General features: G+C 71.8%; 50 protein-coding genes and 2 pseudogenes (1 of these 52 only partly in view). 40 read left to right on the forward strand and 12 right to left on the reverse strand.

Features of this window, described 5'->3' with window-relative positions; genetic code table 11:
- The 6 genes from WA762_RS05745 to WA762_RS05770 all read left to right on the forward strand — a co-directional run.
- A protein-coding gene (locus WA762_RS05745; RefSeq protein ID WP_335933449.1) for a bifunctional acetate--CoA ligase family protein/GNAT family N-acetyltransferase crosses the window boundary here: on the forward strand, positions 1-1,126 show its 3' end. Its footprint begins 1,838 nt before the window's first position; 1,126 of the gene's 2,964 nt are visible here — the last part of the coding sequence; its start codon lies beyond the left edge, outside the window; its stop codon occupies positions 1,124-1,126.
- A 125-nt stretch (positions 1,127-1,251) separates the two neighbouring features.
- A complete protein-coding gene (locus tag WA762_RS05750) occupies positions 1,252-1,848 on the forward strand; it encodes a DUF5998 family protein (protein ID WP_335933451.1) in 597 nt (198 codons plus the stop codon).
- The gene (locus WA762_RS05755) at positions 1,848-3,035 is read left to right on the forward strand and encodes an alkaline phosphatase family protein (RefSeq protein WP_335933453.1); all 1,188 of its coding nucleotides are present in this window, start codon (positions 1,848-1,850) and stop codon (positions 3,033-3,035) included. Before WA762_RS05750 ends, WA762_RS05755 begins: the two co-directional genes overlap by 1 nt.
- Before the next feature lie 76 nt (positions 3,036-3,111).
- Positions 3,112-3,249 carry a hypothetical protein gene (locus WA762_RS05760; RefSeq protein WP_335933455.1) on the forward strand — a complete coding sequence of 46 codons (138 nt, stop codon included), beginning with the start codon at positions 3,112-3,114 and terminating at the stop codon, positions 3,247-3,249.
- The gene (locus tag WA762_RS05765; RefSeq protein WP_335933457.1) at positions 3,249-3,896 is read left to right on the forward strand and encodes a thymidine kinase; all 648 of its coding nucleotides are present in this window, start codon (positions 3,249-3,251) and stop codon (positions 3,894-3,896) included. Before WA762_RS05760 ends, WA762_RS05765 begins: the two co-directional genes overlap by 1 nt.
- Positions 3,897-4,117: 221 nt before the next feature.
- Positions 4,118-5,056: a PaaX family transcriptional regulator gene (locus WA762_RS05770; protein WP_335933459.1), complete on the forward strand. Its 939-nt coding sequence runs from the start codon at positions 4,118-4,120 to the stop codon at positions 5,054-5,056.
- 24 nt (positions 5,057-5,080) lie between these two features.
- Here WA762_RS05770 and WA762_RS05775 read toward each other — a convergent pair whose 3' ends face one another.
- Entirely contained in the window at positions 5,081-5,857 is a 777-nt protein-coding gene (locus tag WA762_RS05775) for a VOC family protein (RefSeq protein WP_335933461.1), read from the reverse strand.
- 236 nt (positions 5,858-6,093) lie between these two features.
- Here WA762_RS05775 and WA762_RS05780 point away from each other — a divergent pair, with 236 nt between their 5' ends.
- Complete coding sequence (locus tag WA762_RS05780) at positions 6,094-6,921, forward strand: sulfurtransferase (RefSeq protein WP_335933462.1); 828 nt, start codon at positions 6,094-6,096, stop codon at positions 6,919-6,921.
- Positions 6,922-7,324: 403 nt separating this feature from the next.
- On the opposite strand, the gene sepH is transcribed toward WA762_RS05780, so the two are convergent.
- Complete coding sequence (sepH, locus tag WA762_RS05785) at positions 7,325-8,380, reverse strand: septation protein SepH (RefSeq protein WP_335933464.1); 1,056 nt, start codon at positions 8,378-8,380, stop codon at positions 7,325-7,327.
- Between the two features lie 498 nt (positions 8,381-8,878).
- Here sepH and WA762_RS05790 point away from each other — a divergent pair, with 498 nt between their 5' ends.
- Positions 8,879-9,931 (forward strand): hypothetical protein, encoded by a 1,053-nt coding sequence (locus WA762_RS05790; protein ID WP_335933466.1) that lies wholly within the window; start codon positions 8,879-8,881, stop codon positions 9,929-9,931.
- A 95-nt stretch (positions 9,932-10,026) separates the two neighbouring features.
- Here WA762_RS05790 and WA762_RS05795 read toward each other — a convergent pair whose 3' ends face one another.
- Positions 10,027-11,349, reverse strand: coding sequence for a D-arabinono-1,4-lactone oxidase (locus WA762_RS05795; protein ID WP_335933468.1), 1,323 nt, complete (start codon positions 11,347-11,349; stop codon positions 10,027-10,029).
- Positions 11,306-12,553, reverse strand: a complete 1,248-nt coding sequence (locus WA762_RS05800; RefSeq protein ID WP_335933470.1) for an MFS transporter — start codon at positions 12,551-12,553, stop codon at positions 11,306-11,308. The genes WA762_RS05795 and WA762_RS05800 overlap by 44 nt, the downstream gene beginning before the upstream one ends.
- 214 nt (positions 12,554-12,767) lie before the next feature.
- On the opposite strand from WA762_RS05800, the gene WA762_RS05805 reads away from it, so the two are divergent.
- Together WA762_RS05805 and WA762_RS05810 are read left to right on the forward strand one after the other, a co-directional pair.
- Positions 12,768-13,895 carry a ferrochelatase gene (locus WA762_RS05805; protein WP_335933471.1) on the forward strand — a complete coding sequence of 376 codons (1,128 nt, stop codon included), beginning with the start codon at positions 12,768-12,770 and terminating at the stop codon, positions 13,893-13,895.
- Positions 13,896-14,022: 127 nt separating this feature from the next.
- Complete coding sequence (locus tag WA762_RS05810) at positions 14,023-14,841, forward strand: inositol monophosphatase family protein (RefSeq protein WP_335933473.1); 819 nt, start codon at positions 14,023-14,025, stop codon at positions 14,839-14,841.
- A 163-nt stretch (positions 14,842-15,004) separates the two neighbouring features.
- On the opposite strand, the gene WA762_RS05815 is transcribed toward WA762_RS05810, so the two are convergent.
- Positions 15,005-15,178: a hypothetical protein gene (locus WA762_RS05815; RefSeq protein ID WP_335933475.1), complete on the reverse strand. Its 174-nt coding sequence runs from the start codon at positions 15,176-15,178 to the stop codon at positions 15,005-15,007.
- Positions 15,179-15,589: 411 nt separating this feature from the next.
- Between WA762_RS05815 and WA762_RS05820 the strand changes: the two genes are divergently transcribed.
- The 4 genes from WA762_RS05820 to WA762_RS05835 all read left to right on the forward strand — a co-directional run bounded on the left by WA762_RS05820 (position 15,590) and on the right by WA762_RS05835 (position 19,164).
- Positions 15,590-16,243 carry a response regulator transcription factor gene (locus WA762_RS05820; RefSeq protein ID WP_335933476.1) on the forward strand — a complete coding sequence of 218 codons (654 nt, stop codon included), beginning with the start codon at positions 15,590-15,592 and terminating at the stop codon, positions 16,241-16,243.
- A gap of 6 nt (positions 16,244-16,249) precedes the next feature.
- On the forward strand, positions 16,250-17,479 hold the full coding sequence (locus WA762_RS05825; RefSeq protein WP_335933478.1) for a sensor histidine kinase: 1,230 nt from the start codon (positions 16,250-16,252) through the stop codon (positions 17,477-17,479).
- Positions 17,480-17,883: 404 nt separating this feature from the next.
- Positions 17,884-18,180: a DUF4193 domain-containing protein gene (locus WA762_RS05830; protein WP_003965732.1), complete on the forward strand. Its 297-nt coding sequence runs from the start codon at positions 17,884-17,886 to the stop codon at positions 18,178-18,180.
- A gap of 12 nt (positions 18,181-18,192) precedes the next feature.
- On the forward strand, positions 18,193-19,164 hold the full coding sequence (locus tag WA762_RS05835) for a hypothetical protein (RefSeq protein WP_335933516.1): 972 nt from the start codon (positions 18,193-18,195) through the stop codon (positions 19,162-19,164).
- 51 nt (positions 19,165-19,215) lie between these two features.
- Here the strand turns inward: WA762_RS05835 and WA762_RS05840 are convergent, their stop codons facing one another.
- Positions 19,216-19,671, reverse strand: coding sequence for a DUF3093 domain-containing protein (locus WA762_RS05840; RefSeq protein WP_335933518.1), 456 nt, complete (start codon positions 19,669-19,671; stop codon positions 19,216-19,218).
- Positions 19,672-19,729: 58 nt separating this feature from the next.
- On the opposite strand from WA762_RS05840, the gene WA762_RS05845 reads away from it, so the two are divergent.
- The 7 genes from WA762_RS05845 (at position 19,730) to WA762_RS05875 (ending at position 26,636) form a co-directional block, all read left to right on the forward strand.
- The gene (locus WA762_RS05845; RefSeq protein ID WP_335933520.1) at positions 19,730-20,314 is read left to right on the forward strand and encodes a PaaI family thioesterase; all 585 of its coding nucleotides are present in this window, start codon (positions 19,730-19,732) and stop codon (positions 20,312-20,314) included.
- Positions 20,314-20,847, forward strand: coding sequence for a dUTP diphosphatase (gene dut / locus WA762_RS05850; RefSeq protein ID WP_335933522.1), 534 nt, complete (start codon positions 20,314-20,316; stop codon positions 20,845-20,847). Before WA762_RS05845 ends, dut begins: the two co-directional genes overlap by 1 nt.
- Position 20,848: 1 nt before the next feature.
- A complete protein-coding gene (locus WA762_RS05855) occupies positions 20,849-21,622 on the forward strand; it encodes a DUF3710 domain-containing protein (protein WP_335933523.1) in 774 nt (257 codons plus the stop codon).
- A gap of 413 nt (positions 21,623-22,035) precedes the next feature.
- Positions 22,036-22,125 carry a K(+)-transporting ATPase subunit F gene (gene kdpF / locus WA762_RS05860; RefSeq protein WP_335933524.1) on the forward strand — a complete coding sequence of 30 codons (90 nt, stop codon included), beginning with the start codon at positions 22,036-22,038 and terminating at the stop codon, positions 22,123-22,125.
- Positions 22,126-22,132: 7 nt separating this feature from the next.
- On the forward strand, positions 22,133-23,797 hold the full coding sequence (gene kdpA, locus WA762_RS05865; protein WP_335933525.1) for a potassium-transporting ATPase subunit KdpA: 1,665 nt from the start codon (positions 22,133-22,135) through the stop codon (positions 23,795-23,797).
- A 26-nt stretch (positions 23,798-23,823) separates the two neighbouring features.
- Positions 23,824-25,920: a potassium-transporting ATPase subunit KdpB gene (gene kdpB, locus WA762_RS05870; protein ID WP_443080524.1), complete on the forward strand. Its 2,097-nt coding sequence runs from the start codon at positions 23,824-23,826 to the stop codon at positions 25,918-25,920.
- 47 nt (positions 25,921-25,967) lie between these two features.
- Positions 25,968-26,636 (forward strand): potassium-transporting ATPase subunit C, encoded by a 669-nt coding sequence (locus WA762_RS05875; protein WP_335933528.1) that lies wholly within the window; start codon positions 25,968-25,970, stop codon positions 26,634-26,636.
- 190 nt (positions 26,637-26,826) lie between these two features.
- Here WA762_RS05875 and WA762_RS05880 read toward each other — a convergent pair whose 3' ends face one another.
- Both WA762_RS05880 and WA762_RS05885 read right to left on the reverse strand, forming a co-directional pair.
- On the reverse strand, positions 26,827-28,257 hold the full coding sequence (locus WA762_RS05880; RefSeq protein ID WP_335933529.1) for a M1 family metallopeptidase: 1,431 nt from the start codon (positions 28,255-28,257) through the stop codon (positions 26,827-26,829).
- Between the two features lie 24 nt (positions 28,258-28,281).
- On the reverse strand, positions 28,282-29,259 hold the full coding sequence (locus tag WA762_RS05885) for a M20/M25/M40 family metallo-hydrolase (protein ID WP_335933530.1): 978 nt from the start codon (positions 29,257-29,259) through the stop codon (positions 28,282-28,284).
- A 433-nt stretch (positions 29,260-29,692) separates the two neighbouring features.
- Here WA762_RS05885 and WA762_RS05890 point away from each other — a divergent pair, with 433 nt between their 5' ends.
- The 4 genes from WA762_RS05890 to WA762_RS05905 all read left to right on the forward strand — a co-directional run bounded on the left by WA762_RS05890 (position 29,693) and on the right by WA762_RS05905 (position 34,455).
- Positions 29,693-32,236 (forward strand): sensor histidine kinase KdpD, encoded by a 2,544-nt coding sequence (locus tag WA762_RS05890; RefSeq protein WP_335933531.1) that lies wholly within the window; start codon positions 29,693-29,695, stop codon positions 32,234-32,236.
- Positions 32,237-32,321: 85 nt separating this feature from the next.
- Positions 32,322-33,014, forward strand: a complete 693-nt coding sequence (locus WA762_RS05895; RefSeq protein WP_335933533.1) for a response regulator — start codon at positions 32,322-32,324, stop codon at positions 33,012-33,014.
- Positions 33,015-33,261: 247 nt separating this feature from the next.
- A complete protein-coding gene (locus tag WA762_RS05900) occupies positions 33,262-33,687 on the forward strand; it encodes an OB-fold nucleic acid binding domain-containing protein (RefSeq protein ID WP_335933534.1) in 426 nt (141 codons plus the stop codon).
- Between the two features lie 3 nt (positions 33,688-33,690).
- On the forward strand, positions 33,691-34,455 hold the full coding sequence (locus tag WA762_RS05905; protein ID WP_335933535.1) for a DUF3159 domain-containing protein: 765 nt from the start codon (positions 33,691-33,693) through the stop codon (positions 34,453-34,455).
- A gap of 312 nt (positions 34,456-34,767) precedes the next feature.
- Here WA762_RS05905 and WA762_RS05910 read toward each other — a convergent pair whose 3' ends face one another.
- Both WA762_RS05910 and WA762_RS05915 read right to left on the reverse strand, forming a co-directional pair.
- On the reverse strand, positions 34,768-35,436 hold the full coding sequence (locus tag WA762_RS05910; RefSeq protein WP_335933536.1) for a potassium channel family protein: 669 nt from the start codon (positions 35,434-35,436) through the stop codon (positions 34,768-34,770).
- Positions 35,436-36,104: a potassium channel family protein gene (locus WA762_RS05915; RefSeq protein WP_329838621.1), complete on the reverse strand. Its 669-nt coding sequence runs from the start codon at positions 36,102-36,104 to the stop codon at positions 35,436-35,438. Before WA762_RS05915 ends, WA762_RS05910 begins: the two co-directional genes overlap by 1 nt.
- Positions 36,105-36,375: 271 nt before the next feature.
- Here WA762_RS05915 and WA762_RS05920 point away from each other — a divergent pair, with 271 nt between their 5' ends.
- The 15 genes and pseudogenes from WA762_RS05920 to WA762_RS05990 all read left to right on the forward strand — a co-directional run.
- A complete protein-coding gene (locus WA762_RS05920; RefSeq protein ID WP_335933619.1) occupies positions 36,376-37,086 on the forward strand; it encodes a GntR family transcriptional regulator in 711 nt (236 codons plus the stop codon).
- 351 nt (positions 37,087-37,437) lie between these two features.
- A complete protein-coding gene (locus WA762_RS05925; protein ID WP_335933537.1) occupies positions 37,438-38,505 on the forward strand; it encodes a 1-aminocyclopropane-1-carboxylate deaminase in 1,068 nt (355 codons plus the stop codon).
- Positions 38,506-38,600: 95 nt separating this feature from the next.
- On the forward strand, positions 38,601-40,649 hold the full coding sequence (locus WA762_RS05930) for an APC family permease (RefSeq protein WP_335933538.1): 2,049 nt from the start codon (positions 38,601-38,603) through the stop codon (positions 40,647-40,649).
- A gap of 187 nt (positions 40,650-40,836) precedes the next feature.
- The gene (locus WA762_RS05935) at positions 40,837-42,165 is read left to right on the forward strand and encodes a class I SAM-dependent RNA methyltransferase (protein WP_335933539.1); all 1,329 of its coding nucleotides are present in this window, start codon (positions 40,837-40,839) and stop codon (positions 42,163-42,165) included.
- Positions 42,166-42,679: 514 nt separating this feature from the next.
- Positions 42,680-45,469 (forward strand): restriction endonuclease, encoded by a 2,790-nt coding sequence (locus WA762_RS05940; protein WP_335933541.1) that lies wholly within the window; start codon positions 42,680-42,682, stop codon positions 45,467-45,469.
- A 390-nt stretch (positions 45,470-45,859) separates the two neighbouring features.
- Positions 45,860-46,396 carry a hypothetical protein gene (locus WA762_RS05945; RefSeq protein ID WP_335933542.1) on the forward strand — a complete coding sequence of 179 codons (537 nt, stop codon included), beginning with the start codon at positions 45,860-45,862 and terminating at the stop codon, positions 46,394-46,396.
- Complete coding sequence (locus WA762_RS05950; protein WP_335933543.1) at positions 46,390-47,805, forward strand: hypothetical protein; 1,416 nt, start codon at positions 46,390-46,392, stop codon at positions 47,803-47,805. The genes WA762_RS05945 and WA762_RS05950 overlap by 7 nt, the downstream gene beginning before the upstream one ends.
- 331 nt (positions 47,806-48,136) lie before the next feature.
- A complete protein-coding gene (locus tag WA762_RS05955; protein ID WP_335933544.1) occupies positions 48,137-49,087 on the forward strand; it encodes a hypothetical protein in 951 nt (316 codons plus the stop codon).
- A 25-nt stretch (positions 49,088-49,112) separates the two neighbouring features.
- On the forward strand, positions 49,113-49,622 hold the full coding sequence (locus WA762_RS05960; protein WP_335933545.1) for a GNAT family N-acetyltransferase: 510 nt from the start codon (positions 49,113-49,115) through the stop codon (positions 49,620-49,622).
- Between the two features lie 876 nt (positions 49,623-50,498).
- Positions 50,499-51,305 (forward strand): annotated as a pseudogene (locus WA762_RS05965) (MFS transporter); the annotation flags it as partial.
- 445 nt (positions 51,306-51,750) lie between these two features.
- On the forward strand, positions 51,751-52,896 hold the full coding sequence (locus tag WA762_RS05970; RefSeq protein ID WP_443080525.1) for a cupin domain-containing protein: 1,146 nt from the start codon (positions 51,751-51,753) through the stop codon (positions 52,894-52,896).
- Positions 52,897-52,898: 2 nt separating this feature from the next.
- Positions 52,899-53,726: a fumarylacetoacetate hydrolase family protein gene (locus WA762_RS05975; protein ID WP_335933547.1), complete on the forward strand. Its 828-nt coding sequence runs from the start codon at positions 52,899-52,901 to the stop codon at positions 53,724-53,726.
- Entirely contained in the window at positions 53,723-54,355 is a 633-nt protein-coding gene (locus WA762_RS05980) for a maleylpyruvate isomerase N-terminal domain-containing protein (RefSeq protein ID WP_335933549.1), read from the forward strand. Before WA762_RS05975 ends, WA762_RS05980 begins: the two co-directional genes overlap by 4 nt.
- Positions 54,356-54,382: 27 nt before the next feature.
- On the forward strand, positions 54,383-55,642 hold the full coding sequence (locus WA762_RS05985; protein WP_443080526.1) for an FAD-dependent oxidoreductase: 1,260 nt from the start codon (positions 54,383-54,385) through the stop codon (positions 55,640-55,642).
- Positions 55,639-55,985, forward strand: a pseudogene (locus tag WA762_RS05990) (thiolase family protein); the annotation flags it as partial. The gene WA762_RS05985 and the pseudogene WA762_RS05990, both read left to right, overlap by 4 nt.
- On the opposite strand, the gene WA762_RS35645 reads toward WA762_RS05990, so the two are convergent.
- Together WA762_RS35645 and WA762_RS06000 are read right to left on the reverse strand one after the other, a co-directional pair.
- Entirely contained in the window at positions 55,974-56,216 is a 243-nt protein-coding gene (locus WA762_RS35645; RefSeq protein WP_443080528.1) for a hypothetical protein, read from the reverse strand. The pseudogene WA762_RS05990 and the gene WA762_RS35645 sit on opposite strands and share 12 nt — an antisense overlap.
- A gap of 289 nt (positions 56,217-56,505) precedes the next feature.
- The gene (locus tag WA762_RS06000) at positions 56,506-57,030 is read right to left on the reverse strand and encodes a GNAT family N-acetyltransferase (RefSeq protein ID WP_335933551.1); all 525 of its coding nucleotides are present in this window, start codon (positions 57,028-57,030) and stop codon (positions 56,506-56,508) included.
- Between the last annotated feature and the right edge of the window lie 233 nt (positions 57,031-57,263).

Consider the following 57,263-nt stretch of genomic DNA (forward strand, 5'->3'; position numbering starts at 1 on the left):
GCTGGCGGAGGCCCTGGCCACGGCCGCCGGCACGGTCGCGCAGCCGCGTGCGGCCAAACCGTCCCCCGCGGCGGCCGGGGCCGTGGCCGCCGAGCCAGCCACCGGGCGTGCGTTCGCCGCTCAGAAGCCCGGGACCGCCCAGTCCGGGACCGCCCAGTCCGGGACCGCCCAGTCCGGGACCGCGGCCCAGGGCGCTTCCGGCTCGGGCGGAGCGACCGGTGCGACCGGGACGGGAACGACCGGGCGGGTGGGCCGGATCCCCGCCTATCCCGCTGCCGAGCGGGCGGTGCGCGCCCTGGCCGAGGCCGTGCGGTACGCGCAGTGGCGACGGCAGGCCGCCACACCCGGCAAGGTGCCCGAGTTCCTCGACGACACCATCGACGAGTCCGGGACCGCCGAGCTGATCGACTCCCTCCTCGGTCCCGTCCCCGACCCGCGGGGCAGGTCGCTCACGCCCGACGAGGCGTGCGAACTGCTGGGGCGCTACGGCATCGACGTACGGCCGACGCTGCCGGCCCCCGACCCGGAGGCCGCCGTCGCGGCGGCGGCGCGGCTCGGATACCCCGTGGCGCTCAAGACCACCGCGCCCCATCTGCGTCACCGGGCCGACCTCGGCGGCGTCCGGCTGGACCTCGCGGGCGAGGAGGCGCTGCGACGCGCGTACGGCGAGCTGACCGACCTGCTCGGCAAGCCGGCCGAACTGCAGCCCGTCGTCCAGGCGATGGCGCCGCGCGGCGTCGACACCGTCGTACGGGCCACGGTCGACTCGGCGGCGGGCGCCGTCCTCTCGTTCGGGCTCGCCGGCGCGCCCTCCGAGCTCCTCGGCGACACCGCCCATCGTCTGGTTCCGGCCACCGACCGCGAGGTCGCGGAGCTGATCCGATCCATCAGGGCGGCCCCGGTGCTGTTCGGCTGGCGGGGCGCGGCGCCCGTGGACACCGCGGCGCTCGAAGAGCTGCTGCTGCGGGTGTCCCGGCTGGTCGACGACCATCCCGAGGTGGTCTCCGTCGCCCTGGAACCGGTCGTGGTCGGCCCGCAGGGGCTCACCGTGCTCGGCGCGAGCGTGCGGCTCTCGCCGCCCCCGCCGCGCGCCGACCTCGGCCCCCGCCGCCTGCCGAACTACTGAACCGGCGGGACGACCGCCGCGTCCCCGTCCCGCACGGCCCCGTCTCCGTCCCACCCCGCGCACGGCCCCGTCCCCGCCCCGCGCGACGTCCCCGGCAGTCATCCGCCCCCCGTAGGATGGTGCCCATGGCTAAGACCGGTACGACGACCCAGGGGCTGCGCGCGGCGATCGAGCGCAGTGGCTACTACCCGGCCCTCGTGGCCGAGGCGGTGGAAGCCGCCGTGGGCGGTGAGCCCGTCGCCTCGTACCTCGTCCACCAGGAGACCACCTTCGACTCCAACGAGGTGCGCCGCCACGTCACGGTCCTGGTCCTGACCGGCACGCGCTTCATCGTCAGCCACACCGACGAGCAGAACGCGGACACCAGTTCCCCGTCGCCGTACGCCACCACCTCCACGGAGTCGGTCAAGCTCGACCGGATCTCGTCGGTCGTGGTCAGCCGGGTCGTGGCCGACCCGGAGAAGTACGCGCCGGGCACGCTGCCCCGCGAGGTGGTCCTCACCATCGGCTGGGGCGCGGTCTCCCGCATCGACCTGGAGCCCGCCGCCTGCGGCGACCCCAACTGCGAGGCCGACCACGGCTACACCGGCAACTCCACCGCCGACGACCTGAGCCTGCGGGTCAGCGAGGCCGGCGACGGCCCGGACACCGTGCGCCAGACCCTCGCCTTCGCTCAGTCGCTCTCCGAGGCCACGGCCGCGACCGCGGCGACCGCCCGCTGATGGCCCAGCCGGCCTGGCAGGACCCGGTCCTGCTCGACATCGACACCGCGCCCGTCCCCGAGTACGGCAGGGGCTCGCTGGCCGACCTCCTCCCCACGCTCGTCGCCGGACAGGGCGTGCCCGGTTTCGGCGCGGCGATCCCCGAGCTCTCCCCGGCCGACCGGAACTGCGTGTTCCTGATCGACGGGCTGGGCTGGGAGCAGATCAGGGCGCACCCCGACGAGGCGCCGTTCCTGCACTCGCTGCTCCCCACCTCGCGCGGCGGCACCGGTCGCCCGATCACGGCGGGCTTCCCAGCCACCACCGCGACGTCCCTGGCCTCGGTCGGCACCGGACTTCCGCCGGGGGAGCACGGCCTGCCCGGCTACACCGTGCGCGACCCGGGGACCGGCGAGCTGATGAACCAGCTCCGCTGGCAGCCCTGGACCCCGCCCGCCGTCTGGCAGCCGCACCCCACCGTCTTCGCGCTCGCCGACGCCGCGGGGGTGCGCACCGCCCAGGTGTCCGCACCGGCCTTCGAGCGGACCCCGCTCACCCAGGTCGCGCTCAGCGGCGGCACGTTCCTCGGAAGGCTGACCGGCGAGGAACGGATGGACGTCGCCGCCGAACGCCTCGCCGCCGGCGACCGCTCGCTCGTCTACACGTACTACAGCGAGGTGGACGCCAGCGGTCACCGCTTCGGCGTCGACTCCGACGCCTGGCGCGGGCAGCTCATGCACGTCGACGGCCTGGCCCGGCGCCTGGCCGAACAGCTCCCGCCCCGCTCGGCGCTGTACGTCACCGCCGACCACGGAATGATCGACATCCCCTTCGACGAGCGGTCCCGCATCGACTTCGACGAGGACTGGGAGCTGCGCGCGGGCGTCGCGCTGCTCGGCGGCGAGGGCCGCGCCCGGCACGTCTACGCCGTTCCGGGCGCCGAGAGCGACGTACTGACCGTCTGGCGCGAAGTGCTCGGCGAGCAGTTCTGGGTGGCGAGCCGGGACGAGGCGATCGAGGCCGGCTGGTTCGGCCCGAAGATCGACGAACGCGTCCACGGCAGGATCGGCGACGTCGTCGCGGCGGCCCACGACGACGTGGTGATCACCGCCTCGGTGCATGAGCCGCACGAGTCCGCGATGGTCGGCATGCACGGCTCGATGACCCCCGTCGAGCAGCTCGTGCCGCTGCTCGAAGTACGCTCGTAGCCGCTCCCCGTATTTCCGTACCGCAGCCCCGCCCCGCGGGACCGTGCCGCCGTGCCCGAAAGGTGCTCAGTTCCCCATGTCCGAGCCTGTGTTCTGCGCCGGAACGACGGACCGGGGACAGGGCCGCGTCCCGCTCGGGCATCCGCCGTCCTGGCCGGTCGGCTCCTCGCTCCTGTACCGCTCCCACTCGATCCGGAAGATTGCCCTTCACTGATGTCCGAACTGGTTTTCTTCTCCGGCACCATGGACTGCGGAAAGAGCACTCTGGCGCTGCAGATCGGGCACAACCGCTCGGCCCGGGGCCTGCGGGGCGTCATCTTCACCCGGGACGATCGCGCGGGCGAGGGGAAGCTCTCCTCCCGGCTCGGCCTGGTGACGGAGGCGGTCGAGGCGGCCCCCCGCATGGATCTGTACGCCTATCTGGTGGCCCAGATGTCGAAGGGCGACAAGGTCGACTACGTCATCGTGGACGAGGCGCAGTTCCTCGCGCCCGAGCAGATCGACCAGCTGGCGCGGATCGTGGACGACCTGGACCTGGACGTGTTCGCGTTCGGCATCACCACGGACTTCCGCACCAAGCTCTTCCCTGGCTCGCAGCGGCTGATCGAGCTGGCGGACCGGATCGAGACGCTCCAGGTCGAGGCCATGTGCTGGTGCGGCGCCCGGGCCACCCACAACGCCCGGACGGTGGGCGGGGAGATGGTGGTCGAGGGCGAGCAGGTCGTGGTCGGCGACGTCGACCGGCCGGCCGAAGAGGTCGGTTACGAGGTCCTCTGCCGCCGCCATCACCGCCGCCGCATGACCAGCGCCGCCGCCCGGGCCGGCGCGCTCTCGCCCGACGTCCTGCCGGTCACTCCCTGACGGAGACGTCCCGGCGAGGGCTCGCCGGCGCGGGGCCGCCGACGGGGCCCGACGCCCGGGACCGGTCCGGCCGCGTGCCGACGGGATCCGCCGGACCGGCGGCCGGACCGGCGGCCGGGCCGGCCGAGGCGAGCGGGACCGTGCCCGCCGGCCTCCGGCAGCCGGCGCGTGCCCCGAGGACCGTCCGTACGGGTGTCGTCCGAGGTGCTTAGGATGACGCCGTGGACACGGTGAGCGGGGAAGAGTGCACGTCGGGACCGGGCTCCCCGGGCAAGGTGCAGCCGAGGCAGCTGATCGTGACGGTCTACGGACTGTACGCCCGCGACACCGGCGGCTGGATGTCGGTGGCCTCGCTGATCCGGCTGCTCGCCGACCTGGGCGTGGAGGCGCCGACCGTGCGTTCCTCCGTCTCCCGGCTCAAGCGCGCCGGAATCCTCGAGGCCCGGTCGGTGGCCGGGTCGGCCGGATACCGGATCTCGGCGGAGACCGAGCACATCCTGCGCGACGGCGATCCGCGCATCTTCGCGGCGCGCCGCGCCACCGTGGACGAGGGCTGGGTGCTCGTCGTCTTCTCCGTGCCCGAGTCCGAGCGCGCCAGGCGTCACACCCTGCGCACCCAGCTGACCAGGCTCGGTTTCGGTTCCGTGTCCGCCGGGGTGTGGATCGCGCCGGGCCATGTGCACGCCGAGGCGGAGGACATGCTGGCCCGGCACGGGCTGCGTTCCTACGCCGACCTCTTCCGGGCCGACTACCTCTCCCCGGCGGGGACGCCGGCCGGCCCGCCGTCGGGGGAACCGTCCGGCGGCGTGGCCGACGACGAGGGCCGGGGCGCGGCGGCCCGCGGGGACCTCGCCGCGAAGGTGCGCGCCTGGTGGGACACCGTGCGCCTGCAGCGGCTGTACACCGAGTTCCTCACGGCGTACCGGCCGGTGGCCGGGCGGATCGGGAGCGGCGGCCGGATGACCGACGGCGAGGCGTTCACCGCGTACATCAGAGTCATCACCGACTGGCGCCGGCTCGTCTACCTCGACCCCGGCGTCGCCCGGGAGCTGCTGCCGGCCGAGTGGAGCGGAACCGAGGCGTCCGACCTCTTCGACGAGCTCCACGCCCGGCTGTCCGGTCCCGCCCGCCGGCACGTCGAGCGGCTCCGGACCGGCTGACGCGCCGGCCCGGAGCCGGGCGGCTCAGCCGGCCGCCGACCGCACGACGGTGAACACGGCGCCCTCCGGGTCCGCCACGGTCGCGATGCGCCCGGCGGAGCTGTCGCGGGGCGGCTGGAGGACGTACCCGCCGAGGTCCACCACGCGGTGCGCGGCCGCGTCGGTGTCGTCGACCTCGAAGTACGTCATCCAGTGCGGCCCGCGGTCGCGGGGGAGGGCATGGCCGACGCCGTGGACCGAGGCGATCGGGCGGTCGCGCAGATGCAGGGTCTGGTAGTCGAAGTCCGCGGAGACGACCGCCTCCGCCTCGTAGCCGAACACCGTCTGGTAGAACTTGCACACCGTCGAGGTCTCGCGGGTCAGCAGCTCGTTCCAGACCGGGGTGCCATGGGTCCCGGAGAGCGCCGTGCCCAGGTGCGCCGCGGCCTGCCAGACACCGAAGACCGCGCCGCCGGGATCGGCGGCGATGGCCATCCGCCCCGCCTCGCCCGCGTCGAGCGGCCCGACCGCGACCGTGCCGCCGCAGGACCGGATCAGCTCCGCCGTGACATCGGCGTCGTCGGTGGCCAGATAGGTCGTCCAGGCCACCGGCAGAAGACGGTCGGACGGCATCTGCCCGATGCCCGCGACCACCTTTCCGTCGATCGACGCGCGGACGTACGGACCGAGTTGGTCCGGTCCGGGCGCGAACTCCCAGCCGAACAGGTCGGCGTAGAAATTCTCTGTCGCGCTCAAGCCGTGCACGATCAGACTCACCCAGCAGGGCGTTCCGGGCGTGCGCCGGGCGGGAGCCTCGGTCATTGTCACTCTCTCCTCGGACCATCGTGGTGGCCGTACGGGGGAACGGGGCCGGTGTGCCGTGGTGCGGCGGGTGGTGCGCGCCCCGTGCAGATGCTCGCATCACCGGGCGCGCGACAGGGCCCGGCCGCGCCGCACCGTCCGGGATCTCGGCAGAGAGGCCGGAAACAAGCGGTACGTCCGGTTCGGCGATGTGACGGTGTCACGGGTGGGGCCGCCCTTGCGCGAGGATGGCACCCATGAAGCCCATCATCACCGCATCGGAATGCGCGAACGAGCTGGCGGGGCCGCGCCCGCCGGTGCTCCTGGACGTACGTTGGCGGCAGGGCGGCCCGTACGGCCGCCCGGACTACGAGGCCGGGCACATCCCGGGCGCGGTCTTCGTCGACCTGGACGCTGAACTGGCCGGTCCGGCGGGCAGCGGTGGCCGCCATCCGCTGCCCGACCCGGAGGAGTTCGGCGCGGTGATGCGCCGGGCCGGGGTCCGCGCGGACACGCCGGTGGTCGTCTACGACGGCGGCCAGGGCTGGGGAGCGGCCCGCGCCTGGTGGCTGCTGCGCTGGGCCGGGCACCAGGACGTCCGGGCGCTGGACGGCGGCCTCGCGGCCTGGCGGGGGGAGCTCGACACGGAGATCCCGACGCCCGCCGAGGGCGACTTCCGGCCGGTGCCCGGGTCCGTGCCGGTGCTGGACGCCGACGGGGCGGCGGCGCTGGCCCGGTCGGGTCTGCTGCTCGACGCCCGGCTCGCCGAACGCTACCGGGGCGAAGTGGAGCCGATCGACCGGGTGGCCGGACACATCCCGGGCGCAGTCTCGGCCCCGACGACGGAGAACGTGTCGGAGGACGGCCGTTTCCTGCCCGCTTCCGCGCTGGCGGGCCGCTTCGCGGCGCTGGGGGCCGACCGGGCGTCCGAGGTCGGCGTCTACTGCGGCTCGGGGGTCTCGGGCGCCCACGAGGTGCTGGCCCTGGCCGTCGCCGGGATTCCGGCGGCGCTCTACGTGGGCTCCTGGTCCGAGTGGACCGCCGACGGGACCCGGCCGGTCGCCAAGGGGCCCGACCCCCAGTGACGGGACGCGCGCCGGGGCTCCCGGCAGGAGTGTCCGCCCCCGCCCGGCGGCCCGGGACGCGGCACGCCGGAGCGCGCCGCCGGTGACACGTGCCGCGCGGGCCCCGAGTCGCTCCGAAGGCACGGCGCGTGCGCCCCGCGTGAACGCCGCGACCGGGGCGCGCCGGACCCGGCCGGGCGGCAGGCCCCGGCCCGCGCGCGTGGCCTGAAACCGGCGCACGGTGCTGCGCCCGCGCACGGCGCGAAGCCGGCGCACGGCTCGGCGGAAACCCGCGGCGCGGAGTTCGCGCGGGGCACGAGGGAGGACCTCCGCGCCGGGGAGGCCCGCGGCCCGCGGGGGAGGCACGACACGAGGGCCCGCACGCTGTGGCGTACGGGCCCTCGTCATCCTGCGGTCGCCCCGCTCAGTCCTGTTTCTTCCGGCGCGTGCCGAAGACGATCTCGTCCCAGCTGGGCACCGCCGCCCGGCGGCCGGGCCGGACGCCGTCCGCCTCGGCCTGACGGTCCGTGGTCCCGATCAGCCGGTCGCGGTGTCCGGCCACCGAACGGGGCATCAGCACATCCGCGTAGGCGGAACCGGCGCCCGCCGAGGCCGCCGCGGCGGGCGGCTCGTCGGCCTCCGGCTCCTGCGCGGCCGCTTCCCTGACCGGCGGCTCGGGCGGCGTGGGCCGCTCCGGGACGACCATGTCGCCGCGGAAGCTGGGGACCGCCTCCAGCAGACTGGTCAGCGAATCGCGTTCCGTAGCCGAGATACCGCCGAGGTGCTCCTCGGGGTCCGGCACGGGCACCGGGACCGACGGGCGCTCCGGCTGCCGGTCCAGCGGCCGGTCGCGGGGGAGCCGGGCGATCCGGGGCACGAACGGGAAAGTCGGCTCCGGCGCGGCCACGTCGTCGGTCTCGCCGATCAGCGAACGGGCCTCGTCGTCCACGGCCTGGACCAGCCGGCGCGGCGCGTCATACGTCCAGCTCGCCGAGTGGGGCTCGCCCGCGACCCGGTAGACCAGCAGGACCTCCCAGGTGCCGTCGTCCCGGCGCCACGAGTCCCACTGGACGGTCTCCTTGTCGGCCCCGCGCAGCAGCAGCCGTTCCCGCACCGCCTCGCCGAGCTGGGGGCCGGTGTTCTCGCCGGGACGGCGTACCGGGGTCTTCCGGGCGCGCTCGGCCATGAAGGCGCGCTCCGCGAGGACGGGGCCCTCGAAGCGGCGGACGCGATCGACGGGGATCCCGGCGAACTGCGCGACCTCTTCGGCGGAGGCGCCGGCCCGTATCCGGGCCTGGATGTCGCGCGGCCGGAGGTGGCTCTCCACCTCGATCTCGATCTGGCCCAGCCGCGCGCGGTCGTTGCGCACGGCGGCTCGCAGCCGCTCGTCGATCGGAAGCGTGTACTCCGTGTTGTCCGCAGCCTTGAGCACCAGTCGTGTGCCGTCGTTGGAGACGGCCACGACACGCAGTTCGGGCATGGGGACCTCCCGGGTGGTGCCTGCCGACGTCACGTGCGTCGCTGCTTCCGCTAGTCGAGTGTGGCCTGCCCGGGTGCAGCCTGCCACAACATTGCCGTGTTGCCCGGTGTGTCGAGCGTGAGCCCTCCACCGCCGGAATGACACGGTGACCCATTGTGCAACAAGAAGTGACGTCTGGTCACATCATGTAGCCGGTCCCCGTGCGATGCCGCGGCGTCGCCGGATCGAGTGCCTCCTTCGGCTCCCTTCCCGAAGATCCCGGACACCCGTTCGGGAATCCAGCCCCAGGGCTCGCCACAGTACTCCATTCGGGCCATGCGGGTGGACCGCCGCGCCGCCCGAGTTGTCGCGAGCTGCGGGGGTTGAGCTACCCAGCGGGGTGCGGTGTGTCCCCCTTACGTGTCCTGCTTCACAGAATCTCCCGAAGCGGAACTAATCACTTCGCTCATTTGTCCCTTCCTGTTGCATGGTGGGAGAGATGTCAATCAAGGGCTGGAAATGGTGCAGAAGGCGGAAAGCGACACAGAGCCCAAGGAAAGGCGAATAGATCTGAGCCTGCCGCAGGTGGCGGGCAGCGCCGTGGCAGCGGTCGCGGCGGCGGTGGCGGCCTCCCAGCTGGGCGTCTACGGGACGATTCTGGGCGCCGGGGTGATGAGCGTCGTCGCCACCTGCGGAGGCTCGGTCTTCCAGCACATCTTCCGCCGCACCGGAGAGCAGATCCGCGAGGTCACGGTCCAGGCCAAGCAGCAGGGCCGTGAGACGGACGCCCCGGTCCGGGGACAGGACCGCACCGGCCCTCCGCCGGGGGAGCGGTGGCCGGCGGGCCCGGACCGGGGCGCCGGCCCGGCCGTCGACGCCACCACCCTGCTGCCCGTCGCCGATCCGGCCGCGGCGCCGCCCGCCCAGGACGCCACGACCGTGCTGCGCGCCGTCGGGGGCGATCAGGACCTCACCCGGCCGATGAGGCCGTTCGACGAGACCCGGCCGCTCACGGCGGCCCGTCCCGGAACGGACGAGGAGTTCTCCGAGGCCACCACGCACGGCACCCGCTTCCGCGGCTGGAAGCGCTCCGCGGCCGGGGCGGCCGTGGTCTTCGCCGTGGCGATGGCCGGGATCACCGCCTACGAGCTGGTCTCCGGGAACGACCTGAACGGCGGTCACGGAACCACCGTCGGCTCCGTGGTGCGGGGCGGCGAACGGGACTCCGGCACGAACGACCCGGCCCCGTCGGTCAGCACCGACCCGGGCCGGGACCGGACCCCGCAGCGGGAGGGCGGAGCGACCACCGGCGCCGATCCGGGGAACGAGCGGGGACAGCAGGGCCGCGACCCGGGCGCCGGCCAGGGCGGCCGTGCCACGACCGGCCCGGCCCCCGACGCCACGCAGCAGCCCGGCGACACCGGCGGCGACCGGACCGGCCCGTCCCCGGCGGTCACGCCCCCCGCCCCCTCGGTCCCCGGCGACGGCGGCGCCGCGCCGGAGGCCCCGGCCCAGGGCGACGCCCCGGCACAGGGGGGCCAGGCCACCCCCGGCACCGGTTCCGTCCGATAGGCGAACGGGACGGAGAGCGGTAACGACGAGAACGGACAGCCCGCCGGCGGGCTGTCCGTACCCGCTCCGGCACTGCCACGGTGCCGTCCCGCCGGCTACTCGCCCAGCACCCGGCGCAGGTAGTCGTTGCCGAACAGCCGGTCCGGGTCCAGCCGGTCGCGCACGGCGGTGAACTCGCCGAAGCGCGGGTACACCCCGGCGAGGTACTCCGCGTCGCGGGTGTTGATCTTGCCCCAGTGCGGCCGGCCGGCGTGGGCGGTCATGATCCGCTCGACGGCCGTGAAGTACGCCCGGTAGGGCGTGCCCCGGTACTGGTGGACGGCGATGTACACGCTCTCCCGGCCCGAGGCCGTGGACAGCGCGATGTCGTCCGCGGGGGCGGTGCGCACCTCCACCGGGAAGCCGATCCGCAGCGGCGAGCGCTCGATCAGCGCCCTGACCTCGCGCAGCGCCTCCACGGCGGCCTCGCGAGGCAGGGCGTACTCCATCTCCGCGAAGCGGACCCGGCGCGGACTGGTGAAGACCTTGTAAGGAATGTCGGTGTACGTGCGGGACGACAGCGCGCGGCTGGAGACCCTGGCGATCGCGGGGACGGCCGCGGGGAACGCCCGGCCGACCGAACAGGCCACCTGGAAGACCCCGTTGGAGAGGAACTCGTCCTCGACCCAGCCGCTGACCCTTCCGAGCGGGGCGGCGGGGCCCGCGCTGCGGTTGTTGCGCTTGGTGTTGCAGTTGCCGGTGTGCGGGAACCAGTAGAACTCGAAGTGCTCGTTCTCGGCGACCAGCTCGTCGAAGTCGGTCATGATCCGGTCGAAGCCCATCGGCTCCTCACGGGCCGTCAGCAGGAAGACCGGCTCCACGGCGAAGGTGAGGGCCGTGACGACGCCGAGTGCGCCGAGCCCGATCCGGGCGACGGCGAAGACGTCGGGGTTCTCCTTCTCGGAGCAGGTCAGCACCCTGCCGTCGGCGGTGACCAGCTCCAGCGCGCGGATCTGCGCGGATATGGACGCCGAGTCGCGGCCGGTGCCGTGGGTGCCGGTCGAGGTGGCGCCGGCGACCGTCTGCTCCATGATGTCGCCCATGTTGGTGAGCGAGAGGCCCTCGCGCGCCAGGGCGGTGTTGAGCCGCTTCAGCGGGGTTCCGGCCCCGACCGTCACCGTCATCGCCTCGCGGTCGATCTCCCGGATGCCGGCGAGCAGGTCGGGGCGGATCAGCACGCCGTCCGTGGCCGCCACCGAGGTGAAGGAGTGCCCGGTGCCGACCGGCTTCACCCGCAGGCCGTCCTCGGAGGCCCGGCGCAGCACCTCGGCCAGCTCGGACACGGAGGCCGGGGTCGCGTCCCGTGCCGGACGGGCCGTGACCGTCCCCGCCCAGTTACGCCACTCGCTCGTCGTCGCCCGTGCGCCGGTTCCGGTCATCTTCCCCACGCCCTCCCGTAGCGGCCGGCCCGCTGAGCCGGCGGTACCCCAGGAACGCCACCGCGGCCGCGAGCGCTCCCGCCACCGCGGGCACCGCGTACCCCGCCTCGGCCCCGGAGGCGTCGACCACCCAGCCCGAGGCCGAGGAGCCGAGCGCCACGCCGACGGCGAGCCCGGTGCTGGTCCAGGTCATGCCCTCGGTCAGTTCGGTGCGCGGTACGTGCTGTTCGACGAGGGCCATGGTGGTGACCATCGTGGGAGCGATGGCGAGGCCCGCGACGAAGAGCGCCACGGCCAGGAACGGCAGGCTCCCGGCCAGTTGGAGGGGGATCATACTCACGGCCATCGCGCAGACGCCCAGCAGCCACCGGGTGGACGCCCTCCCGCGGAGGTGCAGCAGCCCGAAGACGGCCCCGGCCACGCAGGAGCCCAGGGCGTAGACGGCCAGGACGACGCTGGCCGCCGCCTTGTGCCCCCGCTCCTCGGCGAAGGCCACCGTCACCACGTCGACCGCCCCGAAGATCGCCCCGGTCGCCACGAAGGTCACCACGAGCACCTGGAGCCCCGGGGAGCGCAGCGCGGAGCCGCGGGCGTGCCGCTCGCGCGGGTGCGGGACCGGCTCCGTGGCGCGCTGCGAGGTCAGCCAGACGACGCCGACCAGCAGGAACACCGCCGCCAGCAGCGGCCCCGCCTCCGGGAACCAGGCGGTGGACAGGCCGATCGAGATGATCGGCCCGAAGATGAAGCACACCTCGTCGACGATCGACTCCCACGAGTACGCGGTGTGCAGCCGCCGCGGGGAGCCGCGGTAGATCTCCGCCCACCGGGCCCGGACCATCGAGCCCACGCTGGGCACGCAGCCGGCGCCCGCCGCGAAGACGAAGAGCGTCCAGTCCGGCAGCCGCTGCTGCGCGCAGACCAGCAGCCCGGCCACGGCCGCGAGCGCGACGAGGGTGGCGGGGCGCAGCACGCGGCGCTGGCCGTGCCGGTCCACCAGCCGGGAGATCTGCGGCCCGAGCACCGCCGCCGACATCGCCAGCGTCGCGGAGAGCGCCCCGGCGAGCCCGTAGCGGCCGGTGAGCTGGGAGACCATGGTCACCACGCCGATGCCGAGCATGGACAGCGGCATCCGGCCGAGAAATCCGGCCGCCGAGAACCGCTTGGCGCCGGGGGCGGTGAAGATCTCGCGGTAGGGACTGGGCAAGGAGGGCTCCGGAGCGGCGTGTGCGGGCGTGCCTGGGACGCCTGAATACGGGCCGGTACAGCTTATGGGCGGGCGAAGGGCCGCGGCGTCCCGGGTGGGTGACGGACCGGAGAACGGCCGGACCGGCACGGGTCGGGGCCCGGGGCGCCGGGGCGGAACGCGCGGTGGGATGTCGGTGGGGGCGCCGTCCGAGGCGAGTGGCAGGATCGGTGTCATGTCCGATCTGTGTGACCCCGCTCCCTACGACGCCCTGCTGCTGCTCTCCTTCGGAGGTCCCGAAGGCCCGGACGACGTGGTCCCGTTCCTGGCGAACGTGACGCGCGGCCGGGGCATCCCCGAGGAGCGGCTGAAGGAGGTCGGCAAGCACTACTTCCTGTTCGGCGGCGTCAGCCCGATCAACGGCCAGAACAGAGCGCTGCTGGACGCCCTGCGCAAGGACTTCGCGGAGCACGGGCTGGACCTCCCGGTGTACTGGGGCAACCGCAACTGGGCGCCGTACCTCACCGACACCCTGCGCGAGATGGTCGCGGACGGCCGCCGCCGCATCGCCGTCCTCGCCACCAGCGCCTACGCCTCCTACTCCGGCTGCCGGCAGTACCGCGAGAACCTCGCCGAGTCCCTGGCGGCCCTGGAGGCCGAGGGGCTGCCGGTACCCCGCGTCGACAAGCTGCGGCACTACTTCAACCACCCCGGCTTCGTCCGGCCCATGGTGGACGGCGTCCTCGCCGCCCTGGCCGACCTGCCCGAGGACGTGCGGGCCGGGGCGCACCTGGCCTTCACCACGCACTCCATCCCCGTCTCCGCCGCCGACGCCTCCGGCCCCGTCGAGGCGCACGGCGACGGCGGCGCCTATGTCGCCGCGCATCTCGACGTCGCCCGCCTGATCTCCGACGCGGTGCGCGAGGAGACCGGCGTCGAACACCCCTGGCGGCTCGTCTATCAGTCCCGCAGCGGCGCCCCGCACATCCCGTGGCTGGAACCCGACATCTGCGACCACCTGGAGAGCCTGCACGGCGAGGGCGTCCCCGCCGTGGTCATGGCCCCCATCGGGTTCGTCTCGGACCACATGGAGGTGCTGTACGACCTCGACACCGAGGCGACCGCGAAGGCGGCCGAGCTCGGACTCCCGGTCCGCAGGTCCGCCACGGTGGGCGCCGACCCGAGATTCGCGGCGGCCGTGCGCGAACTCGTGCTGGAGCGCGCCGCCACCGAGCAGGGGCGCGGGCCGGTGCGCTGCGCCCTGGGCGCGCTCGGCCCCGGCCACGACCTGTGTCCGGTCGGGTGCTGCCCGGCACGGGCCCCCAGGCCCGCCGCCGCGGGCGCCGACAGCCCGTACGCCTGAGCCGCCCGGGCGCGGTGCGGCGGGCCTGACCCCTCCGCCCCGCGCCCAGGCACGGCTCGTCGCAGCCGTGCGGAGCCCGCCCGGGCCCGCCGTCCGTCCGTCATAGTCCGTCGAGACCTGGAGCGCCGTGACCGACCCCGACCTGTCCGAACTGCTCGACCTCGCCCTGGAGGCCGCCCGCCGCGCCGGTGCGCTGCTGCGCGACGGCAGACCGGCCGACCTGGGGGTGGCCGCGACCAAGTCCAGCCCGGTCGACGTCGTCACCGAGATGGACCTGGCCGCCGAGAAGCTGATCACCGGTTTCCTCGCCGAGCGCCGCCCGCAGGACGGCTTCCTCGGCGAGGAGGGCGCGAGCGCGCCGGGCAGCAGCGGAGTCCGCTGGGTGATCGACCCGCTCGACGGCACGGTGAACTACCTGTACGGCCTGCCCACCTGGGCGGTCTCCATCGCCGCCGAACGGGACGGCGAGCGGGTCGTCGGCGTGGTGGAGGCCCCGATGCGCGGTGAGACGTACCACGCGGTGCTCGGCGGCGGCGCGTATGCCGGCGGCGGGGCGTACGGCGAGGGCGCCGCCCTGCGCTGCCGGCCCGCCCCGCCGCTGGACCAGGCGCTCGTCTCGACCGGCTTCAACTACGTCGGTCACGTCCGCGCGCACCAGGCGGAGGTGGCCCGGCAGCTGATCCCGCGGCTGCGCGACATCCGGCGGGGCGGCTCCGCGGCCGTGGACCTGTGCGACGTCGCCGCCGGGCGCCTCGACGGCTACTACGAGCGCGGACTGCACCCCTGGGACCTGGCGGCGGGCGACCTCATCGCCCGCGAGGCGGGCGCGTTCACCGGGGGCCGCCCCGGGCTGCCCGCCGACGGGGACCTGACGGTCGCCGCGACGCCGGGCGTCTTCGGCCCCCTGCAGACCCTCCTGGAGGAGCTCGGCGCCTGGCACGACTGAGGACGATTCCGGCGCGTGGCGGGGCGCCAGGAGCCTTCGGCGCGGCGACGTCCCGCGGCCCCGCCGTGCCCCCGCCGTGCCCCGTCCGGCGGCGGGCCGGTCACGGACGCGAGAAGGGCCCCGACCGCCGGTGACGGCGGCCGGAGCCCTTCCCCGCGACGGATCAGACGCCGGAACTGCCGATCTTGACGCCGTGCTCGGCGGCGAGGCGGTGCAGGTCGTCCAGCTCTCCCTGCTCGACGTCCGCGAGGAAGTCGTCGCCCGTCTCGCGAGCCCTGGTGAGGTCGGACTCGGTCGTCCTGATCCGTTGCAGCAGACCTGCGGTGAAAGCGTCCATGATGCGCCCCCTGATCGTGGGTCGGTGGCACGGGGGTGTGCCCGGGGTTTCCCTCCGCACGGCGGCGGTAGGGCGGTGATCACGCGCTCTCCGGGGACGGAGCGACCTGTGGGCGACACAATCGAGGCGTGATCGCGGGTGTGAATGCGTCCTCCCCGGCCCCCACCTCAGAGAAACCTCAACTGGCCCGGAGATCCGGTGAATTCCCAGGAGGGCCGGGCGGGCTGGCGTCGCCTTACCGCCGGTTTATGCGCGTTGCGGGCAGGATGGAGCAGCACACGGCCGCACGAGGACGCGCCGTGTCACGGACCGTGGGCGGACCAGTACGTTCCGCGGTTCGGCAGTGTTGTGAAGTCGTGAAGTGTCGTCTCGCAGCCACCGGCTGTGAAGTCTCTGAGGAAGGACAGCGCCGTGCGCGTACTCGTCGTGGAGGACGAGCAGCTGCTCGCCGATGCGGTGGCCACCGGATTGCGCCGAGAGGCCATGGCCGTCGATGTCGTCTACGACGGCGCGGCGGCCCTGGAGCGCGTCGAGGTCAACGACTACGACGTCGTGGTGCTGGACCGGGACCTCCCCCTGGTGCACGGCGACGACGTCTGCCGCCGGATCGTCGAGCTGGGCATCCCCACCCGCGTGCTCATGCTCACCGCGTCCGGGGACGTCAGCGACCGCGTGGAGGGGCTGGAGCTGGGCGCCGACGACTATCTGCCCAAGCCGTTCGCGTTCAGCGAGCTCACCGCCCGGGTGCGGGCGCTGGGCCGGCGCACGACGGTGGCGCTGCCGCCCGTCCTGGAGCGCGCGGGCATCAAGCTGGACCCCAATCGCCGGGAGGTGTTCCGCGGCGAGGCCGAGATCCAGCTGGCGCCGAAGGAGTTCGCCGTGCTGGAGGTCCTGATGCGCAGCGAGGGCGCGGTCGTCTCCGCCGAGCAGCTGCTGGAGAAGGCCTGGGACGAGAACACCGACCCGTTCACCAACGTCGTGCGGGTCACCGTGATGACCCTGCGCCGCAAGCTCGGCGAGCCCCCGGTGATCGTCACCGTGCCCGGCTCCGGCTACCGGATCTGAGCGGCCGTGCCCAGCGTCCCGGCGCCCCCGACGGCGCCTCCGAAGCCCACCTGGGAGCCCAAGCAGCAGGAGCCGCCGTACTGGCTGCGCCCGACCATCCGGATACGGCTCACACTGCTCTACGGCGGCATGTTCCTGATCGCGGGCATCCTGCTGCTCTCGATCATCTACATGCTGGCCGCCCAGGCGCTGCACGTGGGCAGCGAGCTGCCGTTCAGGGTCGAGAGCGGCCGGATCACCAGCAGCGTGTGCGACTTCGGCCCGGCCCTCACCCCGGACGCCATCAACGCGGCGATGAACTCCTGCGTCAACCACCAGCGCCAGCAGGCGCTGGACACACTGCTGAACCGGTCGCTGCTGGCCCTGGTGGGCCTCAGTGTGATCGCGTTCGCCTTCGGCTACGCGATGGCGGGCCGGGTGCTCTCCCCGCTGGGCCGGATCACCCGCACGGCCCGCCGGGTCGCCGGGACGGACCTCTCCCGCCGGATCGAGCTGGACGGGCCGGACGACGAGCTGAAGGAGCTCGCCGACACCTTCGACGAGATGCTCGACCGCCTGGAGCGCGCCTTCACGGCCCAGCAGCGGTTCGTCGGGAACGCGTCGCACGAGCTGCGCACCCCGCTCGCGATCAACCGCACCCTGCTGGAGGTGCATCTCTCCGACCCGCAGGCGCCGCCGGAGCTCAAGCAGCTGGGGAAGACCCTGCTGGCCACCAACGAGCGCAGCGAGCAGCTGGTGGAGGGCCTGCTGCTGCTGGCCCGCAGCGACAACCAGATCGTGGAGCGCAAACCGGTCGACCTGGCCGAGGTCGCCAGCCGCGCCATCGACCAGACGCGCGCCGAGGCCGAGGAACGCGGTGTGGAGATCCGCGGCGAGCGCGCCCCGGCCGTCATCCAGGGCAACGGCGTGCTGCTGGAGCGGATCGCGCTGAACCTCGTGCAGAACGCCGTGCGGTACAACGTGCCGGAGCACGGCTGGGTGGAGGTCACCACCGCGCTGCGGTCCGGCCACGCCGTGCTGGTGGTCTCCAACACGGGGCCGGTGGTGCCGGCGTACGAGATCGACAACCTCTTCGAGCCGTTCAGACGGCTGCGCACGGAGCGGACGGGCAGCGACAAGGGGGTGGGTCTCGGCCTGTCGATCGCGCGGTCCGTGGCGCGCGCCCACGGCGGCCGCATCGTCGCGGAGCCCCGCGAGGGAGGTGGCCTTGTGATGCGTGTCTCACTGCCCGTCTGAGCGGGCGGACGGCCCGGAGGGGGCCCGAAGAGCTTTGTTCGCTTTGGGCGGAATTTTCGGGACCTGCGACCGGGCCGTCCCTGTGTGATCGATCACAGCGCCGAATTTTGGCGGATCAACGCTGCGTGATGGCGGGCATGGCCGGAAATCCCGCGAAAGCCGGGGTTTTCGGGGCCCGATATCACGGGAAGTACACGGGGTGGTGCCTGCGAGGCGCCCCGTCGGGACCGTGTACGGTCCCCATCGCCACCCAAGCCGGCCACTCCCGAGCGGTCCTTTTGGGTGTCGATTGAGTAACAGACCTTGATGTGAGGCAAAATCTCCGCCTCGGGTCGGGCACAAGTCCGGCCTCTCACGCGTTACGTGCGCTGAGACACCGCAGACACCCAGAGGGGGAGAGCGACATGGCAACGGATTACGACACCCCACGCAAGACCGACGACGACGTCGATCAGGACAGCCTGGAAGAGCTGAAGGCGCGTCGTAGTGACAAGACGGCGTCCGCCGTCGACGTCGACGAGTTCGACGCCGCCGAGGGGCTGGAGCTGCCCGGCGCGGACCTGTCCAACGAGGAGCTGGCCGTCCGGGTCCTGCCGAAGCAGGCCGACGAGTTCACCTGCATGAGCTGCTTCCTGGTACACCACCGGAGCCAGCTGGCGCGCGAGAAGAACGGTCAGCCGATCTGCCGCGACTGCGACTAGGCAGAGTCGGCCGTGACAGGCGACGAACCGTTCCGGAAGCGAGGCTTGCGGCGCAAGAGGTCGCCGGAGGCGAACCAGGGCGGCACGGGCCCGGCGAAAGGCGTGAGAACGCCTGCCGAGCGCTCCGCCCTGCCACCCTCTCCGGGCGAGCGGTACGACGAGCGGGGCCGCCCGGCCTCGCTCGAAGCGCCCGAGGCGGCCGTCGTGGCCGCACACCACGGCGGAGCCGGCCCCGCCCCCGGGGCCGGGCAGCCCGACACGACGGGGCCCGTGACCGGGGCCGGCCGTCCGGGCCGGGTGAGACGGGGCGTACGCAGGGGCGGGGAGAGCGCCCGGGCCGCGATCGGTCACATCACCGACCTGATCATCGAGAACGCTCCCCGCATCCCCGTGCGCGACCTCGCGACGCTGCGCCGGCAGTTCCCCGGCCTCGGGCCCGAGGAGCTCGCCGACAAACTCGTCGCGGGCGCGTGCAGGGCCAGCGCCGCCGTCGGCGCCGGCATCGGAGCGGCCGCCACACTCCCGGTGCCGCCCACGATGCTCGCCGGACTGACGGCGGAGATCACCGGTGTGGCCGCGGTCGAGATCAAGCTCGTCGCGGAACTGCACGAGGTCTACGGACAACGCCCGCCCGGCGGGCTCGCCCAGCGGTCCACCTCCTACCTCGCGTCCTGGACGGACGAACGCGGCGTGGACGTCGCCCAGCCCTCCACGATCAACGCGGCGCTGGGCGGCCAGATGAAACGCGAGCTGCGCCAGCGGATCGTGAAGCGCACGGCGCGCGAGCTGCCGACCCTGATCCCCCTCATGGTCGGCGCCGCCGTCGGCGCCGTCATCAACCGGCGCGACACCAGGAAGTTCGCCGAACATCTCAGGAAGGACCTGCGCGCACACCAGGTTCCCTGGGACCGGCTCCCGGAGCTGCCGCCCCTGGAACGGGCCCGCGGCTCGCGCAAGGGGCTCCCGAAGGAGCTGGAGGACTGATCCGGCGCGGACGGCCCGCGGCCCGGTTCCCCGGGCCGGGGAACCCTGCGGTCAGCCCCGCGCCGCACCGAGCGCGTCGACCAGGGCCTGCGGCTCGCGGGTCGAGAGATAGACGTACGGGGTCGGGTCCTGCGGGTCCGTGACCTCCACCCGGACCGCCGTCGGGATGTAGCTGCGCAGCAGCATGAACGCGCGGACGTCGGCCTTGTGCGTGCGCCAGGCCCGCGCCTCCTCGGCGTCCAGCGCCTCGGCCCTGCCCAGCGCCGAGACCGGGATACGGGCGTCCCCGGCCACCAGGGCGCCGGCCACCACCCGGATCCTGGCCGAGCCGTACGAGCTCACCGCGACCGCCGACAGCGCGGTGCCGCCCGCCAGGCCGGCCAGCAGGGGCAGCGTGCCCAGCGGCAGCAGCATCAGCGCACAGGCGATGCCGATCAGGAGCGCGATGAACCACCACGAACGGGGCGCGGTGAGTCGTTCGTCGAAGGGAGGGGCGGAAGGCTGCATGCGTCCAAGCTTGGCACGGTGCGGCCCGGCGACGGCCGCGCGGGTAAGGTCTGCGCCTGTGAGTGGAACATCTGCGGCCCTGACCCCTCCTGCCGACGCCGTGCGGCCGGTCCGGCATCCCGAGGCCCCGGCCCCCGGCGAGCTCCTCGGCGCGCACTACGAGCACTGTTTCGGCTGCGGAGGGGCGCAGCCGCACGGGCTGCACCTCCAGGCGCGGGCCGGCGAGGGCGTGAGCGTCACCGCCGAGTTCACCGTGCAGGCCGCCCACCAGGGCGCCCCGGGCCTGGCACACGGCGGCGTCCTGACCACCGCGCTGGACGAGACGCTCGGTTCGCTGAACTGGCTGCTGCGGGTGATCGCGGTGACCGGGCGGCTGGAGACCGACTTCGTGCGCCCGGTGCCGGTGGGCGCCGTGCTGCACCTCGACGCCGAGATCACCGCCGTGCACGGCAGGAAGATCTACTCCCGGGCGACCGGCCGGACGGGCGGCCCCGACGGGCCGGTCGCGGTCCGCGCCGAGGCGCTCTTCATCGAGGTGAAGGTCGACCACTTCATCGACAACGGCCGCCCGGACGAGATCCGCGCCGCCATGGCCGATCCCGACCAGGTCCGGCGTGCCCGGGCATTCGAGGTGAATCCCTGATGCGCGCACCCGTGGACGTCCTCATCCGCCGGATCGACCCGGACGTGCCGGTCCCGGCCTACGGGCACCCCGGCGACGCCGGGGCCGACCTGGTGACCACCGAGGCCGTGGAGCTCGCCCCGGGGGAGCGGGCGGTGCTGCCCACCGGGGTGTCGATCGCGCTGCCCGACGGATACGCCGCGTTCGTGCACCCCCGGTCCGGCCTCGCCGCGCGCTGCGGGGTCGCCCTCGTGAATGCCCCGGGGACGGTCGATGCCGGGTACCGTGGAGAGATCAAGGTGATCGTCATCAATCTCGACCCGCGCGAGCCCGTGCGGTTCGAGCGGTTCGACCGGATTGCCCAGCTGGTCGTGCAGCAGGTCGAGAAGGTGCGCTTCCACGAGGTGGCCGAGCTTCCCGGTTCGGCCCGTGGCGAGGGCGGCTTCGGATCCACCGGAGGCCATGCCTCCACCGGTTCCGACGGCGTCGGGGACGGGATCATCCAGGGCGGGAACAGCTACGCTTCGGTCGTACCCGACCGGGAAGGACAGTGACGTGTTCGGACGTCGCAAGAAGAGTGGGTCCGCCGAGGACGTGGCGGACGAAGCGCGCGAGGCCGAGCAGGTCGTCGACGAGCCCGAAGGCGCCGACGGGGCCGACGACGGCCCGCGCCGGGTGAACCTCCCGCCGGCGCCGAGGCCGGACGGCCCGTGGGACGTCACCGAGGTCTCCCAGCCCGGCGAGGGCCGGGTCGACCTGGGCGGCGTCTTCGTGCCCGGCGTCGAGGGCATGGAACTGCGCGTCGAGGTCGCCGGTGACGCGATCGTCGCCGCGACCGTGGTGCTGCGCGACAGCGCCATCCAGCTCCAGGCGTTCGCCGCGCCCAAGAAGGAGGGCATCTGGGGCGAGGTCCGCGAGGAGATCGCCGCGGGCATCACCCAGCAGGGCGGAATCATCGACGAGGTCGAGGGTCCGCTGGGCTGGGAGCTGCGCGCCCAGGTCCCCGTACAGCTTCCGGACGGCACGAGCGGCGCGCAGCTGGTGCGCTTCGTCGGCGTCGACGGGCCGCGCTGGTTCCTGCGCGGGGTGATCTCCGGCCAGGGCGCCGTGCAGCCGGAGGCGGCGGGCCTGCTGGAGACGATCTTCCGGGACACCGTGGTGGTCCGCGGCGAAGGCCCGATGGCCCCCCGCGACCCGATCGTCCTCAAGCTTCCCAATGACGCCCAGATGGTCCCCGAGGGCGTCCAGCAGGAGAGCCAGGAGGGCTCCCGGTTCTCCGGCGGCATGGGCCAGCTCCAGCGCGGCCCGGAGATCACCGAGGTGCGCTGAGCGGACACACCGCCACGGGCCCCCGCGGTCAGGTTCGACCACAGGCCGGTGGGCCGTACCCCCTTCGTACAGGGGGGTACGGCCCACCGGCCTTTTCCGCGTCCTGCGGGGCGCTCCCAGGGGTGCGGCGGCCGGTCCGGGACGTCCGGCGGGACGCCTCTCGGGGGAGGGGGCGTGAGGGGCGTGCGTAGGGGGCGCGTATGAGGCACGTATGCGCGTCGTCAAAGGCCACCCGAACGCCGTAAGGAAGCCATCAACGTACGCGGGAAGGGTCCTGACGCCGGGTTTCCTCAAGACGTCAGAGAATCCGCACCTCATCCAGGAGCACACACGATGGCTGATCTGGCCTTCGTCGTCACCACGATCGCGGTGTTCGCGCTGGTGGCCCTCGTCGCCAAGGGGGTGGCCAGGCTGTGAGCGCCGAGAACGTCGTCGGCCTCGTCGTGGCCTTCGCCCTGCTGGGCTATCTCGTCCTCGCCCTCCTCTACCCGGAGAGGTTCTGAGCCCGATATGAGCCCCGTCCTCGCCGGCGTGCTCCAGGTCCTCGCGCTCGTCGTCGCGCTGGGCCTGGTGTACCGCCCCCTCGGCGACCACATGGCCCGCGTCTACTCCTCCCGGAGGCATCTCCGGGCCGAGAAGTGGATCTACCGGGCCATCGGCGTCGATCCGGACACCGAGATGCGCTGGCCCGCCTATCTGCGCGGCGTGCTCGCCTTCTCCGCGGTGAGTGTCCTCTTCCTCTACCTCCTCCAGCGGCTCCAGGGCAGTCTTCCCGGATCGCTGGGCTTCGCCTCGATCGACCCGGACCAGGCGTTCAACACCGCCGCGTCGTTCGTCGCGAACACCAACTGGCAGTCGTACGCGGGCGAGCAGGCCATGGGCCACGTCGTCCAGACCGGCGGCCTCGCGGTGCAGAACTTCGTCTCGGCCGCCGTCGGCATCGCCGTCGCGGTCGCCCTCGTGCGCGGCTTCGTCAGGTCCCGCACCGGCGAGCTCGGCAACTTCTGGGCCGACCTGGTGCGCGGCACCGTGCGCGTCCTGCTGCCGATCTCCGTGGTCGGCGCGCTGGTGCTGGTCGCCTGCGGCGCCGTCCAGAACTTCTCGGGCGTCCACGAGGTCGGCCAGTTCATGGGCGGCTCGCAGCAGTGGCACGGCGGCGCGGTGGCCTCGCAGGAGGTCATCAAGGAGCTGGGCACCAACGGCGGCGGCTACTTCAACGCCAACTCCGCCCACCCCTTCGAGAACCCCAACGGGCTCTCCAACCTCTTCGAGATCTTCCTGATCCTGGTCATTCCGTTCGCGCTGACCCGGACCTTCGGCCGGATGGTCGGCTCGCCCCGGCAGGGCTACGCGATCCTCGGCGCGATGGCCGGCATCTGGCTGGGCTTCACCGCCCTCATGATGACGACCGAGTTCGCCCACCACGGGCCCGCCTTCGAGCTCGCGGGCGGGGCGATGGAGGGCAAGGAGAGCCGGTTCGGGATCGCGGGATCGTCGATCTTCGCCGTGGCCACCACGCTCACCTCCACCGGCGCGGTGAACTCGTTCCACTCCTCGTACACCGGGCTCGGCGGCGGGATCGCGATGCTGGGCATGCAACTGGGCGAGGTCGCGCCCGGCGGCGTCGGCTCCGGCCTCTACGGCATGCTGATCATGGCGGTCATCGCGGTGTTCATCGCCGGGCTGATGGTCGGCCGCACCCCGGAGTACCTCGGCAAGAAGATCGGCACCCGGGAGATGAAGCTCGCCGCCTGCTACATCCTGATCACCCCGGCGCTGGTGCTCTGCTTCACCGCCCTGGCGATCGCCCTGCCCACGCCGCCCCACTCGATCCTGAACCCGGGGGCGCACGGCTTCTCCGAGGTGCTGTACGCGTACACCTCCGGCGCCAACAACAACGGCTCGGCGTTCGCCGGGCTCAACGCGGACACGCAGTGGTTCAACACCACGATCGGCCTCGCGATGCTGCTGGGCCGGTTCCTGCCGATGGTGTTCGTCCTCGCCCTGGCCGGCTCGCTCGCCGCGCAGCAGCCCGTACCGGTGACCTCGGGGACCCTCGCCACGCACAAGCCGCTCTTCAGCGGGCTGCTGGTCGGCACGGTGCTGATCGTCGCCGCGCTGACCTACTTCCCGGCCCAGGCGCTGGGGCCGCTGGCCGAGGGGCTGGCGTCATGACCGTTCGCACCAAGCAAGAGGACCAGATGTCCCCAGTCACTCCGGCCCGGGCGCCGCACCGGGTCGCGCCCACGGGCCGTACGGGCGAAGGACGCGTCGGCGGGGGCCTGTTCGACCCCCGGCAGCTGATCGCCTCCTTCCCGGACGCGCTGCGCAAGCTCCACCCCCGGTCGATGATCAAGTCCCCGGTGATGTTCGTGGTGCTGGTCGGCTCGGTGTTCACCACCGTGCTGGCCTGCCTGGACCCGGGCGACTGGTTCGGCTGGGCGATCGCGGCCTGGCTGTGGCTGACCACGGTCTTCGCCAACCTGGCGGAGGCGGTCGCGGAGGGGCGCGGCAAGGCCCAGGCCGACACCCTGCGCAAGGCCAGGACCGACACCGTGGCCCGGCGGATCATCGACGGCCGCGAGGAGCGGACGCCGGGCACCGACCTGCGCATCGGCGACCTGGTGGTCTGCGAGGCCGGCGACATCATCCCCGGCGACGGGGACGTCGTCGAGGGCGTCGCGAGCGTCGACGAATCCGCCATCACCGGCGAGTCCGCGCCGGTGATCAGGGAGTCCGGCGGCGACCGCAGCGCCGTCACCGGCGGCACCAAGGTGCTCTCCGACCGCGTCGTCGTCAAGATCACCACCAGGCCCGGCGAGACCTTCATCGACCGGATGATCTCCCTGGTCGAGGGCGCCGCCCGGCAGAAGACGCCCAACGAGATCGCGCTGAACATCCTGCTCGCCTCGCTCACCATCGTCTTCCTGCTCGCCGTCGTCACCCTCCAGCCGTTCGCGATCCACGCCGGCCGGCAGCAGTCGATCATCGTGCTGACCGCGCTGCTGGTCTGCCTCATCCCGACGACCATCGGCGCGCTGCTCTCCGCGATCGGCATCGCCGGCATGGACCGGCTGGTGCAGCGCAACGTGCTCGCCATGTCGGGACGGGCCGTGGAGGCCGCCGGGGACGTCTCGACGCTGCTGCTCGACAAGACCGGCACCATCACCCTCGGCAACCGGCAGGCGGCGGAGTTCATCCCCGTCCGGGGCACCACCGCGGCCGAACTCGCCGACGCCGCCCAGCTGTCCTCGCTGGCCGACGAGACCCCCGAGGGCCGCTCGGTCGTCGTCCTCGCCAAAGAGAGGTACGGCCTGCGCGAACGCCACCAGGGCGAGCTGCGGCAGGCCACCTGGGTCGCGTTCACCGCGCAGACCCGCATGTCCGGCGTGGACGTCGACGGCCGCAGGGTCCGCAAGGGCGCGGCCGGTTCCGTCATCGCCTGGGTCCGGGAGCGCGGCGGCGACGTCACCCCGGAGGCGCGCGAGCTCACCGACCGGATCTCCGAGGCCGGCGGCACCCCGCTGCTGGTGGCGCTGGAGGACGGGCGCGGCGCCCGCGTCCTGGGCGTCGTCCACCTCAAGGACGTCGTCAAGGAGGGCATGCGGGAACGCTTCGGCGAACTGCGCCGGATGGGCATCCGCACCGTCATGATCACCGGCGACAACCCGCTGACCGCGAAGGCCATCGCCGAGGAGGCGGGCGTCGACGACTTCCTCGCCGAGGCCACGCCCGAGGACAAGATGGCCCTCATCCGGCGCGAGCAGGCCGGCGGGAAACTCGTCGCGATGACCGGCGACGGCACCAATGACGCGCCCGCCCTGGCCCAGGCGGACGTCGGGGTGGCCATGAACACCGGGACCTCGGCCGCGAAGGAAGCCGGGAACATGGTGGACCTGGACTCCAACCCGACGAAACTGATCGAGATCGTGGAGATCGGCAAGCAGCTGCTCATCACCCGCGGCGCGCTCACCACGTTCTCCATCGCCAACGATGTCGCGAAGTACTTCGCGATCATCCCGGCCATGTTCGCGGCGGTCTACCCGGGCCTGGGGAAGCTCAACATCATGCAGCTCTCCTCGCCGCAGTCCGCGATCCTGTCGGCGGTCGTCTTCAACGCGCTGATCATCGTCGCGCTGGTCCCGCTCGCCCTGCGGGGCGTGCGCTACCGGCCCAGCAGCGCCGACTCGATGCTCCGCCGCAACATCGGCGTCTACGGGCTCGGCGGCCTGATCGCCCCCTTCGTCGGCATCAAGATCATCGACATGATCGTCTCCCTCGTCCCCGGGCTGAGCTGAAACCCGCGCCCCGGACCGAACAGAATCCAGGAATCGGCTGAGCTGCCATGAACAAATCCGTAGCGACCACCGCCCGGTTGCTCTGGGCCGGGCTGCGCGCCCTGCTCGTCCTCACCGTCCTGTGCGGCGTGCTCTACCCGCTCGCCGTGACGGGCATCGCCCAGGGCGTGCTTCCCCACCGGGCCAACGGCTCCGAGATCACCGAGAACGGCAGGGTCGTCGGCTCCGAGCTCATAGGCCAGCGCTACGACCTGCCCCCGGAGAAGGGGCAGTCGGCCGCGGCCCCGGACCTGCGCTGGTTCCAGCCCCGCCCCTCCGAAGGACTGGGCGCCAACAGCGTCAACACCGAATACCGGCTGCTCGTCTCCGGCGCGACCAACCTGGCCGGCGACAACGAGAAGCTCGTCGACCGGGTGAAGGCCGCCAAGGCCGCCGTCGTCAGGGACAACTCCGTGCCCGGCCACCCCGTCGACCCCGCGGATGTGCCGGCCGACGCCGTCACCTCCTCGGGCTCCGGCCTCGACCCGGGCATCTCCCCGGCGTACGCGCGGCTCCAGGTGCGCCGCGTGGCCGAGCGGAACCACCTCCCCGTCGCCGAGGTGCGGCGGCTGGTCGAGCAGCACACCCGGGGCCGGATCCTCGGCTTCGTCGGGGAACCGACGGTCGACGTCCTCCGGCTCAACATCGCCCTCCGGCAGCTGGTGAACGGAGGCTGAGAGGGAAGCGGGGGACCGGGTCGTCTCCTCCCCGACGACGCGGTCCCCCCATCGGCCGTCCCGGCTCCCGCGCGGGCCGGGTCCGGCCCGCGCCCGGCGCCGGAGCGTCTGCGTGGCGGAGCCACGTGGGCGGTTCGGCAACGCCGCGAGCGTGCGTGCCGGCCCCCGCTCCTTCTCCCGCACTCATTCATCAGACACCCCCGAGGCCGCCCGGGTAGAGGTACTTCTCCGGCGGAATCACCGTGCCGTCGGCCCATGCCCCGAAGAAGCCCTTCAGGTCCTTGCCCGAGACCTTCGCCGCCAGCGCCTCGAACTGCCGGAACGAGGCATTGCCGTACGCGTGGTCGTGGGTCCAGGTCCGCAGCGTCGTGAAGAACGCCTCGTCGCCCACCGTGCGGCGCAGGGCGTGCAGCATCAGCGATCCCTTGAAGTACAGCGCCGAGTCCAGTTCCCTGCCCGGGCCCGGGTCGTAGAGCCGGACCGACCAGAACGACGGATCGTTCCGGTTGTCCTCCACCTCGGACCGGTAGAAGCCCGTATCGAGGTCGGCGCCCTTGTGCTCCTCCCACAACTGCCCGGCGTACTGGGCGAAGCACTCCGCGAGGCAGCCGTCGCGCCAGTCCTTGAACGAGACGCTGTCGCCGAACCACTGGTGGGCGTTCTCGTGGACCACCGACCCGTCGAAGAGCGTCGCCCCGTAGGTGGGCCGGCTCTGCGTCTCCAGGGCGACGGGACCGTCGGTCGGCTCCTTCGTGGCCCCGACGACGATCGCGCCCGCGGAGGAGAAGGGGTACGGGCCGAACTTCGTGGCCAGGAAGTCCAGGATCTCGGTCTGTTCGGCCTCCGCCGCCGGGTCGATGTCGACGTCCGGGCTGTACGCCGTGATGACGGGTGTGCCGGCGGCCGTCGTGCCCCGGTGGACGGTGAACCGGTCGATGGCGACCGTGCTGAGGTAGGTGGCCATCGGGCTGTCCTCGGACCAGCGGAAGGTCCGGGCGCCGTTCGCGACGGTCTCCGGCCCGGGCCTGCCGTTGCCGATCACCTTCCAGCCGTCGGGCACCGTCGCGGTGAGGGCGAAGGTGGCCTTGTCGGACGGGTGGTCGTTGGCGGGGTACCAGGAGGTCGCGGAGTGCGGTTCGCCCGACACGTACGCGCCGCCGTTCTTCAGGGTGTGCCAGCCCTCGGCGTCGGGCTTGCCCGCGTACCTCACCCGGACCGTGAACGTCGTGCCCTTCGCGATCGGCCGGGCCGGGGTGATCACCAGCTTGTGGGCGCCGGTCCGGGAGAACGTCTTCGCCGGGGCACCGTTCACGGCGACCGAGGCCACGGTGAACCCCTTGAGGTCCAGACCGAACCGGTCCAGGCCGGTCAGGGCGCGGGCGGTGACGGTGGTGTCGCCGTCGAGCCGGTCGGTGCGTGCCGGGTCGTAGCCGATCCGGACGTCGTAGTGGGAGACGTCGTAGCCGGGGTTGCCGTCGTCGGGGAAGTACGGGTCGCCGACGCCCGGACCGCCGGTGGCGGCCGAGGCGGGGACGGCGGTCAGCACGACGGCGCTCACCACGGCGGCGGCGAGGGCGGTGGCGGTCCTGCGGGGACGGTTCGGCAGTCTGCGCATGCGCATGTCTCGATTCCTTCGGGCGGACGGTCAGTTCCGGGCAGGGGCGGCGGCGAGCTTCCACACCACGCCGGCGATGGCATTGGCGCTGGTCGTCTCCGTCTCCGGATCGACGTTGTCGAGGTCGTCGCACGCCTCATGGATGCAGTCGGAGATGCCGGTGCTGAAGCCGGACGACGGGATGCCCGCGTCTCCGAACGACTCGTGGTCCGAACCGCCGACCCCGATGTCGAACGTGGGGATCCCCCGTTCGGCGAACCACGCCTCGAACGCCTGCTGCGCCTCGGTCTCGCCGCGTTCGTCGTCGTGGACCACGAGCCACTGGTCGGTGTTCCTGCTGCCCGCCTGGTCGAAGTTGAGGTAGACGTCGATCCTGCGGCGGTCGGCCTCGGAGAGCCTGTCGACGTAGGCCCCCGAACCGATCAGCCCCGGTTCCTCGGCGCCCCACCAGGCGAACCGGAGGTGCCGCTGAGGTTTCAGTCCCGACTCGGCCACCTGGAGGGCGGTGGCCAGGACCGCGGCCGACCCCGACCCGTTGTCGTTGATGCCCGGGCCCTCCGGCACGCTGTCCAGGTGGGCGCCGGTCAGCAGCACGTGGTCCGGATCGCCGCCCGGCCAGTCGGCGATCAGATTGTGGCCGGTGGCGCCGGCATGGGTGAAAGGGACCAGCGCGGTCCGGAAGCCCGCCCGGTCCAGGGCGCGCTTCACATACGCCACGGACTCGGCGTACCCCTTCGTGCCGTGTGCGCGGTTGCCGCCGTTGCGGTCGGCGATGCGTTGCAGGGCACGCAGGTGGGGCATCACCTGCTGCTCGGAGACGGTCGGGGCGGCGGGCGTCCGCGAGGCGGAGGCTTCCGCGGGGGCGAGGGCCTGCGAGGCGGTGGGGGAGACGGGTCCCTGGGGCCGGGCGGCGGCGGCCGCGGCGGGGACCGCGGCCAGGGCCAGGGCCAGGGACATCGTGAGGGCTCGGGCGGCGGCGGGGCCGGGACGGCCCCTGCGTGTCGTCATGCGTACCTTTCGAGGACGGGGCGGCGGCCTCGCCTGCCGAGAACGGCGGTGGCGGCCTCGCCCCGGAGATCCGGCGGAGCGGAATCCCGGCGGAGCGGAATCCCGGCGAACCGGAGGCCCGGCGAGCCGGCTGACCCCGGCAAGGCTGGCCGCCCGTTGTCAGGAAGTTGTCGGGAAGTCGTCGGGCAGTGGTTTCGCCCCGAAGGGGGAATCCGCCGTGGCGCCGGAGGTCGCGGAGACGGAGGCGGGGCGGCGGACGGCGGGGCGCCGCGGCGCGGGGCGGTGAGCCGGGGCAGCGTGGTGCGCGGCGTCAGAATCCTGTCAATTCGGCCCCCGGCCCCACCCCCCGTCCCATTTGCCGGGAATCGGAGGGGTAGTTTTCGAGAGGGCTGCCGCATCGGACGCAGCCGGTTTTCGAGAAGACAATGGGGCCATGGCACGCGGCAAACTCCGGATCTATCTGGGCGCGGCACCCGGCGTCGGCAAGACGTACGCGATGCTCTCCGAGGCGCACCGGCGTGTGGAGCGGGGCACCGACTGCGTCGTCGCCTTCGTGGAGCACCACGACCGCCCGCGCACCGAGGTGATGCTCCACGGCTTGGAGCAGATCCGGCGCCGCGAGATCGAGTACCGCTCCGCCGTCTTCACCGAGATGGACGTCGACGCGGTCCTGGAGCGGGCCCCGGCCGTGGCCCTGGTGGACGAACTGGCGCACACCAATGTGCCGGGCTCCCGCAACGCCAAGCGCTGGCAGGACGTCGAGGAACTCCTGCGCGCCGGCATAGACGTCATCTCCACCGTCAACATCCAGCACCTGGAGTCGCTCGGTGACGTCGTCGAGTCGATAACCGGGGTACGGCAGCGCGAGACCGTCCCCGACGAGGTCGTCCGCAGGGCCGACCAGATCGAACTCGTCGACATGTCGCCCCAGGCCCTGCGCCGCCGGATGGCGCACGGCAACATCTACCAGCCGGACCGGATCGACGCGTCCCTCTCCAACTACTTCCGCCCCGGGAACCTCACCGCCCTGCGCGAGCTGGCCCTCCTCTGGGTGGCCGACCGGGTCGACGAGTACCTCCAGCAGTACCGCGGCGAGCACAACATCCGCAGCACCTGGCAGGCCCGCGAGCGCATCGTCGTCGGGCTCACCGGCGGCCCCGAGGGCCGTACGCTCATCCGCCGCGCCGCCCGGATGGCGGCCAAGGGCTCCGGCAGCGAGATCCTCGCCGTCTACATCGCGCGCAGCGACGGACTGACCTCCGCCTCGCCGAAGGAACTCACCGTCCAGCGCACCCTCGTCGAGGACCTCGGCGGCACGTTCCACCACGTCATCGGCGACGACATCCCCTCGGCGCTGCTCGAATTCGCCCGCGGGGTCAACGCCACGCAGATCGTCCTCGGTTCCAGCCGCCGCAAGGCCTGGCAGTACATCTACGGACCGGGCGTGGGCGCCACCGTCGCCCGCGACTCCGGCCCCGACCTCGACGTCCACATCGTCACCCACGACGAGGTCGCCAAGGGCCGCGGCCTGCCCATCGCCCGCGGCGCCCGGCTGGGCCGGGTCCGCAGCATCTGGGGCTGGCTGGTCGGCGTGGGCGGCCCGGTCCTGCTCACGCTGCTCCTGCGCGAACTGGGCAACGGTCCGGGGCTCGCCAACGACGTCCTGCTGTTCCTCTTCATGACGGTCCTCGCGGCTCTGCTCGGCGGGCTGCTGCCCGCCCTCGCGTCGGCCGCCGTTGGCTCGCTGCTGCTGAACTACTGGTTCACCCCGCCCACCCACACCCTGACCGTGCAGGACCCCGAGAACCTCGTCGCCATCGTGATCTTCTTCGCGGTCGCGGTCTCGGTCGCCTCGGTCGTCGATCTGGCGGCCCGCCGCACCCATCAGGCGGCCCGGCTGCGCGCCGAGTCGGAGATCCTCTCCTTCCTGGCCGGCAGCGTGCTGCGCGGCGAGACCAGCCTGGACGCGCTCCTGGAGCGGGTGCGCGAGACGTTCGCCATGGAGTCCGTCGCCCTGCTGGAGCGGCGCAGCGACGTCGATCCGTGGACGTGCGCCGGAAGCGTGGGACCGGCGCCGGTGGCCCGGCCGGAGGACGCCGACGCGGACATGCCCGTCGGGGACCACATGGCGCTCGCGCTGTCCGGCCGGGTGCTGCCCGCCGAGGACCGCCGGGTGCTGGGCGCGTTCGCCGCCCAGGCCGCCGTCGTGCTGGAGCGGCAGCGCCTGGTCGGCGAGGCGGAGGAGGCCCGGCGGCTCGCGGAGGGGAACCGGATCAGGACGGCGCTCCTCGCCGCCGTCAGCCACGACCTGCGCACCCCGCTCGCCGCCATCAAGGCCGCCGTCAGCTCGCTGCGCTCCGACGACGTCGCCTGGTCCGAGGAGGACGAGGCCGAGCTGCTGGAGGGCATCGAGAACGGTGCCGACCGGCTCGACCACCTGGTGGGCAACCTGCTGGACATGTCCCGGCTGCAGACCGGCACCGTGACCCCGCTGATCCGCGAGATCGATCTCGACGAGGTGGTCCCGATGGCGCTCGGCGGAGTCCCCGAGGGCAGCGTGGACCTGGACATCCCGGAGACCCTGCCGATGGTCGACGTCGACCCCGGGCTGCTGGAACGCGCCGTCGCCAACATCGTCGAGAACGCCGTCAAGTACAGCCCGGACGGGGAACGCGTCACGGTGGCCGCCAGCGCGCTCGGCGAACGCGTCGAGCTGCGGGTCGTCGACCGCGGCCCCGGCATCCCCGACGAGGCCAAGGACCGCATCTTCGAGCCGTTCCAGCGCTACGGCGACGCCCCGCGCGGCTCCGGAGTCGGACTGGGCCTGGCCGTCGCCCGCGGTTTCATGGAGGCCATGGGCGGCACGCTGGGCGCCGAGGACACCCCCGGCGGCGGCCTCACCATGGTGCTGACCCTCAAGGCGGCGCCGGGGCACGCCCCGGCCGGCCCCGAGCTCCCCGCACGGGCCGCCTCATGACCGCACCGGACACCCCGTGAACCCCGAGCGGTCCCCGAGGACCGCCGCACCGGAGACCGCCGTACAGCAGAAAGGCAGGGCCCCCATGACCCGGGTGCTTGTGGTCGACGACGAGCCGCAGATCGTACGCGCCCTCGTGATCAACCTGAAGGCGCGCAAGTACGAGGTCGACGCCGCACCCGACGGCGCCACCGCCCTCCAGCTCGCCGCCGCCCGCCATCCCGACGTCGTCGTCCTCGACCTCGGACTGCCGGACATGGACGGGGTCGAGGTGATCAAGGGGCTGCGCGGCTGGACGCGGGTGCCGATCCTGGTGCTCTCCGCACGGCACACCTCGGACGAGAAGGTCGAGGCGCTGGACGCCGGCGCCGACGACTACGTCACCAAGCCGTTCGGCATGGACGAGCTGCTGGCCCGGCTGCGCGCCGCCGTCCGCCGCGCCGAACCGGTCGGCGGGCAGGGCTCCGACGACGTGGTGATCGTCGAGACCGAGGAGTTCACCGTCGACCTGGCGGCGAAGAAGGTCCACCGCGCGGGTCGCGACGTGCGGCTGACCCCCACGGAGTGGCACCTCCTGGAGGTCCTGGTCCGCAACAGCGGCCGGCTGGTCAGCCAGAAACAGCTCCTCCAGGAGGTCTGGGGGCCCTCCTACGGCACCGAGACCAACTACCTGCGGGTCTACATGGCGCAGCTCCGGCGGAAGCTGGAGGCCGACCCCTCGCACCCCCGCCACTTCGTCACCGAACCGGGGATGGGGTACCGCTTCGAGCGCGGCTGAGCGCGCGGAACGCGGCCGTCCGGGGCTCGCGCGGGGCTCCGCGTCGGCGGACCCCCGCGCGAGCCCTTCACACCCCCTCCGTTCCTCCTCCGCGCCCCCTCCGCGTCCATTCCGTACGGCCCGGCGGTCCGCCCGCCGGGCACCTGTTCGAGCGAGGTCCGGGCGAGGTTCGGGCGAGGTCCGGGCGGGGTCGGAGGTGAGGCCGGGGCCACCCGCCCGGAGCACCGGAGACCGGTACCCTTCGGGTATGAGTGCTGTCCCTCGATCCGAGAAGTCCGGCAGGCCCGGGAAGGCGGAGAAGTCTTCCGGGCGCTTCCGGCGGATGCTCGACCGGCTGTCCAGCTCCCAGGAGGACCTGGAGTCCGAGGAGCTGCAGGAGGACTCGCAGGCTTCGGGGTGCACACGGATCTCCGAATGCACCGACCGGCAGATCGTCAAGGTGACTGGTACCTTGCGGACGGTCACCCTGCGGCCGCGCGCCGGAGTGCCCGCCCTGGAGGCGGAGCTGTTCGACGGCACCGCGCCGCTGGACGTGGTCTGGCTGGGCCGGCGCTCCATCGCGGGCATAGAGCCGGGCCGCAGGCTCATCGCCTCGGGCCGGATCGCCATGAGCCATGGACGCCGGGTGCTGTTCAACCCCAAATACGAACTCCGACCGCTCGGCAAGGAGTAGCCGGTGACGTCTCTCGACAAGCCGACGTCCGACACGGACCGCACCACCCGCACCGACCATCAGGAGGCCGACGCGAAAGCGGTCACCGAGGCAGCGCTGTTCGAGGCGTTCGGCGGTGTCCGGGGGATGGTGGAGACAGTCCTCCCGGGGCTGCTCTTCGTCACGATCTTCACGATCAACAAGGACCTGCACGTCTCGGCCATCGCCGCCCTGGTGGTGTCCCTGGTCCTCGTCGCCGTACGGCTGGTCCTCAAAGACACCGTCAAGCACGCCTTCAGCGGCGTCTTCGGCGTCGCCTTCGGCGTGGTCTTCGCGATGATGACCGGCAACGCCAAGGACTTCTACCTGCCGGGCATGCTCTACACGCTCGGCCTGGCCCTCGCCTACCTGGTCACCACCCTCGCCGGGGTGCCGCTGATCGGGCTGATCCTCGGCCCGGTCTTCAAGGAGAACCTCTCCTGGCGCACCAGGAACCCCGGCCGCAAGAAGGCGTACGCCAAGTCCAGCTATGCCTGGGGTCTGATCCTGCTCGCCAAGTGCGCGATCCTCTTCCCGCTGTACTGGTGGGCCGACACCACCCAGCTCGGCTGGGTCCTGGTCGCCCTGAAGATCCCCCCGTTCCTGCTCGCGGTCTATCTGACCTGGGTCTTCCTCGCCAAGGCGCCGCCGCCCATCGACGTCTTCGCCGAGATGGAGGCGGAGGAGGAGGCCGAGAAGGCCCGCAAGGCGGCCGAGGCCGCGGCGGCGTCCCGGCCCGGGGAGCTCTGAGCCGTCCCGCAGCTCCGGGCGCTCCGCGCGCCCGGATCCGGGAGGACCGGACCTTCCGAGCCGTACGAGCGGCGTGAGCCGCGTGAGCCGCGTGAGCCGTACGCGGCGCGTGAACCGCATGAGCCGCATGAACTGGACAAGCCGCGTGAGCCGTAGGGCCGGTGCGAGTCGGCCGTGCCGCCGAGCCGATCGGCGGACGCGAGGGGCCCGGAACCGTGTGAGACGTGATCCACACGGTTCCGGGCCCCTGGCCGTTCCGGGGAAGCGCCGCTCCCGGCCTCCCGGCCTCCCGCCTCCGCCGGATCCGCCGGTTCAGTCGCTCCGGCGGACCGAGAGCAGATCCTCCAGCTGTTCCTCGCGGGCCTGCGCGGCCACGAACAGCAGCTCGTCACCGGCCTCCAGCGTCTCCTCGGTGCTCGGCGTCAGCACCCGCTGCCCGCGGATGATGGTGACCAGCGAGGTGTCCTCCGGCCAGGCCACCTCCCCGACCCGGGTGCCGGCCAGCGCCGACTCCGGGGGCAGCGTCAGCTCGACCAGGTTGGCGTCGCCGTGGCTGAAGCGCAGCAGCCGGACCAGATCGCCGACGCTCACCGCCTCCTCGACCAGGGCCGACATCAGACGAGGCGTGGAGACGGCCACATCGACCCCCCACGCCTCGTTGAACAGCCACTCGTTCTTCGGGTTGTTGACCCGGGCGACGACCCTCGGCACGCCGTACTCGGTCTTCGCGAGCAGCGAGACGACCAGGTTCACCTTGTCGTCGCCGGTCGCGGCGATCACGACGTTGCAGCGTTGGAGGGCCGCCTCGTCGAGCGAGGTGATCTCGCAGGCGTCCGCCAGCAGCCACTCCGCCATCGGCACCCGCTCCACCGAGATGGCCGTCGGCGCCTTGTCGACGAGCAGCACCTCGTGCCCGTTCTCCAGCAGCTCGCCCGCGATGGAGCGGCCCACCGCGCCGGCCCCGGCAATCGCGACACGCATCAGTGACCGCCCTCCTCGGGCCCCTCGGCGAAGGCCGCCTCGACCTTCTCGATCTCGTCCGTACGCATCATCACGTGGACCAGGTCGCCCTCCTGCAGCACCGTCTGCGAACTGGGCAGTATGGCTTCACCCAACCGGGTGAGGAACGCCACGCGGACGCCCGTCTCCTCCTGCAGCGTGCTGATCTTGTGGCCGATCCAGGACGGCGTGGTGTGCACCTCCGCGAGCTGCACACCCCCGCTCGGATCGCGCCACAGCGGCTCGGCGCCCGACGGCAGCAGCCGTCGCAGCATCTGGTCCGCGGTCCAGCGGACGGTGGCGACCGTGGGGATGCCGAGGCGCTGGTAGACCTCGGCGCGCCGGGGGTCGTAGATCCGGGCCGCGACGTTCTCGATGCCGAACATCTCGCGGGCCACCCGGGCGGCGATGATGTTCGAGTTGTCGCCGCTGCTCACCGCGGCGAACGCCCCGGCCTCCTCGATCCCGGCCTCACGGAGGGTGTCCTGGTCGAAGCCCACACCGGTGACGCGTCGCCCACCGAAGCCCGACCCCAGACGCCGGAACGCCGTGGGATCCTGGTCGATCACGGCGACCGTGTGCCCCTGCTGCTCCAGGGTCTGCGCGAGAGCGGCTCCCACTCGCCCGCAGCCCATGATGACGATGTGCACCTTGTGCCTACCTCGCAGTCCTGGTCGTCCCGCTGACCTGCGAAAACACCCTGCTCACACTTCTTCCTCAGCTTGCCGGGCAAACAACGGGGCAACGGTGAGTCCCGTTGCCCAGGATGAGCTTATGCGGCGCGAAGCGCGACGCCCCATCCGGCCGTCCTTTCGCCACGTCCGCGACAGCGCGGGGAGAACGCCCCGTTTCGTCCGTCCCGCCCGGCCGGCTCTTGAGCACCTCGCGAACAGACATCTAACATGTCAGTTCATGGAGACCTTGCGGACCCTGCGTCCCGTCCGACGGACGTTGCTGCGGGACACGGCGTACGAGGCGATCCGGGACGCCATCGTCCGGGGCGACATCCCGCCCGGCGCCCCGGTCCGCGACGCCGATCTCGCCGAGCGGCTCGGGCTCTCCCGGGCTCCGGTCCGCGAGGCGCTGTCCCGGCTCACCGGCGAGGGGCTCGTCGAGTCCAAGCCGCAGAGCTACACCCGGGTGACCCGTCTGGTCCCGCGCGACGTCCGGGACGCGGCCGCGGTCGTACGGGCCATGCACGAGCTGGCCGCCCGGACGGCCGTGCCCCTTCTCGCGGACGCCGACCTCGCCGCGATGCGCGAGGCGAACGACGCCTTCCGGGAGGCGGCCCGCCGCGGCGACGTGGCGGACGCGCTGCACGCCGACGACCGGCTCCACGACGTCCTCGTCACCGCCTGCGGCAACCGCGCCGTGGCCGCCACCGTGGAGCGGTACACCCCGTTGATCCGGCGGCTGGAGTGGCGGCGGTTCGGCACGGCGAGCGCGGCGCACGGCTCGGCGGAACTGCACGACCGGCTGATCGAGGCGTGCGGCGCACGCGACGCCGACGCGGCGGCCCGGGTCACCGCCGAGATCTGGCGGGCGCTCGAAGAGCTGGCCGACGACCCGTCCGGCGAACCAGGACCGCCCGAGGGGCCGCCCGGCTCCCGGTCCGCCGAACGCCCGGGATAGCCGGGCTCCTCCTCCGCGCGGCCCCGTCTGCCCGCCGTCCCGAGCCGCCACCGCCGTACCGACAACCCGACCCCGCACGCGCGCCGCACGCGCTCCCGACACCCACGCCCCCACCCCGCCTCACCTCGTCCACCGTCCAGCGCATCGCACGCGCACCGCCCGCACCACTCGGCACACCGCACCACCCGCACCTCAGGCACCTCAGGCACCTCAGGCACCACCCGGCACACCGCACCACCCGCACCACCTGGCACATCGCACTCACGCACCGCACCTCACGCACCGCACCCCGGCCGTCCGTCCCGCGACGCGCCGGCCCCGCCTCGCCCCGCCACCCGAGGGAGTCCCGTGATGCCCGCAGCCTCCATCTCCTCGCCTGCCATCTCCTCGTTCGTCCGCCATCCCCTCCTCTTCGGGCCCTCGCCCGTCCACCGTCTCGACCGGCTCACCGACCACCTCGGCGGAGCCGACCTCTGGGCCAAGCGGGAGGACTGCAACTCCGGCATCGCCTACGGCGGCAACAAGACCCGCAAGCTCGAATACCTCGTCGCGGACGCCCTGGCGCAGGGCTGCGACACCCTCGTCTCCATCGGCGGCGTCCAGTCCAACCACACCCGCCAGGTCGCGGCGGTCGCCGCCCGTACCGGACTCGGGTGCGTGCTCGTCCAGGAGAGCTGGGTCGACTGGCCCGACGCGGTCTACGACAAGGTCGGCAACATCCTGATCAGCCGCCTGGCCGGGGCCGACGTCCGCCTGGTGCGCGCCGGGTTCGGCATCGGCGTCAAGGAGAGCTGGGAGCAGGCGCTGCACGAGGTCGAGGCGGCCGGCGGCAAGCCGTACCCCATCCCGGCCGGAGCCTCCGACCATCCGCTCGGCGGACTCGGCTTCGCCAACTGGGCGTACGAGGTCGGGGAGCAGGAACGCGAGCTCGGCGTCTTCTTCGACACGGTGGTCGTCTGCTCGGTGACCGGTTCCACTCAGGCCGGCATGATCGCGGGCTTCGCCGCGCTCGAAGAGGCGGGCGGCCGGCCGCGCCGCGTCCTGGGCGTCGACGCCTCCGCCGAACCGGAGCACACCCGCGAGCAGATCGCCCGGATCGCGGCGGACACCGCGCGGCTCATCGGGGTGCGCCGGGCGCTCACCGCGGACGACGTCGAACTGGACACGCGCTACCACGCGGGCACGTACGGTATTCCGGACGACGCCACGCTCGACGCGATGCGGCTCGCCGCCCGAACCGAAGGAATGATCACCGATCCCGTGTACGAGGGGAAATCCATGGCCGGAACGATCGATCTCGTATCGCGCGGCGAAATCCCCCGGGATTCCACCGTCCTATACGCGCACCTCGGCGGCCAGCCCGCTCTCAACGGCTACAGCGCCCTGTTCCCGGGCGGTCGAGTGCAAGGATTCCGTTAAGAATTTTGTGTCGGTTTCGGCTGTGAGCTGGGAAATGGCGGGCCACGCCTCGGGCAGTTCTGCGACTTCCATACGGAACGCTTACGATCCTCTGCGTGTCCAAACTGACCGACCTGCCCAAACGGATTCTGATCGGACGGGCGCTGCGCAGCGACAAGCTCGGAGAAACGCTCCTCCCCAAGCGCATCGCGCTTCCCGTCTTCGCATCCGACCCCCTGTCCTCGGTGGCCTACGCACCCGGTGAAGTCCTGCTGGTGCTGTCCATCGCGGGCGTGTCGGCCTACCACTTCAGCCCCTGGATCGCGCTCGCCGTCGTCGTCCTGATGTTCACGGTGGTCGCCTCCTACCGGCAGAACGTGCACGCCTATCCGAGCGGTGGCGGCGACTACGAGGTCGCCACCACCAACCTCGGCCCCAAGGCCGGACTCACCGTGGCCAGCGCCCTGCTCGTCGACTACGTGCTGACCGTCGCCGTGTCGATCGCCTCCGGGGTGGAGAACCTCGGGTCCGCCGTCCCGTTCGTCGTCGAGCACAAGACGGCGGCCGCGATCACGGCCATCGTGCTGCTCACGCTGATGAACCTGCGCGGCGTCAGGGAGTCCGGCAAGCTTTTCGCCATCCCCACGTACCTCTTCGTGGCGGGCGTCTTCATCATGATCATCTGGGGTGCGTTCCGGGGCCTGGTCCTCGGCGACACCATGAACGCCCCGACGTCCGGATTCCAGATCAAGGCGGAGCACCAGGGGCTGGCCGGTTTCGCGCTGGTCTTCCTGCTGCTGCGGGCGTTCTCCTCCGGCTGTGCGGCGCTCACCGGCGTCGAGGCGATCAGCAACGGCGTGCCCGCCTTCCGCAAGCCCAAGAGCAGGAACGCGGCGACGACGCTCGCGATGATGGGCCTGCTGGCCGTCACCATGTTCTGCGGCATCATCGCCCTGGCCATGGCCACCGGCGTGAAGATGTCCCAGAACCCGGCCACCGACCTCATCGACAAGGGCGTCCCGGTGGGCCCCGGCTTCGTCCAGGACCCGGTGATCTCGCAGGTCGCGGCCGCCGTCTTCGGCGAGGGCACGTTCTTCTTCGTGGTCCTCGCGGCGGCCACCGCCCTCGTCCTCTTCCTCGCCGCCAACACCGCGTTCAACGGGTTCCCGGTGCTGGGCTCGATCCTCGCCCAGGACCGCTATCTGCCCCGCCAGCTCCACACCCGCGGCGACCGGCTCGCCTTCTCCAACGGCATCGTGCTGCTGGCGGGCGCGGCGATCCTCCTGGTCTGGGTCTACGGGGCGGACTCGACCCGGCTGATCCAGCTCTACATCGTCGGCGTGTTCGTCTCCTTCACCCTCAGCCAGATCGGCATGGTCCGGCACTGGAACCGCCACCTGGCGACGGAGAAGGACCAGGCCAAGCGCCGCCGCATGCTGCGCTCCCGCGCGATCAACACCTTCGGCGCGTTCCTGACCGGCACGGTGCTCGTCGTCGTGCTCGCCACCAAGTTCACCCACGGCGCCTGGGTCGCCCTGCTCGGCATGGTGATCTTCTTCGCGACGATGACCGCCATCCGCAAGCACTACGACCGCGTCGCGGAGGAGATCGCGGCGGACGAGACCCCGTCCGACGAGACGGTCCGGCCCTCCCGGGTCCACTCGATCGTCCTCGTCTCCAAGCTGCACCGTCCCACCCTGCGGGCCCTCGCCTACGCCAAGCTGATCCGCTCGGGCAAGCTGGAGGCGCTGTCCATCAGCGTCGACCCGGCCGAGACCAAGGCGCTCAGGGAGGACTGGGAGCGACGCGGCATCGACATCCCGCTGAAGATCCTCGACTCCCCGTACCGCGAGGTGACCCGCCCGGTCATCGACTATGTGAAGAACCTCCGCCGGGAGAGCCCGCGCGACGTGGTCAGCGTGTACATCCCCGAGTACGTGGTCGGCCACTGGTACGAGCACCTGCTCCACAACCAGAGCGCCCTGCGCCTCAAGGGGCGGCTGCTCTTCACCCCGGGCGTGATGGTCACCTCGGTCCCGTACCAGCTGGAGTCGTCCGAGGCCGCGAAGCTGCGCGCCCGGAAGCGCGCCGAGTGGAACGCGCCGGGCGCGGTGCGCCGCGGGCCCGTGGAACGCAGGCCCAAGGACGCCGCGAACAAACCCTGACCGCCGAGGCGCGGCGCCCGCGCGGCCCCGGACCCCGCGGTCCGGCGGGCCCGCGGCCCGCACGTGGTGAGGGCCGGACGACGACCCACGTAGACTCATGGGTCGTCGTCCGGCCGACCGCGTGTCGTCCGGCCCACCCGCGGCCGTCGCCCGGCCGTCCCGTCCCGAACCCTGGAGCCACCCCCTCATGCAGAACGAACCCACGTCGTCGCTGGTCGGGGAGGAGTACGAGGTCGAGGTCGGGCCCGTCGCGCACGGCGGCCACTGCATCGCCCGCACCGAGGAGGGCCGGGTCCTCTTCGTACGCCACACGCTCCCCGGCGAGAAGGTCGTCGCCCGGGTCACCGAGGGCACGAGCGACTCCCGTTTCCTGCGCGCCGACGCCGTACGCGTCCTCGAAGCGTCCAAGGACCGCGTCGAGGCGCCCTGCCCGTACGCGGGCCCGGACCGGTGCGGCGGCTGCGACTGGCAGCACGCCAAGCCCGGCGCCCAGCGCAGGCTCAAGGGCGAGGTGATCGCCGAACAGCTCCGGCGCCTGGCAGGGCTCACCCCCGAGGAGGCGGGCTGGGACGGCACCGTCATGCCCGCCGAGGGCGACAAGCTTCCCGCGGGGGAGGTGCCGGCCTGGCGCACCCGGGTCCAGTACGCCGTCGACGAGGACGGCCGCGCCGGCCTGCGCAAGCACCGTTCGCACGACGTGCAGCCCGTGGAGCACTGCCTGATCGCGGCCCCCGGCGTCACCGAACTCGGCATCGAGAAGCGGGAATGGCCCGGCATGGCCTCGGTGGAGGCCATCGCCGCCACCGGTTCCCACGACCGCCAGGTCATCCTCACCCCCAGGCCCGGCGCCCGGCTTCCCCTCGTCGCGCTCGACAAGCCCGTCTCGGTGATGCGCGTCGACGAACGCGACGGCGGCGTCCACCGCGTGCACGGCCGCGCCTTCGTCCGCGAACGCGCCGACGACCGCACCTACCGGGTCGGCTCCGGCGGTTTCTGGCAAGTCCACCCCCAGGCCGCCGACACCCTCGTCCGCGCCGTCATGCAGGGCCTGCTGCCCCGCAAGGGCGACACCGCCCTCGACCTGTACTGCGGCGTCGGCCTGTTCGCCGGCGCCCTCGGCCAGCGCGTCGGCGAGAAGGGCGCGGTCCTCGGCATCGAGTCCGGCAAGCGAGCCGTCGAGGACGCCCGGCACAACCTCAAGGACCTGGACCGCGTCCGCATCGAGCAGGGCAAGGTCGACCAGATCCTCCCGCGCACCGGCATCACCGAGACCGACCTCATCGTCCTCGACCCCCCGCGCGCCGGCGCCGGCAGGGCCACGATCAATCACCTGTCGGGCCTGGGCGCCCGCCGCATCGCCTACGTCGCCTGCGACCCGGCGGCCCTGGCCCGCGACCTGGCGTACTTCCGCGAGGGCGGCTACCGGGTGCGGACGCTGCGGGCGTTCGATCTGTTTCCGATGACGCACCATGTGGAGTGCGTGGCGATTCTGGAGCCGGTGAAGAAGGACGCCTGACCTGCGGTTTTGTGGGTGCGCGGTATGTGCCGTGTGGGCGTTACGGGCGATATCTTGACGCTGAGATGACGCTCGTCCTGATGGTCGTCAGGGACGCGTTTCCGCTGTTCTGATGCTTCGGGAGCGGCTTCGGCGCGTGCGCTTCCGAGAGGGAGTGCTGCTCTACGAGCGAAGAGATCTTCTTGAAGTCCTCGCCCTCAGTGCGCTGACCTGCAGGAATTGACTGGAGAGGCCCTCTGGTCTGCACCGATCCGTCATTCCTGCCCTTTCGTCGTGCTGCCCATTGATGCGGTTGATCCTCCCCAGCCGCTCCCCAGCGGGGCTCCATTCTCCCCAGATTCTCACCGCCTATGGGGTCTCAGAAGGTGATTCACCGCTGGTCAGCGGAGCGACTTGAACCGCGAGCAGTTATGGTCGACGACGTGGCAGTCCCCCGGTCTAACCTGTGGCCCGCGTGACGACGCAACGAATCGAGCGGGGGTTTGGTGTGGGGCAGTTCTCACGGCAGCCGGTGGTGATCGACAAGAAGGTCGATTTCCTCCCGTTCCGTGATATGCCTTGGGATGACTTCGAGCGGTTGGTCTGGGAACTTGTGCAGGCGGTGGAGTCTCTGTCGCCCTGCCACCGTTACGGAACGCCGGGGCAGGCGCAGGGCGGTGTCGACATCGTTGGGCGTGCGGCGGACGGTGGGTGGCACGCCTTCCAGGTCAAGCAAGTGACCCGGTTCACGGAGACAAACGCTAGGAAGGCGCTGGACACCTTCGTCCACGGCCCACGCCCTCAGGGCGCGGCGCGCCTGGTCATCGTCACCTCATGCAGGGGAACGCGAACCCAAGTGCGGGACCTGGCCCATGACTATCAGGACCGGCATCCGGAGCTGGCCCTGGGTGAGATCTGGGATGCAGAGCACCTGGGGATCTTGCTCCGTAGCCGGCCGCTCATCGTGGCCCGCTACTTCGGAGACGAAGCTGCTCGCCGGTTCTGCGACCACGAGGCACTGGGGGAGCTCTCATGCATGGAGAGCGCGGACGGCCTGGTTGGTCCGGGCATCCCACTTGCCGCCGCCGACCCCTTTGGCCTGGAGGTCCACGAGGCGGTCACTGTCGACCACACGACGGACGATGGCTCACTTCCCTCATACTTCCGTCGGCCCTTCGACGACGAACTCGGCACCGCCGTGGACCTGGTCCTCACAGGGCGAAGCGTCATGAGGGTGCTCCTCGGAGACTCCTCCACGGGAAAGACGCGAGCGGCATGGGAGGCGATTCAGCGGTTGCCCGGGGGATGGCGACTATGGCACCCGGCCGGCCCTGGCGACCTGCTCGATTCGATCGACTTGGTGGCTCCCCGAACGGTTTTGTGGCTCAACGAGATCAACCGCTACCTCCTCTCCGGCGATACCGATCGGGACGAACAGGTTGCTGGCAGGCTCATCGAGTTGCTCCGAAGTGCTCGATCCGCACCTGTGCTTGTCCTCGGCACGGCCTGGCACGAGCACTGGTCCACGATGACCACCGCACCACGCGACGAACGCGCTCAGACGAAAGCCCTGCTGGTCAGGTGCTGGATCCGAGTACCGGAGATGCTCAGTGAGGACGAGCTCTCCACCCTCACCGCAGAGCCTGAGCGCACCGATAGACGGATTCTGCAGGCTGCACGGCTCGCAGAGAGCGGACACGTCATCCAGTACCTGGCTGGCGGCCCCGCCCAGTTGGAGCGCTACGAGACAGGCTCCCCCGCAGCCCGCGCGGTGCTGCAGGCAGCGATGGACGCCCGCCGACTGGGCCACGGTCTCGATCTCCCCCACGCTTTCCTCAAGGACGCTGCTGCGGTGTACCTCACCTCGTTACAACGTGATCTGGCACGGCCCGACTGGTTCCTGCGAGCGGTGGAGTACCTGTCGGCCCCGTGCCGGGGCGTACGCGGGCCCCTGACCCCGGCTGCGGGCTCGTCCCTGCCGAATTCACTGGAACCGAGCCACTACCGACTCTCGGACTTCGTTGAACTACACGCGAGAAGACATCGCCAAATGGAGTGCCCGGGTGCAGGATTCTGGTCTGCTGCCGTCCGGTATGCCGCCAGCGCGAGGGACAAGGTCGCCTTGAGCCGTGAAGCCTTGGCCCGCGGCAGGACGAAGGATGCCGAGGCCCTGGCAATGGCGGCGGCGGAGGACGGCGAGGGTGCGGCCCTGTCCATGTTCGCCCTATGGCTCGAGGAACACGACAAGGATGAGGACGCTCTGTCCTACTTCGAGTTGGCCGCCGAGATCGGCGACGCCGAGGCTCGAGTCGTCCTGGCCTGGCGGTACGAGCGTGCGCAACGGCTCGACGAGGCGGAACGTTGGTACCGAAAGGCCGCGGAGTCCAGCGGCAGGTTCGACGCCGCTGTGGGGCTCGCGTCCGTCCTGTCCCAGCGTGGAGACGACACGCCTGCGGCGCAGCTGTACGAGGCAGTCCTAGACCGAGGCGTCTTCGGAGCCCGGGTAGTTGAGCACCAGGCTCGATGGCTGGCCGATCAGGACCAACACGAGCGGGCCCTCAACCTCGCGACGCTATCGTTCCAAGCCGGCAATAGTGAAGCCTTCACCGGGCTCGCCTGGAGCTACATGTACACGGATACGCCTCGGGCGATCGAGGTGTTCCTGCACGCCATAAAGGCGGGCGACAGGAACGCCCCTCGCGAACTTGCCTGGGTGTATGAGAATGAGGGCGATACAGCCCGCGCCGAACACTTCTGTGAGATTGCCGTCTCTCTGGGCGAGACGAACGCTCTGCGTGGCCTGGGCATGATCCGCCGCAGCAAGGGTGACCACCGATCGGCCGCCGGCCTGCTCTGGAGGGCGTACAACCTCGGCGTGCGCCACGCGTTGCCAGAGCTGGCCAGACTGCGGGAGGAGGCAGGCGAACTCAAGCGAGCGGAGCGGCTCTATTGGCGCGTTCTCCAGGAGGGGGACCCGAGCGCGGAGCAGGACCTCGTCCGCATCCTGGAGACCACGGGAAGAACACGACAAGCTGAGGACCTAGCCGCCCGTTCCGCAGCCCTCCTCGAAGTCCTCGCACGTGCCCGTGCCGCCCGCGGCGAGCGTGAGGCCGCCGAACAGGTCCTGGTCCCAGCGATCCGCCAGGGAAACCCGAACCTCCTCCTGCCACTCGCCGCCATCCGCCGACAATGCGGCGACACCGCAGGAGCGCAACTCGTCCTGCGCCAGGCGCAAGACGCGGGTGTCCGGTTCGCCGCGGAGCGGCTGGCGGAGGTGGAAGCAGAGTCCGTCCGGCCGGAGGCGGTCCGCGATGCCCGCAGCTAACTGAGTTCGGAGACCCGTCGTCGCACACGAGGGGCGAGTCCCCCGAGGCGGTCGCCGACCGGGAGGCGCCGGAAGAGGGCGGCTTCTTGGCCTTGAGGCCGCCACAGAGAGCAGCCGCGCCCTGGAGAGCAGGCTGGTTCTCCCCAGAGTCTCCCCAGCAGAGGGCCATGCGGCGTGCATACGCAGGGGGGCAGAGGCATGGTTCGGGTACGCAGCCCCGCTGCGCACAGTACACAGGGAGTGCCCGTCGCAAGCCAGTGAGCGGCTGGCCGGTTTCAACCACTTGAAGCGGAAAGTTGGCTGAGGCACCCTTTTCCGGTGCCAGGTGAAGAAGCGCACCTTGTAGGTGCAGAGGCTGTCCAGCGGGCGAAGAGATGGCTTGAGAGCACCATGCGCGTGGCCCAGTCGTACACCAATACGGACGGCGCTTGGGCGAAGAAGCTCACCCTCCACTGGCCGCACGGCAATGAGAAGCAGTTCTCCTACGACCTCGGCGGGGTCATGCGTGGCGGAGACTGGGATGGCCAGATGTTCTGCGCCGAGGTCAAATGGCGACGGAACTCAAGTGATCAAGGCACGGAGTATAAGAGCTTTCTGGCCAAGTGCTATGTCGCGCTCAGCAAGGACTACATGCTCGGCGATCACTACATGTGGATCAGCTGGGCGCCGTTCCGTGCACGCGATTGGGATGTGCTCACGGCACCGGACACGATCCGGGAGGCCGTTCTCGCCGAGGCGGCTCGTGCTCTGGGCACGGAAGATCTAGACGAGGCCCGGGAACTGATCAAGGACGAGATCGTCGATGAGCTGTCGGCGCGGCTCTGGATCGTCGTCATGTCGGAGAAGCAGGAGAAGCTCGTTCCGCTTGACGACTGGCGTGGAGTCGTCGCCCGTTTCTATAACAGCCAGGGGAAGACATCATGGTGACACCGGTCGCACCCGAGATCGATCGCGCGCTCGACCACCCTGATCCCCGTGAGGCCGTCGAACGGGTCAAGGATGTGGTGCAGCGCCGGCTGCTTGCAGTGCATCCCTCAGCCGAGATCATCCGAACCCCCTTCTTCAACCACACTTATGTTCCAGACCTGTTGATGACGTGGAAGAACGGCCGTGGTGCGGCTGAACGACGCGTCTATCTCCGGACTTCATCCGATCCGGTTCTCCTCGCCAACGATGTGTTGCTGCTCGAACGAGAGCAGCAACCGCTCGTCGTACCGCTGGGGCAGGTCGGGCAGGGTCCTTCGTGGGCCCGACTGGACGACATCGCGGGGGAGCGACAGACGCTCGTTTTGGACCCCTTCGGACTCGGGGCCCTGCCTCCCCACTCGACGACCCGCTCGCCGGTCGTACTGGCTTCCGACGCGATCGTCGAAGGCGGCCGCGGGATTATGGGACAGGACCAAGTGGAACAGTTCCTCGCCTCGGTGGACCTGGGAGTCGGTGCGGCTCGTGAGGGCCGGGAGGCCCCGACGCGTGCCGCCCTCACCTCGCTCAGCCGTCGTACGACCCCGGGCGTGGCCCATCGGCTCGCCACTTTCATGGCCGCGATGTGGCAAGGCAGTGGCCGGTCGATGACGGACTTCCCCGGCAATGCGCCGCTGCGCTCGTCCCTTGACGCCACCTCTTTGAACCTGCTGCTGTCCTCGGAGGAGATCCAGGACGAAGACTTCTGGCGGCGCATTCAGCCGCTTGTGGACATCAAGCCACTGCTCGACAGCGGCATCACGGACACCGAGAACCTGCAACACCTCATGCGTAGCGCCGTCGGTGTCTGGAAGGCCCATGTCTGCATGGTCGTCGAAGGTCGTGGCGCGGGTGGCAGTTGGCGCTGGACGGTGGACCGAGGACGGCTGGCCCTGCAAGGTCCGGATTTCGTCGCGTACATCGCCGGCAGCCGCAAGGACTTGGAGTTTCCTGAGGAACGTGAGGTTCCGTTGCTGGCGGAGGTACGTGAGCGGGCGAACAGGCACGGCATTACGCTCACGTCGATTCGCATGATGACGCCGAACCGGAGAATCGGATACGACTCGCCTGGCGAAGATGTCACCAACGACCCGCAGCTGGACGGCATCAGTGCGGCGCTGGGGCAGGAGGAGGGGGTCGTGGAGGCTCTGGCCGTGACACCTGGGGGGTACGCCTTGAGGTGTAACTTCTCCACGCAGACGGCCGGCCCGCCGGGCGCTCGGGCGTTGCTCATTTACGCCGATCTCTTGGGGACGGCGCTCCGTCTTCTGCGGCCTTTCGGTGAGGAGGATGCGCTCGTGCTGCGTAGCCTGCTGGGCGGGGGCCCGGTTCCGCTGGCGCAGTGGTCGCAGCCGACCCTGCCAGAGGCGTGAACAGAGGACAGCTGGGAGGCTGATCTCTGACAGCCGATGGTCTGCGTTCCGGACTACGCTCTTGCACCGCCGATGAGCTCTCGGCCTGCATCGCGAGCGACGCCGAGCTCCTGGACTGATCCACAAGAGTGGCGCAGGTAGGCGATGCTGCGCCTGCCCTCCTTCGTTCGCGTCCAGTCGACTGGGACTGCTGCACGCACCGGGACCGTGCCCCCGCTGCAGTCTCAAGCAGCGGCTCCACGAACTCCTCGCCGATGACAGCGGCTTCATAAACCCGAAGCTACAGCTCCTTCACGACGCCCTGGCCGACACCGAGCGGGCCGGCACCGCGATGCGCTGGCTCTCCAAGGGCATCGTCTCCACCGTCCTGTCCGATCTTGGCTCCGGCCGCCGGCCTCTCACTCACAAGGCCCTGGACGAGCTCCCTGAAGGCAAGGTCGTCGAGCACATCCGCAGCGTCCTCGTCGCCACCGGAGTCCTGCCCCAGCGAGATGAGCAGATGGTCCGTCTCGAACGGCACGTGAAGGACCTCGTCTCCTCCCACGCGACGGCCGAGGGACGGAAAATCCTGCACCGGTACGCGACGTGGCATCTCCTGCGCCGACGCAGCCGCGGCAAGGACATCACGCACTACCAGCTCACGGTCGCCCGCCAGCATTTGCGGGCGGCAGTCCACCTCCTGGACTGGCTCGAAGAACATGACCTCGCCCTGGCCACCTGCCGCCAGGCCGACCTTGAACGCTGGATGACCAGCGACGACGCCCGCTGGGACACCGCCCGCCGCCTGCTGCACGACGACACCCTCAAACCCAAAGACCGCCTCGCCGGCCTGCTATTGCTCCTCTATGCCCGGTGGCCCGCAGCGATCTCCCGGCTCACCATCGACCACATCGAGGAGACGGACGGAACCGTCCACATCCGCCTCGGCGCCGTCCCGGTCGAGCTTCCCGCATCCGTCGCTGACCTGGCCCTGCAACAGGTCGCGGCTCTCCGCAGCCATGCTGTCCTCGCCCAGACAGACTCGCCCTGGCTCTTCCCCGGCGGCCAGCCCGGCCGTCCGATCAGCGCCTGGGCCATGGGCGAACGACTCCGCGAACTCGGCATCCGGCTCGCGGAAGCCCGCTCGACCGCGCTGTTCCAGCCAGCCACCGAGCTGCCCGCCGCCGTCCTCGCCCGCACCCTCGGCATCGACATCACCGCCGCCGTCAAATGGCAGCGAGCCGCCGCCGGGGACTGGAGCGCCTACGCGGCCGAGGTCAGCCGCTGTCACCATGACGTCTGAATCCAAAGACAAGGGAGCAACATAGATGCTGCTACGTGATGTTGAGTACGGCGATGTCGACGCCTACGTCCGGATGCGATGTAACCCGGTCATGATGGCCGAGCTGGGCGGCCCGCTGCCTCGCGAAGGCATCGAGGCGAAGGTCCAACGTGATGTTCAACGGATGGCGGCGGACACCGACTGGACAAAGATGATCGTGCCCGATGAGGCCGAGCTGGACGTGGTCGCGGGAACCGTGACGTTGTGGCCCCACGACGCAGACGGCGAGCGCATCTCCGAGATCGGCTGGATGGTGCTGCCGGAGTACCAGGGACGGGGACTCGGGAAGCAGGGCGTCCGCACGCTGCTTGAGCTGGCCCGCGACGACGGCCGGTGGGGGCTGATACATGCATTTCCGGCAACAACCAACGCCCCGTCCAACGGCATCTGCCGCGCCCTCGGCTTCCGATTCCTGGGCAAGCAAGACGTGCCCTTCGCCGGTCGAGTCCTGCAAACCAACCACTGGGCTATCGACCCTCGCACCGACCTGACCTGATACCGGTCCGCAGCACGCCGGAGCCCCGCGCAGAGCTTCGGGGGGGGGCATTCAGAGAGTTCCGATACCCAACTCCACCATTACACCTGCAGCCGGACGCGCATAAGGCCGTGCTCGGGGCCTGGGAGCGCTTGGATGTTCCGCTGACCATTGCTGCATGAGCCCGCATGGCTGCACCTCTGCCCCGTCCTGTCTGGACGGGGCAGAGGTGCTTGCCGGCTCAAGTGGGTGTGGCAGGTGAGCGCGAGGCCCCGCTGGGTGGAGAACGGCGCCCTCGGTTGTCGAACGGCCGGGCATGGGTGTAGAGCCGCGTTGGTATTAGCCGCGAGGCTGTGATCGGCAAGGGCACCCTGCGCGGGGCGACCCTCATCAGACCATGGTCCGGCACGTGCGCTGCAACACGCTGAGGTGCCGTCGGTTCGTATCGTCCCGTTGTGGGTGGAGTGGAGTTCGCAGCCTCTTCGGGAATGAACGTGAACCACGAGGAGTCTCACATCCCAACTTCCCGGGGGCAACTGAAAGTGGGATGGTTCTGCGGCAATTCCCGCGCCCGGACCGTTCAGGCCGCCAGGAAGATCACGTTTTCCCAGGTGAGTGGAGTCGGCACTGCCCTGCCGGCTCCGCTGCAGCCGGCAGGGCGGGACAGTAGTGCATCAACTCGGTGCCTGTCGGCGGCATGCGGCACCATGATCTGCACACGTGGGGCTTCTGCAACCGCTCGGCGTGGAAATGGAGTTCGCAGCCCGTGGCGAGGAGGCGGCCGGAGACGGCCCATCTGCCACTCAGGGGAAGGAAGAGAAGTCGGTATGAATCGACGCCGTCGCCCTCACCACCGTCAGTGTGGCGCGCAGCCTTGCTGGCCTGTGCAGATGACCTTTCAAGTGTTTCATGTTCCTTAACACAACACGGAATTCCAGAGAGGTTCCGGAGAAGTTCGGCACGGCGGTGGGCCCGTGGGTCATGGTGGCCTCCTGCTCGACCGCGCTCGGACCGATTGTCGGCGGCCTGCTGGCCGAGCGCGTCAACTGGAGTCCGTGTTCTACATCAACGCGCCCATCGGTGTCGTGGCCCTGGTCTTCAGCGCGTTCGTGCTGCCGCGGAGCAAGTCCTCCACCGGCCAGCACCGATTCGACATCCCCGGCGTGATCCTGCTGGCGTGGGCCTGGTGGCGTTGGTCTTCGGCGTGATCAAGGGCGAGACCTGGGGCTGGGGCGCGGCGCCGCTGGGCGCGGCGCTGACGGAGCGGTTCGGCGCGCGGCTGTCCATGCCGACCGGCATGGTGCTGCAGGTGGTGGCGTCCCTGTGCATGCTGGCCTGGGACGCGCACTCCTCGTACGCGGCCATGTGGCCGCCGTTCGTCCTGATCGGTCTGGGGGTGGGCATGGTCATGTCGGCGTCCTCGGACGCGATCGTCGGCAACGCGCCCGTCAGGGGCGGCGGGGTGGCGAGTGGTCTGCAGTCCACGGCGCTGCAGATCGGCGGCGCCCTCGGCACGTCCGTGCTGATCTCGCTGATCAGCAGCCGTGTGGGCTCCACGCTCTTCGGTGCTGACCCAGCGGCAACGCCTTCATGAACGGGGTGCACACCGCCGTGCTCGTCACCACCTTGCTGTGCCTCGTGGGCGCCCTGCTTGCCGCCGTGGGCCTGCGGCGCGACGCCGGTTCCCCCGTCACCGACGGCTGACGGAGGGAGGGGCGGGCGAGGGGCCGGCCGAGGCCGCTCGCACGGCCCGTCCGCCGCGTCCCGATGCACTTCGGACGGGCCGGCGCTGCGGGCGGGCCGGCGCGTCGGACGGGTCAGGCGTCGGCGTGTCGGCCGTCCCGGTGGCGTCCTGGGCCCGGCCGCCTGGCGTTCCCGCCCGCCCCGGTGGTTCCGGTTGCCGCAGTTCCGGTCGCTCCGGTTGCCCCGGTGTTTCCGCCCGTCCCGGCGTTTCCGCGTGCCGTGGCGAGCGCCATGCCTCCCGGGAGCCGGCCCGCAGGGGCTGCCCACGCCCCGGCGGTGAGCCGCCCGGGCAGGGCGGCGGCCTCCTCGGCGGCCCGTCCGCAGCACGGCCTTCGATTCCGCTCTCCAGAATTCATATGTTCTTCCAGCAGAAACAGCGCACGCTGATGCCGTGACTGAGACCTCTATGACCCAAGACACCGCCACGGGTTCCCCGGTCCGGCTCCAGGCCGTCGCCGCAGAGGGGCAGCCCGAGGTCACCCCGGCGCTCGAAGAGCTCTACCGGGGCTTCGAGCAGGAACTGCTCGTCCCGCTGTGGACCGAGATCGGCGACCTCATGCCGGCCCACCCGCGCTCGCGCGCCGTGCCGCACCTGTGGCGCTGGGAGAGGCTCCGGCAGCTGGCGGCCCAGGCCGGCGACCTGGTTCCGGTCGGCCGCGGCGGCGAGCGCCGCGCCATCGCGCTGGCCAATCCCTCCCTCGGCGGCAGGCCCTTCGCCACCCCGACGCTGTGGGCGGCCATCCAGTACCTCATGCCGGGTGAGGACGCCCCCGAGCACCGGCACACCCAGCACGCCTTCCGCTTCGTCGTCGAGGGTTCGGGCGTGTGGACCGTCGTCGGCGGCGACCCGGTGCCCATGAATCGCGGCGACTTCCTCCCGCAGGCCGGCTGGAACTGGCACGCCCACCACAACGCCACCACCGAGCCGATGGCCTGGATCGACGGCCTGGACATCCCCTTCCAGTACGTCACCGAGGCGCAGTTCTTCGAGTTCGGCCGCGACGAGATCAGCGACGCCGAGCGGATCACCCCGGAGCGGTCGCGCTCCGAGCGCCTGTGGGGCCACCCCGGCCTGCGTCCGCTGTCGGCCGTCCCGTCCACGCCGGGCAGCCCGCTGCTGTCGTACAAGTGGGAACACACCGACGCCGCCCTCCGCGACCAGCTCCTGCTGGAGAAGGCGGGCTTCGGCGGCACCGTGGAGCCCGGCCACGCCGCGGTGCGCTACTCCAACCCGCATGACGGCTCCGACGTCCTGCCGACCGTCCGCGCCGAGTTCCACCGCATCGTCCGCGGCGCCGAGACCGCGCCGGTGCGCGAGACCGGTTCGTCCGTGTACCAGGTCTTCGACGGCTCCGGAGTCGTGACCGTCGGCGACAGGTCCTGGACGGTGACCCGCGGCGACCTGTTCGTCGTCCCGTCGTGGGAGCCGTTCGCCGCCAGGTCCGAGGCCGACGCGACCGACTCCGACGAGGGAGCCCTCGACCTCTTCCGCTTCTCCGACGCGCCCGTCTTCGAGGCGCTCCGGCTCAACCGCACGCAGAAGGACGCCTGACCATGAAGCTCGCCACCATCCGCACCGCCGACGGCACCCGGGCGGTCCGCCTCGACGGCGACCGCCTGGTCGATCTCGGGTACGCCGACCTGGGCGAACTGTTCGCCGAGACCGACTGGCAGATCAGGGCCGCCGCCGACGCCGGCACCGCCTACCCCGTCGAGGGCGCCGACTTCGCGCCGGTCGTGCCCAACCCGTCGAAGATCATCTGCGTCGGGCACAACTACACCAACCACATCAAGGAGATGGGCCGGGAGCTGCCGGACCACCCGACCCTCTTCCCGAAGTTCGCCGACACCCTGCTCGGCGCCGACGACGACATCGCCAAGCCGGCCGAGACCGACGCGCTCGACTGGGAGGTCGAGCTGGCGATCGTGATCGGCAGGGCCGTGCGCCGCGCCGACGAGCAGCAGGCGGCCGACGCCATCGCGGGCTTCACCGTCATGAACGACATCTCGGTGCGCGACTGGCAGTTCCGCACTATCGAGTGGACCCAGGGCAAGATCTGGGAGGCCTCCACCCCGGTCGGCCCGTACGTCGTCACCCCTGACGAGGTCGGCGGCGTCCGCCCCTCGCTCGAGGTCAGGACGGTCGTCGACGGGCAGGTCATGCAGCGGGACGACACCGGCACGCTGCTGTTCGACCCGGTTTTCCTCGTCCAGTACATCTCCACCGTGATCACCCTGCGCCCCGGGGACATCATCGCCACCGGCACCCCGGCCGGTGTGGGCAACGCCCGCGACCCGAAGGTCTTCCTGCTCCCCGGCGACACCGTGGTCACCGAGATCTCCGGCCTGGGCGCCTGCACCAACAAGGTGGTCGAGGCATGACGGGCGCCGCACGGACGCTCGCCGACGCGCGCGCGTGGGCCCGCACGGGCACGCAGCTGGTGTTCGACGCCGTCGCGGACCTCGGAGAGGCCGGCTTCTCGGCCGACAGCGCGCTGCCCGGATGGACCCGCAAGCACCTCGTCGCACACGTCGCCGCGAACGCCGACGCCCTGGGCAACCTCGTCCACTGGGCGGCCACCGGAGAGGAGACGCCGATGTACGCCTCCGCCGAGGAGCGCGCCGCCGGCATCGCCAAGGGTCCGGACCTGTCGGCCGACGAGCTGCGGTCCTGGCTGACCTCGTCCGCGCACCGGCTCGCCGAGGGACTCGACCGCCTCACCGACGAGCAGTGGCGGCACCCGGTCGTCACCGCCCAGGGCCGCACCGTCCGTGCCACCGAACTGCCGTGGATGCGCGCCCGCGAGGTGTGCGTCCACGCCGTCGACCTGGGCGCCGGCACCGCCTTCGCCGACCTCCCGGACGGCTTCCTGACCGCGCTGGCCGCCGAGATCCGCGACAGGCGCGGACTGACCGGCCTGCCCGAAGGGCCGCTGCCGGAGGTCGCGGCCTGGCTGGCCGGTCGCCCGCACTCGCTCGCCGACGCCCCCGAGCTCGGCCCGTGGCTCTGAGGAGTTCGAATCATGTCCCAACCTGATGTGATCGTCGTCGGCGGCGGTCTCGGCGGCCTCGGCGTCGCGTTCTCGCTGACCCGCCAGGGCCGGAGCGTCCGGCTGCTGGAGCGCGCCCCCGCCTTCGGCGAGGTCGGCGCCGGCATCCAGCTCGCGCCCAACTGCACCCGCATCCTCGACGACTACGGCCTCCTGGTGGAGGCCAAGAGCCTCGGCGTCGTCCCGGACGCCATGGTCATGCGCGACGCCGTCGACGGCGACGAGCTGACCCGGCTCGACCTGCGGGACCTGGAGAAGCGCTACGGCTACCCGTACCTGGTCATCCACCGCAGCGACCTGCACGGCCTGCTCCTGCGCGCGTGCCGGCGGGCCGGCGTCGAGCTGGTCACCGACGCGCAGGTGATCTCGTACGAGAACGCCGACGGCGGCGCCCGCGTGACCCTCGCCTCCGGCGAGCGCCACGAGGCCGGCGTCGTGATCGCGGCCGACGGGCTGCACTCGCTCGCCCGCAAGCTGCTCGTCGACGACGAGCCCGTCTCCTCGGCGTACGTCGCCTACCGCGGCACCGTGCCCGCCGAGCAGCCACGGGTGCGGTCCGTCGACCTCAGCGAGGTCGTGGTCCACGTCGGGCCCGGCTGCCACTTCGTGCACTACGGCCTGCGCGGGGGCGAGCTGCTCAACCAGGTCGCCGTCTTCGAGTCGCCCAAGGCGCTGGCCGGACAGGAGGACTGGGGCACGCCCGACGAGCTCGACGCCGCCTTCGCCGGGACCTCCGACTTCGTCCGGGAGGGCCTGCCGTTCATGTGGCGGGACAAGTGGTGGCGGATGTTCGACCGCGACCCGATCATGAACTGGGTGCACGGCCGGGTCGTGCTGCTCGGCGACTCCGCGCATCCGCCGCTGCAGTACATCGCGCAGGGCGCGATCATGGCGATCGAGGACGGCTGGGTGCTGGGCGAGCACGTCGCCCGCGGTCGTGCCGAGGACGGCACGGTCGACTGGGACGCCGCCCTCGCCGCCTACGAGGCGGTCCGCCCCGAGCACTGCCGCCGCGTGCTGACCACCTCCCGCGCGTGGGGCGAGCTGTGGCACCTCGACGGCGTCCCCCGCGAGCAGCGCAACGCACTGCTGCGCGCGCGCGACGCCTACGACTACTCGTTCGTGGACTGGCTGTACGGCCCGACCGCGCTGACACCCGACGAGGAGCCGGAGATGTTCACGCCGGTCCCGCTCTCCTCGGCGTCGGTCGAGGATCCGGTGGCTGCCGGGGGAGGAGGCGCCCGGTGAGCGACGCCTGCCTCTACGCGGCGGTGCGCACCCCGTTCGGCCGCTTCGGCGGAGCCCTCGCCGGGACGCCCCCGACGATCTCGCCGCGACCGCGCTGACCAGCCTGCTGGACCGGGCGCCCGGCCTGGACCGCGCCGCGATCGGCGACGTGGTGTGGGGCAACGCCAACGGCGCCGGCGAGGACAACCGCAACGTGGGCCGGATGGCCGTACTGCCGGCCGGGCATGCTGGTGGTCCACCAGCCGATGTACCGCCGCGCTCACGGATGTCGGGCACGGCATGCCGATCACGGCGAGCGTCACGGGCAGCGGCGCGGCGGCTCCGGCTCCGGTCAGCGCCTGTCCCAGCCAGACATGTGCACGGACGAGGCGCACAGCGACACCAGGGCGCCCGCGATGCCGAGCCCCGGGCCGGACAGACACACCTTGCGGCGGTGCACGTCACCGAAGACACCGGCGGTGAGAATCAGGGCGGCCACCGGAAGCACGAAGGCGTCCGAGACCCAGGACAGTCGCGCCGTGCCGGCCCCGAACGCCCGGTGGATCAGCGGCGGACTGACGGCCACGGTGGTCACCGGCAGGCAGGCGACGCAGACACCCGCCAGGTGTCCCTCCGGTGCGCAATCCGACGTGTCACCGCCGAACTCTGGGAAAATCTCCCACGCGCGGGCGCCGCCGGGCGCCACTGCCAGGTGGACTTCCGCTGTTTTCCCAGGCCGACGGGGTGCCGGGCATGGACCGGCCACTCGTTCGCTCATGCGCGTCCGCGCGCCGATGCGGGCGCACGAGGAACTCCCGTTGGGCGAGACGGCGCTGCGGAGCGGGGACGCGGCGGCCCGAGCGGGCCTTGCGGTACGGAGCGAATCAGTGGGGCATGTCGTCCAGGGCGGTGGAGACGCCGGTGATCCGCGGGGGTTCCACCACCATCAGGGTCACGGTGCGCTCCGGCAGGTCGGCCTCGGCGACCGTGCGGAAGCGTCCCGCGGCGTAGCGCTCATGGGCGGGGGCGTCGTCGACGTCCGGGGCCGCCATGACGCGGCGGCAGCGCGGGTCCGCGGCGAACAGGGCCTCGGTGAGCGCGTCGAGGAGGGAGGCCGCGGCCGGGGAGGGCCGGGGGGAGAGGGGAACGAGGGCGAGGAGCAGGTCGTGGGCGCCCACCGGGTAGCAGCCGCGCAGCGGGTGGGTCAGCACGCGTCGGATCTCCACCCGGAAGGCGGGCGTGCCGCCGTCGCGCAGGGCCGTGTACGCGCGGGCGACGCCCGTGGGGGTGAGGCGGGCGGGGCCGGCCTCCGGGGGCGTGGGCGGTGCGGGCGCCAGGGTCCATGTGCCGACGGTGCCGGGGAGAGCGGGAACCGGCTGCGGGCCGTGGCTCGGGGCGTGGGGGGACATCGGCGGCCTTTCGTGGCAGGGGCCGGGAAGAGCAGGAAGAACAGGAAGAGCAGGAAGAACAGACGACGGGAAGAACAGGAAGAACAGAGGGACAAGGGACAGAGGAACAGGAGGGGCAGGGAGATCCGGGAGAGCAGGGCGGCCGGAGGGGTGGCGGGGCCGACGATTCGGAGGGAGCGCAGGCGAGCCACAAGAGCGCAGGCGAGCCACAAGGGGGAGGCGGCGGACGCGGG

Source organism: Streptomyces tyrfis (assembly GCF_037034285.1).
In the GTDB taxonomy this organism is placed as follows: domain Bacteria; phylum Actinomycetota; class Actinomycetes; order Streptomycetales; family Streptomycetaceae; genus Streptomyces.

What these genes read in the sequence shown, in the direction of transcription:
- WA762_RS05750 (WP_335933451.1), top strand. Translation starts at nt 1,252, where the DNA reads ATGGCTAAGACCGGTACGACGACCCAGGGGCTGCGCGCGGCGATCGAG.
- WA762_RS05755 (WP_335933453.1), top strand. Translation starts at nt 1,848, where the DNA reads ATGGCCCAGCCGGCCTGGCAGGACCCGGTCCTGCTCGACATCGACACC.
- WA762_RS05760 (WP_335933455.1), top strand. Translation starts at nt 3,112, where the DNA reads ATGTCCGAGCCTGTGTTCTGCGCCGGAACGACGGACCGGGGACAGGGC.
- WA762_RS05765 (WP_335933457.1), top strand. Translation starts at nt 3,249, where the DNA reads ATGTCCGAACTGGTTTTCTTCTCCGGCACCATGGACTGCGGAAAGAGC.
- WA762_RS05775 (WP_335933461.1), bottom strand. Translation starts at nt 5,857, where the DNA reads ATGACCGAGGCTCCCGCCCGGCGCACGCCCGGAACGCCCTGCTGGGTG.
- WA762_RS05780 (WP_335933462.1), top strand. Translation starts at nt 6,094, where the DNA reads ATGAAGCCCATCATCACCGCATCGGAATGCGCGAACGAGCTGGCGGGG.
- sepH (WP_335933464.1), bottom strand. Translation starts at nt 8,380, where the DNA reads ATGCCCGAACTGCGTGTCGTGGCCGTCTCCAACGACGGCACACGACTG.
- WA762_RS05790 (WP_335933466.1), top strand. Translation starts at nt 8,879, where the DNA reads ATGGTGCAGAAGGCGGAAAGCGACACAGAGCCCAAGGAAAGGCGAATA.
- WA762_RS05795 (WP_335933468.1), bottom strand. Translation starts at nt 11,349, where the DNA reads ATGACCGGAACCGGCGCACGGGCGACGACGAGCGAGTGGCGTAACTGG.
- WA762_RS05805 (WP_335933471.1), top strand. Translation starts at nt 12,768, where the DNA reads ATGTCCGATCTGTGTGACCCCGCTCCCTACGACGCCCTGCTGCTGCTC.
- WA762_RS05815 (WP_335933475.1), bottom strand. Translation starts at nt 15,178, where the DNA reads ATGGACGCTTTCACCGCAGGTCTGCTGCAACGGATCAGGACGACCGAG.
- WA762_RS05830 (WP_003965732.1), top strand. Translation starts at nt 17,884, where the DNA reads ATGGCAACGGATTACGACACCCCACGCAAGACCGACGACGACGTCGAT.
- WA762_RS05840 (WP_335933518.1), bottom strand. Translation starts at nt 19,671, where the DNA reads ATGCAGCCTTCCGCCCCTCCCTTCGACGAACGACTCACCGCGCCCCGT.
- dut (WP_335933522.1), top strand. Translation starts at nt 20,314, where the DNA reads ATGCGCGCACCCGTGGACGTCCTCATCCGCCGGATCGACCCGGACGTG.
- kdpA (WP_335933525.1), top strand. Translation starts at nt 22,133, where the DNA reads ATGAGCCCCGTCCTCGCCGGCGTGCTCCAGGTCCTCGCGCTCGTCGTC.
- kdpB (WP_443080524.1), top strand. Translation starts at nt 23,824, where the DNA reads ATGTCCCCAGTCACTCCGGCCCGGGCGCCGCACCGGGTCGCGCCCACG.
- WA762_RS05875 (WP_335933528.1), top strand. Translation starts at nt 25,968, where the DNA reads ATGAACAAATCCGTAGCGACCACCGCCCGGTTGCTCTGGGCCGGGCTG.
- WA762_RS05880 (WP_335933529.1), bottom strand. Translation starts at nt 28,257, where the DNA reads ATGCGCATGCGCAGACTGCCGAACCGTCCCCGCAGGACCGCCACCGCC.
- WA762_RS05885 (WP_335933530.1), bottom strand. Translation starts at nt 29,259, where the DNA reads ATGACGACACGCAGGGGCCGTCCCGGCCCCGCCGCCGCCCGAGCCCTC.
- WA762_RS05890 (WP_335933531.1), top strand. Translation starts at nt 29,693, where the DNA reads ATGGCACGCGGCAAACTCCGGATCTATCTGGGCGCGGCACCCGGCGTC.
- WA762_RS05895 (WP_335933533.1), top strand. Translation starts at nt 32,322, where the DNA reads ATGACCCGGGTGCTTGTGGTCGACGACGAGCCGCAGATCGTACGCGCC.
- WA762_RS05900 (WP_335933534.1), top strand. Translation starts at nt 33,262, where the DNA reads ATGAGTGCTGTCCCTCGATCCGAGAAGTCCGGCAGGCCCGGGAAGGCG.
- WA762_RS05910 (WP_335933536.1), bottom strand. Translation starts at nt 35,436, where the DNA reads ATGCGTGTCGCGATTGCCGGGGCCGGCGCGGTGGGCCGCTCCATCGCG.
- WA762_RS05925 (WP_335933537.1), top strand. Translation starts at nt 37,438, where the DNA reads ATGCCCGCAGCCTCCATCTCCTCGCCTGCCATCTCCTCGTTCGTCCGC.
- WA762_RS05935 (WP_335933539.1), top strand. Translation starts at nt 40,837, where the DNA reads ATGCAGAACGAACCCACGTCGTCGCTGGTCGGGGAGGAGTACGAGGTC.
- WA762_RS05945 (WP_335933542.1), top strand. Translation starts at nt 45,860, where the DNA reads ATGCGCGTGGCCCAGTCGTACACCAATACGGACGGCGCTTGGGCGAAG.
- WA762_RS05950 (WP_335933543.1), top strand. Translation starts at nt 46,390, where the DNA reads ATGGTGACACCGGTCGCACCCGAGATCGATCGCGCGCTCGACCACCCT.
- WA762_RS05955 (WP_335933544.1), top strand. Translation starts at nt 48,137, where the DNA reads ATGCGCTGGCTCTCCAAGGGCATCGTCTCCACCGTCCTGTCCGATCTT.
- WA762_RS05960 (WP_335933545.1), top strand. Translation starts at nt 49,113, where the DNA reads ATGCTGCTACGTGATGTTGAGTACGGCGATGTCGACGCCTACGTCCGG.
- WA762_RS05970 (WP_443080525.1), top strand. Translation starts at nt 51,751, where the DNA reads ATGACCCAAGACACCGCCACGGGTTCCCCGGTCCGGCTCCAGGCCGTC.
- WA762_RS05975 (WP_335933547.1), top strand. Translation starts at nt 52,899, where the DNA reads ATGAAGCTCGCCACCATCCGCACCGCCGACGGCACCCGGGCGGTCCGC.
- WA762_RS05980 (WP_335933549.1), top strand. Translation starts at nt 53,723, where the DNA reads ATGACGGGCGCCGCACGGACGCTCGCCGACGCGCGCGCGTGGGCCCGC.
- WA762_RS06000 (WP_335933551.1), bottom strand. Translation starts at nt 57,030, where the DNA reads ATGTCCCCCCACGCCCCGAGCCACGGCCCGCAGCCGGTTCCCGCTCTC.